The organism is Streptomyces chiangmaiensis, assembly GCF_036281785.1.
Lineage (GTDB): Bacteria > Actinomycetota > Actinomycetes > Streptomycetales > Streptomycetaceae > Streptomyces > Streptomyces chiangmaiensis.
In genome coordinates this window covers 57,672-107,815 of sequence record NZ_JAYWVC010000007.1, presented here as the reverse complement: position 1 = coordinate 107,815, position 50,144 = coordinate 57,672, and the positions used below count along the sequence as shown (strand labels likewise).

39 protein-coding genes, 1 tRNA gene and 1 riboswitch (1 of these 41 only partly in view) are annotated in these 50,144 nt (G+C 70.3%); of the genes, 25 read left to right on the top strand and 15 right to left on the bottom strand.

Annotated features, from left to right (window positions below; all coding sequences use genetic code 11):
* Positions 1-238 precede the first annotated feature (238 nt).
* From VXC91_RS04410 to VXC91_RS04385, 6 genes are all read right to left on the bottom strand, one after another.
* Entirely contained in the window at positions 239-727 is a 489-nt protein-coding gene (locus VXC91_RS04410) for a hypothetical protein (RefSeq protein ID WP_329505228.1), read from the bottom strand.
* A 127-nt stretch (positions 728-854) separates the two neighbouring features.
* Positions 855-1,457 (bottom strand): aminoacyl-tRNA hydrolase, encoded by a 603-nt coding sequence (gene pth / locus VXC91_RS04405; protein ID WP_329505227.1) that lies wholly within the window; start codon positions 1,455-1,457, stop codon positions 855-857.
* Positions 1,458-1,526: 69 nt separating this feature from the next.
* Positions 1,527-2,126 (bottom strand): 50S ribosomal protein L25/general stress protein Ctc, encoded by a 600-nt coding sequence (locus VXC91_RS04400; protein WP_329505225.1) that lies wholly within the window; start codon positions 2,124-2,126, stop codon positions 1,527-1,529.
* Positions 2,127-2,316: 190 nt separating this feature from the next.
* Complete coding sequence (locus tag VXC91_RS04395) at positions 2,317-3,288, bottom strand: ribose-phosphate diphosphokinase (protein ID WP_329505224.1); 972 nt, start codon at positions 3,286-3,288, stop codon at positions 2,317-2,319.
* 136 nt (positions 3,289-3,424) lie between these two features.
* Positions 3,425-4,873, bottom strand: coding sequence for a bifunctional UDP-N-acetylglucosamine diphosphorylase/glucosamine-1-phosphate N-acetyltransferase GlmU (gene glmU, locus VXC91_RS04390; RefSeq protein WP_329505235.1), 1,449 nt, complete (start codon positions 4,871-4,873; stop codon positions 3,425-3,427).
* A 213-nt stretch (positions 4,874-5,086) separates the two neighbouring features.
* Positions 5,087-5,944: a hypothetical protein gene (locus tag VXC91_RS04385; RefSeq protein ID WP_329505223.1), complete on the bottom strand. Its 858-nt coding sequence runs from the start codon at positions 5,942-5,944 to the stop codon at positions 5,087-5,089.
* A gap of 167 nt (positions 5,945-6,111) precedes the next feature.
* Between VXC91_RS04385 and VXC91_RS04380 the strand changes: the two genes are divergently transcribed.
* Positions 6,112-7,431, top strand: coding sequence for a sensor histidine kinase (locus tag VXC91_RS04380; protein WP_329505221.1), 1,320 nt, complete (start codon positions 6,112-6,114; stop codon positions 7,429-7,431).
* A 60-nt stretch (positions 7,432-7,491) separates the two neighbouring features.
* On the opposite strand, the gene VXC91_RS04375 is transcribed toward VXC91_RS04380, so the two are convergent.
* Positions 7,492-7,983, bottom strand: coding sequence for an SUKH-3 domain-containing protein (locus VXC91_RS04375; RefSeq protein ID WP_329505219.1), 492 nt, complete (start codon positions 7,981-7,983; stop codon positions 7,492-7,494).
* Positions 7,984-8,059: 76 nt separating this feature from the next.
* Complete coding sequence (locus tag VXC91_RS04370; protein WP_329505218.1) at positions 8,060-8,554, bottom strand: YwqJ-related putative deaminase; 495 nt, start codon at positions 8,552-8,554, stop codon at positions 8,060-8,062.
* A 265-nt stretch (positions 8,555-8,819) separates the two neighbouring features.
* On the opposite strand from VXC91_RS04370, the gene VXC91_RS04365 reads away from it, so the two are divergent.
* The 3 genes from VXC91_RS04365 (at position 8,820) to VXC91_RS04355 (ending at position 13,589) form a co-directional block, all read left to right on the top strand.
* The gene (locus VXC91_RS04365) at positions 8,820-9,830 is read left to right on the top strand and encodes an SMI1/KNR4 family protein (protein WP_329505216.1); all 1,011 of its coding nucleotides are present in this window, start codon (positions 8,820-8,822) and stop codon (positions 9,828-9,830) included.
* Positions 9,831-9,839: 9 nt separating this feature from the next.
* On the top strand, positions 9,840-12,515 hold the full coding sequence (locus tag VXC91_RS04360) for an SUKH-4 family immunity protein (RefSeq protein WP_329505215.1): 2,676 nt from the start codon (positions 9,840-9,842) through the stop codon (positions 12,513-12,515).
* A 189-nt stretch (positions 12,516-12,704) separates the two neighbouring features.
* On the top strand, positions 12,705-13,589 hold the full coding sequence (locus VXC91_RS04355) for a coiled-coil domain-containing protein (protein WP_329505214.1): 885 nt from the start codon (positions 12,705-12,707) through the stop codon (positions 13,587-13,589).
* A gap of 23 nt (positions 13,590-13,612) precedes the next feature.
* Here VXC91_RS04355 and VXC91_RS04350 read toward each other — a convergent pair whose 3' ends face one another.
* The 3 genes from VXC91_RS04350 to VXC91_RS04340 form a co-directional block, all read right to left on the bottom strand.
* Positions 13,613-15,250 carry a sodium/solute symporter gene (locus VXC91_RS04350; RefSeq protein WP_329505213.1) on the bottom strand — a complete coding sequence of 546 codons (1,638 nt, stop codon included), beginning with the start codon at positions 15,248-15,250 and terminating at the stop codon, positions 13,613-13,615.
* Positions 15,247-15,690 (bottom strand): DUF485 domain-containing protein, encoded by a 444-nt coding sequence (locus tag VXC91_RS04345; RefSeq protein ID WP_329505211.1) that lies wholly within the window; start codon positions 15,688-15,690, stop codon positions 15,247-15,249. Before VXC91_RS04345 ends, VXC91_RS04350 begins: the two co-directional genes overlap by 4 nt.
* Positions 15,691-15,954: 264 nt before the next feature.
* Positions 15,955-17,448 (bottom strand): MFS transporter, encoded by a 1,494-nt coding sequence (locus VXC91_RS04340; protein ID WP_329505209.1) that lies wholly within the window; start codon positions 17,446-17,448, stop codon positions 15,955-15,957.
* A 499-nt stretch (positions 17,449-17,947) separates the two neighbouring features.
* Between VXC91_RS04340 and VXC91_RS04335 the strand changes: the two genes are divergently transcribed.
* From VXC91_RS04335 to VXC91_RS04320, 4 genes are all read left to right on the top strand, one after another.
* The gene (locus tag VXC91_RS04335; protein ID WP_329505208.1) at positions 17,948-18,736 is read left to right on the top strand and encodes an ABC transporter ATP-binding protein; all 789 of its coding nucleotides are present in this window, start codon (positions 17,948-17,950) and stop codon (positions 18,734-18,736) included.
* Complete coding sequence (locus tag VXC91_RS04330; RefSeq protein ID WP_329505207.1) at positions 18,733-21,312, top strand: ABC transporter permease; 2,580 nt, start codon at positions 18,733-18,735, stop codon at positions 21,310-21,312. Before VXC91_RS04335 ends, VXC91_RS04330 begins: the two co-directional genes overlap by 4 nt.
* A 254-nt stretch (positions 21,313-21,566) precedes the next feature.
* Positions 21,567-25,106 carry a transcription-repair coupling factor gene (gene mfd / locus VXC91_RS04325; RefSeq protein WP_329505206.1) on the top strand — a complete coding sequence of 1,180 codons (3,540 nt, stop codon included), beginning with the start codon at positions 21,567-21,569 and terminating at the stop codon, positions 25,104-25,106.
* A gap of 384 nt (positions 25,107-25,490) precedes the next feature.
* Entirely contained in the window at positions 25,491-26,288 is a 798-nt protein-coding gene (locus VXC91_RS04320) for an HNH endonuclease family protein (protein ID WP_329505204.1), read from the top strand.
* A 195-nt stretch (positions 26,289-26,483) separates the two neighbouring features.
* On the opposite strand, the gene VXC91_RS04315 is transcribed toward VXC91_RS04320, so the two are convergent.
* Together VXC91_RS04315 and VXC91_RS04310 are read right to left on the bottom strand one after the other, a co-directional pair.
* Entirely contained in the window at positions 26,484-27,233 is a 750-nt protein-coding gene (locus VXC91_RS04315) for a hypothetical protein (protein WP_329505203.1), read from the bottom strand.
* 97 nt (positions 27,234-27,330) lie between these two features.
* Positions 27,331-27,651, bottom strand: coding sequence for a hypothetical protein (locus tag VXC91_RS04310; protein WP_329505201.1), 321 nt, complete (start codon positions 27,649-27,651; stop codon positions 27,331-27,333).
* Positions 27,652-27,905: 254 nt separating this feature from the next.
* Between VXC91_RS04310 and VXC91_RS04305 the strand changes: the two genes are divergently transcribed.
* From VXC91_RS04305 to VXC91_RS04235, 15 genes are all read left to right on the top strand, one after another.
* Positions 27,906-29,930, top strand: a complete 2,025-nt coding sequence (locus tag VXC91_RS04305; protein ID WP_329505199.1) for an N-6 DNA methylase — start codon at positions 27,906-27,908, stop codon at positions 29,928-29,930.
* A 150-nt stretch (positions 29,931-30,080) separates the two neighbouring features.
* Positions 30,081-30,638, top strand: coding sequence for a hypothetical protein (locus VXC91_RS04300; RefSeq protein ID WP_329505198.1), 558 nt, complete (start codon positions 30,081-30,083; stop codon positions 30,636-30,638).
* Between the two features lie 38 nt (positions 30,639-30,676).
* Positions 30,677-32,158: a serine/threonine-protein kinase gene (locus VXC91_RS04295; RefSeq protein WP_329505234.1), complete on the top strand. Its 1,482-nt coding sequence runs from the start codon at positions 30,677-30,679 to the stop codon at positions 32,156-32,158.
* Between the two features lie 144 nt (positions 32,159-32,302).
* Complete coding sequence (locus VXC91_RS04290) at positions 32,303-33,130, top strand: glycoside hydrolase domain-containing protein (protein WP_329505197.1); 828 nt, start codon at positions 32,303-32,305, stop codon at positions 33,128-33,130.
* A gap of 138 nt (positions 33,131-33,268) precedes the next feature.
* Positions 33,269-33,919 (top strand): SurA N-terminal domain-containing protein, encoded by a 651-nt coding sequence (locus tag VXC91_RS04285; protein WP_329505196.1) that lies wholly within the window; start codon positions 33,269-33,271, stop codon positions 33,917-33,919.
* A gap of 76 nt (positions 33,920-33,995) precedes the next feature.
* Positions 33,996-35,003 (top strand): nucleoside triphosphate pyrophosphohydrolase, encoded by a 1,008-nt coding sequence (locus VXC91_RS04280; protein WP_329505195.1) that lies wholly within the window; start codon positions 33,996-33,998, stop codon positions 35,001-35,003.
* Between the two features lie 38 nt (positions 35,004-35,041).
* Positions 35,042-36,379: a cytochrome P450 family protein gene (locus tag VXC91_RS04275; protein WP_329505194.1), complete on the top strand. Its 1,338-nt coding sequence runs from the start codon at positions 35,042-35,044 to the stop codon at positions 36,377-36,379.
* 144 nt (positions 36,380-36,523) lie between these two features.
* The gene (locus VXC91_RS04270) at positions 36,524-37,480 is read left to right on the top strand and encodes a LysM peptidoglycan-binding domain-containing protein (protein WP_329505193.1); all 957 of its coding nucleotides are present in this window, start codon (positions 36,524-36,526) and stop codon (positions 37,478-37,480) included.
* Between the two features lie 197 nt (positions 37,481-37,677).
* Positions 37,678-37,843, top strand: a riboswitch (cyclic di-AMP (ydaO/yuaA leader).
* A gap of 4 nt (positions 37,844-37,847) precedes the next feature.
* Positions 37,848-38,525 carry a transglycosylase family protein gene (locus VXC91_RS04265; protein WP_329505191.1) on the top strand — a complete coding sequence of 226 codons (678 nt, stop codon included), beginning with the start codon at positions 37,848-37,850 and terminating at the stop codon, positions 38,523-38,525.
* Positions 38,526-38,837: 312 nt separating this feature from the next.
* Positions 38,838-40,124, top strand: coding sequence for a phosphopyruvate hydratase (eno, locus tag VXC91_RS04260; RefSeq protein ID WP_329505233.1), 1,287 nt, complete (start codon positions 38,838-38,840; stop codon positions 40,122-40,124).
* A gap of 99 nt (positions 40,125-40,223) precedes the next feature.
* Positions 40,224-40,700, top strand: a complete 477-nt coding sequence (locus tag VXC91_RS04255; RefSeq protein WP_329505189.1) for an FtsB family cell division protein — start codon at positions 40,224-40,226, stop codon at positions 40,698-40,700.
* 146 nt (positions 40,701-40,846) lie between these two features.
* Positions 40,847-41,509, top strand: coding sequence for a DUF501 domain-containing protein (locus VXC91_RS04250; RefSeq protein ID WP_408057329.1), 663 nt, complete (start codon positions 40,847-40,849; stop codon positions 41,507-41,509).
* Positions 41,506-42,447, top strand: a complete 942-nt coding sequence (locus tag VXC91_RS04245; protein ID WP_329505188.1) for a Ppx/GppA phosphatase family protein — start codon at positions 41,506-41,508, stop codon at positions 42,445-42,447. Before VXC91_RS04250 ends, VXC91_RS04245 begins: the two co-directional genes overlap by 4 nt.
* A gap of 488 nt (positions 42,448-42,935) precedes the next feature.
* Positions 42,936-44,321, top strand: a complete 1,386-nt coding sequence (locus tag VXC91_RS04240; RefSeq protein ID WP_329505187.1) for an NAD(P)/FAD-dependent oxidoreductase — start codon at positions 42,936-42,938, stop codon at positions 44,319-44,321.
* A 222-nt stretch (positions 44,322-44,543) separates the two neighbouring features.
* Entirely contained in the window at positions 44,544-45,839 is a 1,296-nt protein-coding gene (locus tag VXC91_RS04235) for a cyclopropane-fatty-acyl-phospholipid synthase family protein (protein WP_329505186.1), read from the top strand.
* A 64-nt stretch (positions 45,840-45,903) separates the two neighbouring features.
* Here the strand turns inward: VXC91_RS04235 and VXC91_RS04230 are convergent, their stop codons facing one another.
* Both VXC91_RS04230 and VXC91_RS04225 read right to left on the bottom strand, forming a co-directional pair.
* The gene (locus VXC91_RS04230) at positions 45,904-48,432 is read right to left on the bottom strand and encodes an ABC transporter permease (RefSeq protein ID WP_329505185.1); all 2,529 of its coding nucleotides are present in this window, start codon (positions 48,430-48,432) and stop codon (positions 45,904-45,906) included.
* 91 nt (positions 48,433-48,523) lie between these two features.
* Positions 48,524-49,294, bottom strand: coding sequence for an ABC transporter ATP-binding protein (locus VXC91_RS04225; protein WP_329505184.1), 771 nt, complete (start codon positions 49,292-49,294; stop codon positions 48,524-48,526).
* 422 nt (positions 49,295-49,716) lie between these two features.
* Between VXC91_RS04225 and VXC91_RS04220 the strand changes: the two genes are divergently transcribed.
* Together VXC91_RS04220 and VXC91_RS04215 are read left to right on the top strand one after the other, a co-directional pair.
* A tRNA-Leu gene (locus VXC91_RS04220) sits at positions 49,717-49,802 on the top strand.
* Between the two features lie 100 nt (positions 49,803-49,902).
* Positions 49,903-50,144 carry the 5' portion of a hypothetical protein gene (locus tag VXC91_RS04215; RefSeq protein WP_329505183.1) on the top strand. The gene runs 118 nt beyond the window's last position, so 242 of the gene's 360 nt are visible here — the first part of the coding sequence; it begins with the start codon at positions 49,903-49,905; its stop codon lies off the right edge, out of view.

Genomic DNA, 50,144 nt, shown 5'->3' with positions numbered 1-50,144 from the left:
TGTCCCGTTGTCACCGGGAGCGGTGGCGTGCGCGGCCGGCGCGAGCAACAGGGCGGCCGAAACGCCGGCGGTCAGCGCGCCGGCGCGGATGAGGGTACGCATGGGGTAGGTCCATCTTCGAGATACCGACGGGAAGATGTGGAGGGGGCGGCTCAGCATGCGGCCCACCCCGGCGAAAGGTCAATCACGAACGCACAACGAAGGGCCCGCAACAGACAGGGAGGCGGGCCGGACACCCTCAGAGCATCACAAAAGCAGCGGTCAGCAGAGCAATCCCCGCCCCCGCCAGCACCCAGGACACACGCGCCAGCCGCAGCCCGCCCGCCACCACGACCGAGGCCAGCAACAGCGCCCCACCCAGCGGAACCCAGGCATACAGGACCCCGGCCGGACCCGAGCGGACGACGTCGTCCGAGTCCGACTTCACGACCACCGTGTACGTCTGCCCCCGCTTCACCGCGACCGTCTTGTCGATCACGACGCTCGCGCGCGCCCTCGCCCCGGCCGACAACGGCGTGAACGGACCACTGCACGTGTCCGCACCGCACCGCGTCACCTCGATCGTGCCGCGCTCACGGCCCTTGGTCAGCATCACGTACTGCGCGGTGTCCCAGGAACCCCAGACGCCGGCGATCACGATCAGTACGGCGACCGTACCCATGGCCGCGAGCCGCCCGAACCGCAGCATGGCGACCGCACCCTGAGAGGAGGAGACGGCAGAAGGCATGGCCGCGATCCTTGGCCATGGCCTTGAGCCCGGTCAACTCCTGCCGGGTCACCGGGGCGACAAGTCCCGAGTTGTGCCCACGAATCGACGCCACGCACCCGGCGCAGCAGCCACCCCCGGCGCGCCCTCAGGAGTTGTACGTGCTCTGCGCCCGCTCCAGCCCCTCGATCACCAGACACTCCACCGCGTCCGCCGCGCGGTCCACGAAGTAGTCCAGCTCCTTGCGCTCCGCCGACGAGAAGTCCTTCAACACAAAGTCCGCGACCTGCATCCGCCCCGGAGGACGCCCGATCCCGAACCGCACCCGGTGATAGTCCGCACCCATCGCCTTCGTGAGCGACTTCAGCCCGTTGTGACCGTTGTCCCCGCCACCCAGCTTCAGCCGCAGGGTGCCGTAGTCGATGTCCAGCTCGTCGTGCACGGCCACGATGTTCGCCACCGGCACCTGGTAGAAATCCCGCAGAGCGTTCACCGGTCCGCCCGACAGGTTCATGTACGACATGGGCTTCGCAAGGATCACCCGACGGTTCGCGGGACCCGGCGGACCGATCCGCCCCTCCACGACCTGCGCCTGAGTCTTGCCCGCCCGCTTGAACTTCCCGCCGATCCGCCCGGCCAGCAGATCGGCCACCATGAACCCCACGTTGTGCCGGTTCATGGCGTACTCGGAACCGGGATTGCCGAGGCCCACGACGAGCCAGGGGGCGTTTGCCGGGGTGGTCACGTCCATGTCTCCTTGATACGCGCCAGCCGCTGCCCCTCACGGGAACAGCGGCTGACAAAACGACGACGGTGCGGATCAGGCCTCGGCGGAAGCCTCTTCGCCCTCGGTCTCCGCGCCCTCCCGGGCCTCCTCCGCCTGCGCGGCCAGGACCTGCAGCACCACAGCGTCCTCGTCGACCGCCAGGGTCACACCCGACGGCAGAACGATGTCCTTGGCGTGGATCGACGTGCCGGCCTCCAGACCCTCGACCGAAACGGTCACCGCCTCGGGGATGTGGGTGGCCTCGGCCTCCACCGGCAGCGCGGCCAGCACGTGCTCCAGCAGGTTGCCACCCGGGGCCAGCTCACCCTCGGCGTGGACCGGAACCTCGACCGTGACCTTCTCGCCACGCTTGACCAGCAGCAGGTCCACGTGCTCGAGGAAGCCCTTCAGCGGGTCACGCTGCACGGCCTTCGGAATCGCCAGCTCGTTGGTCTTGCCGTCGATGTCCAGGGAGATCAGAACGTTCGGCGTACGCAGCGCCAGCAGCAGGTCGTGGCCCGGGAGGGTCAGGTGCAGCGGATCCGAACCGTGCCCGTACAGAACACCCGGAACCTTGCTGTCACGACGGATACGACGCGCGGCACCCTTGCCGAACTCGGTGCGCGTCTCGGCGGCGATCTTCACCTCGGACATGATCACTCCTCGTAGGAAGCAGAAACGGACGGGTCACCCGGCCACGAACGGCCTGCTACGAAGAGCGCGTCGATAACGGACCGCCGTACCTCATGAGTACGGCCTCCCTCGCCGAGCAACTGCAGCAGTCTACTCGGGGCGGGAGGCCACACCCAAAACGATCTCTACCGGCCCGGCCGGAACACCGTCACTACTCGTCGAACAGGCTCGTCACCGAACCGTCCTCGAACACCTCACGCACCGCACTCGCGATCGTCGGCGCGATCGACAACACCGTGATCTTGTCCAGATCCAGTTCACCCGGCGTCGGCAGCGTGTCCGTGAACACGAACTCACTCACCTTCGAGTTCTTCAGCCGGTCGGCCGCCGGACCCGACAGCACACCATGCGTCGCCGTCACGATGACGTCCTCCGCACCGTGCGCGAACAGCGCGTCCGCAGCCCCACAGATCGTGCCACCCGTGTCGATCATGTCGTCGACCAGGACGCACACCCGGCCCTTCACCTCACCCACGACCTCGTGCACGGTGACCTGGTTCGCGACGTCCTTGTCACGGCGCTTGTGCACGATCGCCAGCGGCGCACCCAGACGGTCGCACCAACGGTCCGCCACCCGCACACGACCCGCGTCCGGGGACACCACCGTCAGCTTGTCACGGTCCACCTTCGCGCCCACGTAGTCCGCCAGCAGCGGCAGCGCGAACAGATGGTCCACCGGACCGTCGAAGAAGCCCTGGATCTGGTCCGTGTGCAGGTCCACCGTCAGGATGCGGTCCGCGCCCGCCGTCTTCATCAGGTCCGCGATCAGACGCGCCGAAATCGGTTCACGTCCACGGTGCTTCTTGTCCTGCCGCGCGTAACCATAGAAGGGCACGATCACTGTGATGGAACGCGCCGACGCCCGCTTCAGGGCGTCGATCATGATCAGCTGCTCCATGATCCACTTGTTGATCGGAGCCGTGTGGCTCTGGATCAGGAAGCAGTCGGCACCACGCGCCGACTCCTCGTAGCGGACGTAGATCTCGCCGTTGGCGAAGTCGAAGGCCTTCGTCGGTACGACCCCGACTTCCAGCTGGCGGGCGACCTCCTCGGCAAGCTCGGGGTGGGCGCGGCCGGAGAAGAACATCAACTTCTTCTGGCCGGTCGTCTTGATCCCGGTCACAGCACTGTCTCCTCAGAGGTGTTCCCAGCTCGGTACCGACAGACCGCCGCGGCAGCAAGCGACGGCCGTCTCAGCTGGTGGGGTGCGGGTGTGTGCACCTATCACGGTACGCCGTGTCAGACGCACCTGTTTCCGGTCAGCCTTCGCCTTCCGTCTCCCGGGCAGCCGCCTCGGCCGCCTTCGCAGCCGCGCTCCCCGGACGCTTACGAGCCACCCAGCCCTCGATATTCCGCTGCTGACCACGGGCCACGGCCAGCGAACCGGGCGGCACATCCTTCGTGATCACAGAGCCCGCGGCGGTGTAAGCACCGTCCCCGACCGTGACAGGAGCCACAAACATGTTGTCCGAACCAGTACGGCAGTGCGACCCCACCGTCGTGTGGTGCTTGTCCTGCCCGTCGTAGTTCACGAAGACGCTCGCCGCGCCGATGTTCGTGTACTCGCCGATCGTCGCGTCACCCACGTACGACAGATGCGGCACCTTCGTACCCTCACCGATGGAGGCGTTCTTCGTCTCCACATACGTGCCGACCTTCGACTTCAGACCGAGCCGCGTGCCCGGACGGAGATAGGCGTACGGGCCGACGGAGGCCTGCGGCCCCACGACCGCCCCGTCGGACACGGTGTTGTCCACCCGTGCCCCCGAACCCACCGAGGTGTCCTTGAGCCGCGAATTGGGGCCGACCTCGGCACCCTGCCCGACATGCGTCGAGCCGAGCAACTGCGTCCCCGGCTGCACGACCGCGTCCTGCTCGAACGTCACCGTCACATCGATCCAGGTCGTCGCCGGATCCACGATCGTCACCCCGGCCAGCATCGCGTCGGTCAGCAACCGGTCGTTCAGGACGTGGCGGGCCTCCGCCAGCTGCACCCGGTTGTTGATGCCCGCGATCTCACGGTGATCGCCGGCCACGGAGGCCCCCACGCGATGCCCGGCCTCACGCAGGATCCCGAGGACATCGGTGAGGTACTCCTCACCCTGGCTGTTGTCCGTCCGGACCTTCCCGAGCGCGTCGGCGAGCAGCTGCCCGTCGAAGGCGAACACGCCGGAGTTGATCTCCTTGACCGCCCGCTCGGCCTCGCTCGCGTCCTTGTGCTCCACGATCGCGGTGACGGCACCGGTGCCGTTGTCGCGGACGATACGGCCGTAGCCGGTGGCGTCGGGCACCTCGGCGGTCAGCACGGTGACGGCGTTGCCGTCCTGCTGATGCGTGCCGGCGAGCCGCTGGAGCGTTTCGCCCGTCAGCAGCGGAGTGTCGCCGCACACCACGACGACGGTCCCGTCGACGGACCCGCCCAGCTCCTCCAGAGCCATCCGGACGGCGTGCCCCGTCCCGTTCTGCTCGGCCTGGACCGCGGTCCTCACGTCCGGGTCGATCCCGGTGAGATGCGCGGTGACCTGCTCACGGGCGTGGCCCACGACGACGACGAGGTTCTCGGGCTTCAACTCGCGCGCGGCGGCGAGTACATGCCCGACGAGGGAGCGACCACAGATCTCGTGCAGAACCTTGGGTGTGGCCGACTTCATACGGGTGCCCTCACCCGCTGCGAGAACAACGACGGCGGCCGGGCGGTTGGCGCTCACGGAGATGCCCTTCGGCTTCATGGGTGTGGTGGACAACCGCAGGATACCGGGGTGTTTTCGGTGCGACATGAGAGCGGGCCCTGACGGTGCTGTCAGGGCCCGGGTGCGAGCAGCTCCCCCATCAGGATTCGAACCTGAACTTAAGGGACCAAAACCCTCAGTGCTGCCTGATTACACCATGGGGGATGAAACTCGACTGAACCGGACATTCGGTTAGATCGCCGAGTTGGCACCCAACACTATGCCGTACCAAGACCCCTCGATGCGACGGTACAAGTCGGCTCCCTTGAGGACTTTGATCACCAGGCACCCTCGGTAGGACTCGCCGACGTTCTTGCGAACCGTCTTGGGGTTGTGCTTCTTGAGGATGGTCTTGTTGAACGCGGACCTGTTCGCGCCTACGAGGTCGGCCCAGTACCGCTCGGCGCCTGGTACGTCGGCGTACTCGTGGATCATCACGGTGTACCGCAGTCGCTCGCGCTCGACTCCGATGAGGTCCAGCCAGGCGAGAAAAACTTCGATCATGCCAGGGTCGCTGTTGACGAATGTGACGTTCTCGCGCCGGTCGTAGGGCTTGTCCTTGCCGCCCTCGGCCCAGTAGAGGCTCACGCCCACCAGAAAGAGCTCGCGGGCCGAGAGGCCGCCGACCGCCTGCTTGGCCGCTTCCTTCGCCCTTTGTCGTTCCTCGTCGCGGATACGGAGCCGCTCCTCCCAGCCCCGACTGGCGATTGCCGCGGCTTCCTCCCGGCTGCGTTTGCGCTCCGGTTTCGGAAGATCCCGCACCCACAGCGAAACCGAGCTCCTCGAGCACCCCAGCTCCACCTCGATCTGGTCGTACGTCCAGCCCTGGAGCCGCAGCTGCCGTGCCCTCTCCTTCAGGTCGTCCTTCGCTCGTGGGCGCTTCGTCCACTCCGGGGGCGGCTCTCCCTTCACCAGTTGGTTGAGGATGTCGTTGTTGAACACCTTCAACTCGTCCCGGATCTGTCGAAGGCTGAGGCCCGAGCGTCGCAAAGCCACTGCCCGCTCCCTCAGCCCCTCGAAGTCCGCGTATTTGCCGTGTGCGTGTGCCATGGGCATACCGTCCGGGCGGAATGTGGGCGTCCGGGGTCGAACACTGTGTGATTCAGCAGTTCGAGGGATTCTGGTGGGTTTCGCTTCTGTTCGATTACGGAGGGTGGTGTGACGTAGCCATGGAAACTCGCCGGAAAACCCCCGCCCCGCGCCCGTAGGCTGGAGGCATGACCACGACGGGGGAAGTCCACGAGGGGGCCGCGACAGGGCCCTGGTGGTGGGCGCGGTGGCGTAGTGCGGTGCTCGACATCTCTCTCGCGGCGGTGTCCGCGGTGGAGTGTGCGCTGGAGGGCATCCAGTTCTCGAGGGATGCCGGGCTGCCCGTTCCGGTCGGGACGGCATTCGGGCTGTTCGCCGGGGTCACGTTGCTGTTGCGACGGAAGTGGCCCCTGGCCGTGGTGCTCGTGTCGATCGCGATCACGCCGGCTCAGATGGGGTTCCTGCTGGGCCTTGTCGGGCTGTACACGCTGGCCGCGTCGGAGTTGCCGCGGCGGATCATCGGCGCGCTCGCGGGGATGTCGTTCGTCGGGATGTTCATCGTCACGTATGTGCGGGCGCATCAGGGGATGGTTCGGGGGGATCTGTCGATCGCGGGCGGGTTCATTCCGTTCCTGTCGGTCACGACCGCGCTGGGGATGACGGCTCCTCCCGTGCTGCTCGGGATGTATGTCGGTGCCCGGCGGCGCCTGATGGAGAGCCTGCGGGAGCGGGCGGACTCGTTGGAGCGGGAGTTGATGCTGCTCGCGGAGCGGGCGGAGGAGCGGGCCGAGTGGGCGCGGAACGAGGAGCGGACGCGGATCGCTCGGGAGATGCATGACGTCGTCGCGCATCGGGTGAGTCTGATGGTCGTGCATGCGGCGGCGTTGCAGGCGGTCGCGCGGAAGGATCCGGAGAAGGCCGTCAGGAATGCCGCTCTGGTCGGGGACATGGGGCGGCAGGCGCTGACGGAGTTGCGCGAGATGCTCGGTGTGCTGCGGACGGGGGAGGGGCTTGCGGGGCGGTCGGCTCAGGGTGATGTGCCGCTTGCCGCTGTCGGGGCGGCGGCGGCCGCGGCGGCGTCCCGGGCGGTCGGTGATTTTTCCGAGGGTCCGTGTCTGGCGGAGCTGGAGGAGTTGATCGGGCAGTCGGCGGCGGCCGGGATGGTTGTGCATCTGTCGGTGGAGGGCGAGGTGCGTATGTATGCGCGCGAGGTCGAGCAGACCGCGTATCGCGTGGTGCAGGAGGCGCTGACCAACGTGCACAAGCACGCGGCGGGGGCGAAGACGCATGTGCGGCTGGCGCACCGCTCGGCGGAGATCGCGATGCAGGTGGAGAACGAGCCGCCGTCGGAGCCGGGTTCGGCCGAATCGGCCCGTCTGCCGAGTGGGGGCAATGGCCTGATCGGGATGAAGGAGCGGGTCAGCGCGTTGGGTGGGGTTTTTGTGTCGGGGCCGACGGATGCCGGTGGGTTCCGGGTGTCGGCGGTCATTCCGGCACAGGTGGCATGAGGGGGCCTCGGGTGCCGTCGGTCTTCGTCGTGCCGTGGCCTGCCTCGGTGTCCCTGGCTGTCAGCCGGGGGTGAGGTGTACGGGTGCGATTCCGGCGAGCAGGGTCGTGAGGCCGTGGTCGATGTCGGGGCCGAGGTACCAGTCGCCCGTGTGGTCGAGGGCGTAGATGCGGCCTTCGGTGTCGATGGCGAGGATGGCGCGGCTGTCGGTCTCCTCGCCGAGGGGGCAGACCTCGGTGTCGAGGGCCCGGCCGAGGTCGCCGAGGGTGCGGGCCATGTGCAGGCCGTGCAGGGGGTCGAGGTGGATGGCGGCGGGGGCGAGTTGGCGGCCTGGTCCTTGTGCGCTGATGTGCAGGCCGCCGAACTCCGCCCATGCTTCGACGGCCGCGGGGAAGACCGCGTGCCGGTGGCCTGCGGGGGAGGCGTGGCTGCGGAGGGTGTCCGCCCAGACTTCCGCATGCTTTATGTCCCAGCGGCCGGGTTGCCAGCCCGCGGCGCGCAGTGCGGCGTCCACGGGTACGGAGAAGCGGGTGGTGGAGCGGTCGGTGTGCATCTGCCCTTCGTTCGTCGAGTTCCAAGGTGCGGCGCGGGCGCCGTCGTGCGGTGGGGGGTGGTCCTGCGCCCTGGGGTCACTCCTGCGTCGTGGGGTCGACGATGCGTACGCCGAGATGGTCGCTGAGTGCGGTGCAGGCGCGGCAGGGTGCGGCGAAGCTCCCGTGCAGGGGGTCGCCGTCCTCGCGGATGCGGCGGGCGGTGAGTTTGGCCTGTTTGAGGGCCTTGCGGGCTTCGCCGTTGGTCATGGGTTTGCGTGCGGCGCGTTTGCTGCGTGCGGCGTCGACGGTGGCGATGTGCCGGGAGATGAGGATCGTTTCGGCGCATCGTCCGGTGTAGCGGTCGCGCTGGCCGCTGGTGAGGGTGTCGAGGAAGTCCTGGACGAGTGGGTGCAGGGCGGGCGGCTGGTCGCCGCGGGCGGCGGTGCCGGTGAGGGTGGCGCCGCGGACGGAGAGGGCGGCGGCGACGGTGGGGAGTATGCCGTCGCGGCGGTGGTGGAGGGTGGGGGCGGCCTCGCTGGTGCTCCAGTCGACGCGTGGGTCTCCCGACGTGCCCGTTTGTGTTGCGTTCATGATCGTCTTCCCCTCCAAGTGCATCCCCCCTGGGAGGAAACAGACTGCCAAATGCCCTGGCCGGTGCGGAAGCTGGGGCGCTGCGACACGCCAGGGCTTCGGCATACGGTCACGGCGGGATGACGGCCGGTCACGGTGGCGGTGTTCCGGGCACGGTGTGTGAGCGGTGGCCCGGTGACCGGTGGCGTCGTACCGCATAGGCTGTTGACATCCGCGATCCACACTGCCGTAGAGGCCAGACAGAACGCCGCAGGGGGCAAACGTCATGACGACAGGTCGGCTCGGGCAGGGGGTACCCCAGCCTGGGGGACAAGCCGCGCCGCCGAACGCGGCTTATGCCGGACAGGTCGTGCACTTTCCGGACCCGGTGAGGGCGGCTCGTCATCCGAGAGGGGTGCGGGTCGACGAGTTCGGGTATCCCGACTTCTCGCTCTATGCCCGAGCGGCCGCGGAGATCGCGGAGCCGCCCGAGGGTTTCGGTGTGGACGAGTTGCGGCTGACGGACTATGTGTCGGCGAACGCGGCGTCGGCGGCGTCGGGTCACGCATTGTGGGACACGATCCCGGCGGTGGCGACGCCACACGGGTGGACGTGGCACCACGTTCGCGGGACGCGGCGCCTGGAGTTGATCCCGGTCGAGGTGAAGGCGCTGTTGCGGCATCACGGCGGGGTTGCGACGGCGAACGTCGATCAGAACAAGCGAGGGACGCGTCCGTTGCAGGAGACGCGGCCCGCGCATTTCGGGCTGCCGAAGTCGTCGGTGGCGGTGACGGAGCAGCAGGTGCTGGGCGTCGAGGAGGACCTCGGGTACCGGCTTCCGGGCGCGTACCGGTCGTTTCTGAAGGCGGCGGGTGGTTCGGCGCCGGTGGGGGTGGCGCTCGACGCGGAGTTGGGGCTGCTGATGGATCAGCCGTTCTTCACCGTGCGCGATGAGGCGGCTGTCAACGACCTTGTGTATGTGAACAAGTGTCTGCGCGATCATCTGACGAAGGACTACCTGGGTGTCGGGTTCGTGCAGGGTGGTCTGCTGGCCGTGAAGGTGAGGGGTGACCGGGTCGGTTCGGTCTGGTTCTGCGCCTATGACGACGCTCGTGACGTGGATGCGTCGTGGCCGCCGGCCCAACGTGTGCAGCGGTTGCTGCTGCCGTGCGGTGACGACTTCGACGGGTTCCTGTCGCGGCTCGCGGGCAGTCCCCCGGAGTTGGAGACGGTGGCGAACCTGATGGTGGACGGTGGGTTCGCGCGCGCCGTGCCTGTGTCGTCGGTGGGGGAGTGAGTCGAAGCGATGGTGACGTTCGCTCAGGCGCAGGAGCGCGCGGAGGAGTGGATCAACGGCGATGTGCCGTCGTACCAGCATCGTGAGGTGCGGGTGCGGGAGTTCGAGCTCGGGTTTGTGGTGTGGGCGGAGGACCGGGCCGAGGGGCCGCGGTCGGACGGTGGCTCGCAGCGGCTCGTGATCGCCCGTGACAGCGGTGAGGCGACGCTGTGGCCGGCGATCGCCGTGGGTGAGGTGATCCGCCGGTACGAGGAGGAGTACGGGGCGGTGGACGCGGCGGCGCAGCAGGCGCCGGCACCGGCGGCCCGGGTGGATCTGAATCAGACGTCGTTCCTGTTGAGCCCGCCCGAGTGGCTCCAGGAGGCGGCGGACAGGATGGGTATCCCGGACCGCCGCCGCGGTGGCGGTTCGTCGTCCCGGGTGTCGGACGGCGCGGGTTCGCGTCCGGTCGCGGCCGCCGGTGCCCAGGGCGATGCGGCTGCTGCGGCCCCCTCGGGCACGCCGTGGCCCGTCGCCGGAAGCGGGGACGAGGAGCCGCAGGACGCGAAGCCGGGTGCGCCGGCGGGGGCGACGCCGTGGGCGGGTACGGACACCAACGCCGAGGCGGGCGAGGATCGTTCGGTTCCGCTGCCGGCGACGGTGTTCGCGCCGCCGTTGGGGGACGCCGACGACGGCGGTACGCCGCCGCCCGCGTCCGTCGCGGATGCGCAGACCACGCTGATGGCGGGCGGCAGCCAGCTGCCGCGCACGGCGGTGTCTCCGGCGGTGGAGGAGCCGGGGGCGGGCGCCGCGTCTGCGGGCGCTCCCTCGTACGCCTATCCGCAGGGTCCGGGCGGTGCGCAGGGTCCGGGTGGTCCCGGTGCGCCGGCGTACGGCTATCCGCAGGGTCCCGGTGGTGCGCCGGGTGTGCCTGTGCCGGGTGTGCCGCAGGCGCCCGGGGTGCCCAATCCGCCTCGAGCTCCCGCGGGTTCGGCGGTGCCGGGCCGGCGGCTCGCACCGAACGCCGAGGACATCGCCGACGCCGCGACCAGCAAAGCGGCGCCACCGCGGGCGGCGCGAGCCGGGGGTGCGCCCCCTCCGCCGGGTGAGCCCGGCATTCCGGGGGCGCGGCCGGGCGCCACGCCGCCGCCTCCGCCGCCGGGTCCCGCGGCGGGCGGCTATGTGCCCACCCAGCTGGGGTCGCAGCTCGGCCCGGACGGGCCGCGGGACGCCGCGGGCATCGGTGCGCCTCCACCGGGTGCGTCGCAGCCGCCGGGTGCGCCGGGTGCGCGGCCGGGCGCTCCGGGCGCCCCTACCCCTCTGGGTGCCCCCATCCCTCCGGGAACTGCGCAGGCTCCGGCTGCGCCGAACACGCCGGGCGGTACGCCTCCGGGCGGTGTGCACCACGAGGCGACGATGCTCGCCGGTCCGGCCACGACCGGCCCGGGTGCGTCGCAGCCACCGGGTGCCCCTGGCGCTCCGGGGATGCCTCCGGGTGCCCCTGCCGCTCCCGGTGCGCCTGGTGCCGTGCACCATGCCGAGACCGTGCTGTCCGGGCCGCCGGCCGGTGGTCCGGGTGCGCCTCCCCCGCCGCCCGCGGTTGGCCCGGGAGCGCCTCCTCCGCCGCCGGTTGGTCCCGGTGCGCCTCCGCCGCCGCCCCCGGGTGCTCCGGGGATGCCGCCGGGGGTTCCGCAACCGCTGCCAGGACAGCAGCCGGCGTACGGGTATCCGCCCTCCGGACTGCCGACGGTGGGTCCCGGCTATCAGGCCGTGCTGCGCTATCGCGCACAGGACGGCTCCGAGCAGCAGCTGATCCGGCGTTCGGCGCCGGGCACCCCGCACCCGGAATGGCAGATCTTCCACGAGCTGCGGGCGATGAACGTCCCGCCGGACCAGGTGCTGGAGCTGCACACGGAGCTGGAGTCGTGTGAGCTGCCGGGCGCCTACTGTGCCCGGATGATCCGGGAGAACTGGCCGCAGGCGCGGATCACCAGCATCGCCCCGTACGGCACGGACCATGCCTCGCGTCAGCAGGGCATGCAGCAACTGCTCGCGCACCAGGGTGAGTTGCATCAGGTGGCGGACGGTCCTGCGCGTCCGGGTCCGGTGCGTGCGCCGCTGCCGCCGGTGCAGCCCGCGCCGCCGATCCCGCCGGAGGGCATTGCGCAGGAGCTGGCGGGCGCCTTCGGGCCCGGGATCTTCCGGTTCGACCACGCCGCGGTCTCCCGGCAGGGCGTGCCTCCGATCGTGTCGCACACGCTGGTGGTGGCCGGACTGCCGCTCGACATGGGCCCGTTCTTCTGGGCGCAGGCCCAGCCGGGCCGTCCGGTGCCGACGCTGGCCGAACTGGCGCAGGAGCGCGGGGTGCAGCCTGCCCCGGACGCGAGCTCGTACCTGGTCATGGGCAGCGACTTCGGCAAGGCGATCTGTGTGCAGTACGGCACGGCGAACATCGTCGCGGTGCCGGTGGAGGGGGGTGCCCCCGTTCCGCCGCAGTTCGTGAACACGGGCCTGCCGGAGTTCGTGCGCTGCCTTGCGCTGCTCGGCCGGATGTGGCGCCTGAGGTTCGGGCTGAACCAGGAGCAGGCGGGCCGCTGGACCGTCGACTTCCAGGCCCAACTCGCCTCCCTGGACGCGGCGGCGCTCGGTTCGCCGGAGAGCTGGTGGTCGGTGCTGCTGGAACAGATGTGGGACGGGCTGCTGTGATCTGCGTCTGACATCAAGTCAAGGGCTGGGCCCGGTCGTACATACGACCGGGCCCAGCCCCTTTTTCAGGTGATCTTCAACGCTGTCCGTTGCTTACATGTGGAGTGTCGCGTTATGAACACTTCTGTCTGATCCATCAAGATGTGCGCAAAATCATCGGCTCCTGTGGGTCAGGCGGAGAGGGGTTCCATGAGCAGCGCAGCGGGGTCGCCGCACGGCTTCGTGTCCGTGCGGCGGGGTTACCGTCCCGATCAGGTCGACGCGTACACCGCGGCCCTCTCGCAGGACCGGGACGCGGCCTGGGAGCGGGCCGCCCGGCTCACCGTGCTGGCCAGGGAGATGGAGGTGGACCTGGTGCGGCTGCGTGAGACGGTGGCGCAGCTGGACCCGCAGACGTACGAGGCCCTCGGTGACCGGGCCCGGCGGCTGTTCGACATGGCGCAGGAGGAGGCCGTCGCCCTGCGGGAGGACGCGCTGCGGGAGGCGCGGGACATGGCCGCCGAGGCGGAGGAGGCCGCCGCGCAGCTGCGGGAGGCCGCGAAGGCCGACGCCGACGAGGTGCGCGCCGAGGCCGAGGAGCGGGTCCGCACCCGGCTGCTGGCGGCCCGGGCCGAGGCCGACGACGTGCGGATCCTGGCGCGACGCGAGGTCAAGGAGGGGCGCGGGGAGGCGTTGGCCGCACTGCGTGAGGTGCGGCAGCGCACCGAGACGCTGCTCGCCGAGCAGGAGCGGGAGCACGCCGAGCGATGGGAGGGCGAGGAGCGCGCGGCGGCCGCGCGGGCCGCCGCGCTGGACGCGGCGGAGGCGGAACGGGTGGCGCGCGTGGAGGCCGCTCTGTCGCAGGCGAAGCAGGCGTTCGCCGAGGCCGAGGAGTCGGCGCGGCGGATCCAGCGGGACGCCAAGGCGCGCGCCGCCGAGGTGATCGCCGATGCGCGTCTGCGGGAGGAGCGCATCGCCCGGGAGACGGAACGGGTGCTGCGCGAGCACGGCGAGCAATGGGACTGCGTTCAGGCCCAGATGGACCATGTGCGCAACAGCCTCGCCATGCTGACGGGCCGGGCCGCCGCGGAGTAGGCCCGGTCCCGGGCGCCTTGTCCTCAGCCGCTCCTTCGCACCACCCCCGCCAGGATCCACCCCTCCACGGCCTCGTACTGCCGGCGCTGCTCCGCGGCCTGGCGGCGACCGGAGGCGATCGTGCCCAGCCAGCCGCAGGCGAAGCCCAGCGGGATGGAGACCACACCGGTGGTGGTGAACGGGAACCAGTTGAAGTCGGCATCCGGGAAGGCGGCGGCGGGCGAGCCCGAGACCAGGTTGGTGCCGGTCATCAGGACCACCACGGTCACGGTGCCGCCGATCAGCGTCCACAGCAGGCCGGTTCGGGTGTAACGGCGCCAGAAGAGGGTGTACACGAGTGCCGGTGCGATCGCGGACGCACCGATGCAGAACGAGAGCGTCACCAGCGGCTGAAGGCTGAGATGCTGGACGAGGGTGGCCAGCAGGATCGCCACGGCGCCCACCGCCAGCGCCGACAGGCGTGCCACGGTCATCTCACGACGCGGCGTCAGATCCCGTACATGGGAGGCGAACACGTCGTGGGCGAGGGAGTTGGCGCAGGCGAGGATCATTCCGGCCACGGACGCCAGCAGGGTGAGGAAGATCGCCGTGGTCACGGCGGTGAACAGCAGTGTCGCCGAGGTCGACAGCTCCGGCCCGAACGCCGCCCGGGAGCCCAGCAGATAGGCCGTGCGGCCCTGCGGATCGGCGGCCGCGATGGTGTCGCGCCCGATCAGGGCCGTCGCGCCGAAACCGACGACGGTGATGACGGGAACGAACAGGGTGACCGACGGCACCGCCCAGGACAGCGAGCGGCGCACCTGCCGGGCGCTGTTGGCCGTGTACATCCGCATGGTGATGTGCGGGAGGCAGGCGCCGCCGAGCACCACCGTCAGCTCGGAGCTGATCATGTCCAGATGGGGGGCCGGGCCGCCCGCGAACTGCAGGCCCGAGTGCAGGAAGGCGGGACCGACCCCGCTGTTCTGCGCGGCCGCTGTGAACAACGCGCCGGGGTCCCAGTCGAAGCGGTGCAGGATCAGCGCGGCGACGATCGCGCCGGAGCCGAGCAGCATCACGATCTTCAGGATCTGGATGAGGGCGGTGCCCTTCATGCCGCCGATCGCCGCGTAGCTGATCATCAGGGTGCCGAGGCCGATGATGCAGCCCGTCTTCACCGAGTTGTCGGAGAAGCCGAGGATGAAGGCCAGCAGGTCGCCGGCCCCGGCGAGTTGGACGAGCATCATCGGCAGCAGCGCGGCGAGGGTCACGATGCACGCGGTCATGCGGACCGCCCGCCCGGGCATGCGCCGTGCCAGGGCGTCGCCCATGGTGAAACGGCCGGCGTTGCGCAGGGGTTCGGCCAGCAGGAACATCAGCAACATCAGCGACAGGACCGTGCTCAGCGCGAGGACGACACCGTCGTACCCGGTGAGCGCGATGATCCCGCTGGTGCTGAGCACGGTGGCGGCGGAGATGTAGTCCCCGGCGATGGCGAGGCCGTTGCTCATCGGGGACAGGGAGCTGTAGCCGGTGTAGAACTCGTCGAGGTCGTCCCGGTCGGGCCCGGTCATCACACACAGCAGGAGCGTGATGGTGGCGACGGTGGTGAACGCCACGAGCGACATGGTCTGCGCCGAACTGCTGAATCCGGTGAGCCCGTCGACTGCGCCGGCCGCGGTCATCGCGTGGCCTCCCGCCTGGCGTCCAGCGCGGCCTGTCTGCGGATGCGGTCGGCGATCGGGTCGACGGTGTGGCGGGCTGTGTACTCGTACAGCGCGATCGCCAGGCAGGTGACCGGGACCTGGAGCAGGCCCAGCAGCAGGCCCATGGTGAGCCCGCCGGAGACCTGGCTCGTCATGAAGGACGGCGCGAACGCCGACAGGACCAGGAAGAGCGTGAAGTAGCCCAGCGCCGTGAGGGTGGCCACACGCCGCTGCCAGCGGTAGGCGGTGCGCAGGACGCGCAGGTCGCTGTGGCGGCCGAGCGGCCGGTGACGTGGCAGCCGCCTTCGAGCCGGTCCGGCGGGCGGCGGTTGCCAGGGGTAGGTGGCGTGTGACGGGGACGAGTGGTGCGGCGGTGTGTACTCGGCGGACGAGTGCGGCGACAGAAAGGCGTCGGACATCCCGTTTCTCCTTGCCGGCTCGGGTCCGTGGCGGCGGACCGCAGGGAGCGGGGGGCGGCGACGCATGTTACTCGCGCGTACGGGGCAGTGGGGGTTTTTCGCCAAACTGAGCGGTCGGTATGCGCTTACTTCATCGACCTGTGTTGTTACCCGCGTTTACTTCAATCCTGAACGTCCCTCGGGCCGGTGGCGGCCGGTTCCCGTGCGGCGGCGCAGCACCGGGCCCGGGACAGGCCGTGGGCGGACAGGCGACGCCACGCCGGGTCAGTCATCGAGCACCGGGAAGCGGCGCGGTGCCAGCAGGAGCAGGACCACGAAGGCGAGCGCCGCGGCGCAGGACGCGCCCAGGTAGACCGCGTGGACAGCGGACGCGATCGCCCGGCGGGTCGCCTCGGGCACGGAGCCCTCGTCCAGGGCCCGCGTCACCACGTCCAGGTCGCCCGCGCCGCCCAGCCGGGAGGCCAGGACGCCGTTGGCGATCGCGCCGAACACCGACGCCCCCAGGGTCTGGCCCGTCTGACGGCAGAACAGGACCGACGCTGTCGTCGTACCGCGCTCCGACCAGCCGACCGTCGACTGCACGCCCACGATCAGCGGGAGCTGGAACAGGCCCAGCGCACCGCCCAGCAGCAGCATCAGCAGGGTGGGCTGCCAGGGGGAGCCGGGGTACGGCAGGAAGGGGAAGGCCAGCAGGATCAGGGCCGCGAGCCCGATGCCCAGCAGCGCCGTGTCCCGGAAGCCGATGCGCCGGTACACATGCTGGCTGAGCGCCGCCGACACCGGCCAGCTGAGCGTCCATACGGACAGGACGAAACCGGCCGCGGCCGGGGCGAGGCCGAGAACCGCCTGGGCGTACGTCGGCAGGAAGACCGACGGGGCCACCATCAGCAGCCCCAGGGCGCCGAGCGCCAGGTTGACCGCGGCGATCGTACGGCGCCGCCACACCCAGCCGGGGATGATCGGCTCCGCCGCCCGGCGTTCCACCGCCACCACGACCGCGAGCAGCGCGAGTCCGGTGCCGAACAACGCCAGCGACGGTGCCGACAGCCAGGGCCAGGCCACCCCGCCCTGCACCAGCGCCGTCAGCAGGACGCCCCCGCAGGCGAACACCGCGAGCGCCCCGGCCCAGTCGATACGGGGACGCGGGCCCGGCTCCCGGTGCGGCTCGTGCAGATGGCGGACGATCAGCCACAGCGCGACCGCCCCGATCGGCAGATTGATGAGGAAGATCCACCGCCAGTCGGCGTACGCGGCGAACACTCCGCCGAGCGCCGGGCCCGCGACCGCGGACACCGCCCACACGGTGGACAGCTTGGACTGGATCTTCGGGCGCTCCCTGAGCGGGTACAGATCGGCGGCGAGCGTCTGCACCGTGCCCTGGAGCGCGCCGCCGCCCAGACCCTGCACGATGCGGAACGCGATCAGCGCACCCATGTTCCAGGCGACCGCGCACAGCAGCGAGCCCAGCAGGAAGACGACCGCGCCCGCGACCAGCACCGGCTTGCGGCCCACGGTGTCCGAGAGCTTGCCGTAGACGGGCAGCGTCACCGTCACGGCCAGCAGATAGCCCGAGAACAGCCACGAAAAGACGGAGAAGCCGCCGAGGTCGCCGACGATCTGCGGCACGGCGGTCGACACGATCGTCGAGTCGAGCGCGGCCAGGGCCATCGCGAGCATCAGAGCGGCGACGACGGCGCCGCGCCGCGCGGATCCGGTGTGCTGTGCGGCTTCGCGGGTCGTAGGTCTCGTACCGCCCACCGGATGTCCTCCGCTTCACTTGTCCGCCGCACGCAAGTTTCTCACCGACCCGGACCCGGCGGTAAGGCCGACTCCGACGGGGTGCGAAGGGTGACCCTCACGCCCCCGGAGGCCCGGATTCTTGACCCTCACGCGACGGGAGGGTGGAGCCTGATGCCGCCGACGGGTGGAGTCCACCCTGAGAAGGACTCCACCCTCCGGTGGACTGCCCCTAGGGGTTGCTCGGTACCAGGGCTCGGGGAGGGTTCGTCCCGACGGAGGACGAGCCGGGCCCCGTCCGTCCTTAACCTGGTTTTACGCCGCTGGGGAGCGGCCGGGGCGCACGGGGGACGTGCCGGCCGCACCGGAGGGGGTGGGGTTTTCCCCAGCGGAAGACGGGGCCGGGCACCAGCGCGCCGGATGCCTTCCCGGAACCAGACTGTTCTAGCGCGGCAGGGCACCGCTCGCCGCGACGCGGGACCACACGTCCCGTCCACCTACCGTAAGAGGAGACTTTGCCATGACTTCGGCCGTGACCATTCCCAGGCACGGGGGTACTGGAGGGCGTACGGCCGTAGCCGCGCGGGCGCGGCAGGTCGTCAAAGCGTACGGCGCCGGGGAGACCCGGGTCGTCGCCCTCGACCACGTCGACGTGGACATCGCCCGTGGCCAGTTCACCGCCATCATGGGCCCCTCGGGCTCGGGCAAGTCCACCCTGATGCACTGCCTCGCCGGGCTCGACACCGTGACGAGCGGTCAGATCTTCGTCGACGAGACCGAGATCACGCGTCTGAAGGACAAGAAGCTCACACAGCTGCGCCGGGACCGTATCGGATTCATCTTCCAGGCGTACAACCTGCTTCCGACGCTGAACGCGATCGAGAACATCACGCTGCCCATGGACATCGCGGGCCGCAAGCCGGACCGCGCGTGGCTGGACCGTGTCGTGCAGACCGTCGGCCTGGCCGACCGGCTCAAGCACCGGCCCACCCAGCTCTCCGGCGGCCAGCAGCAGCGCGTCGCCGTGGCCCGCGCCCTGGCGGCCCGCCCCGAGATCATCTTCGGTGACGAGCCGACCGGAAACCTCGACTCGCGGGCCGGCGCCGAGGTACTGGGCTTCCTGCGCCGCTCGGTCGACGACCTCGGCCAGACCATCGTGATCGTCACGCACGACCCGGTCGCCGCGTCGTACGCCGACCGCGTGCTCTACCTGGCCGACGGCCGGATCGTGGACGAGATGCTCAAGCCGACCGCGGACGCCGTCCTCGACCGCATGAAGGACTTCGACGCCCGGGGGCGCACGTCATGACCGTCCTGAAGACCTCGATGCGCAACTTCTTCGCGCACAAGGGACGCATGGCCCTGTCGGCCGTCGCCGTCCTGCTGTCGGTGGCGTTCGTGTGCGGCACGCTCGTCTTCACCGACACGATGAACACGACGTTCGACAAGCTCTTCGCGGCCACCTCCTCGGATGTGACGGTCAGCGCGAAGGGTGCCTCGGACACTGGTGAGACGACGTCCGGCAACGGAAGGCCGCCCGTCATGCCCGCCTCAGTACTCGGTGAGGTGCGCAAGGCGCAGGGGGTGAAGTCCGCCGAGGGCACGGTCTTCTCCACCTCGGTGACCGTCGTCGACTCCGACAAGAACAACCTGTCGCCCAACAGCGGCGCTCCCACCATCGTCGGCAGCTGGAACGGCAACGACGCCCGCACCATGAAGATCACCTCCGGTGCGGCGCCCGAGGGCTCCGGCCAGGTCATGGTGGACGCCGACACCGCCGACAAGCACCACCTGAAGCTCGGGGACGAGATCGGTGTGATCAGCGCCGTCGGCACGCACTCCGCGAAGGTCTCCGGGATCGCCACCTTCACCGTCACCAACCCCGGTGCCGCGATCTTCTACCTGGACACCAAGACCGCCCAGGAGACGCTCGTCGGGAAGACCGGCGTCTACACGAACGTCAACGTCACCGCGGGCAACGGCGTCAGCGACGAGCAGTTGAAGAAGAACGTGGCGGCCGAGATCGGCGGCGCCTACAAGGTGCAGACCGCCAAGGAGACCGCCGACGCCAACCAGAAGGACGTCGAGGGCTTCCTGAGCGTGATGAAGTACGCGATGCTCGGCTTCGCCGGGATCGCCTTCCTGGTCGGCATCTTCCTGATCATCAACACCTTCTCCATGCTGGTCGCCCAGCGCACCCGGGAGATCGGCCTGATGCGGGCGATCGGTTCCTCCCGCCGCCAGGTCAACCGTTCGGTGCTCACCGAGGCCCTGCTGCTCGGTGTGACGGGGTCCGTGCTCGGTGTCGGTGCGGGAGTCGGCATCGCGGTCGGCCTGATGAAGCTCATGGGCTCGATGGGCATGCACCTGTCCACCAGTGACCTGACGGTCGCCTGGACGACCCCGGTGGCCGGGGTCGCGCTCGGCGTGATCGTCACGATCCTGTCCGCCTACCTGCCCGCCCGGCGCGCCGGCAAGATCTCCCCGATGGCCGCGCTCCGCGACGCGGGTGCCCCGGCCGACGCGAAGGCGGGCCGGATCCGGGCCCTGGTCGGCCTGGTCCTCACCGGTGCCGGCGGCTACTGCCTGTACCTGGCGGCCGCGGCCGACAAGGCCACGGACGGCTCGCTCTGGCTCGGCCTCGGCGTGGTCCTGTCCCTGATCGGCTTCGTCGCCGTCGGACCGCTGCTCGCGGGGGCCGTGGTCCGGGCGCTCGGAGCGGTCGTCCTGCGGATCTTCGGCCCGGTCGGGCGGATGGCCGAACGCAACGCCCTGCGCAACCCGCGCCGCACCGGCGCGACGGGCGCCGCCCTGATGATCGGCCTGGCCCTGGTGGCATGCCTCTCGGTGGTCGGCTCCTCCATGGTGGCCTCCGCGACCGACCAGCTCGACAAGAGCGTCGGCACGGACTTCATCGTGCAGAACGACGGCGGGCAGCTGATCACTCCGCAGGCGGTCAAGGCCGTGAAGTCCACCGCGGGTCTCGAGCGGGTCACCGAGTACAAGCTGCTCGACGCCACGCTGACCACGCCCGACGGACGCACGTCCAAGAACGAGACGATCAACGCCGCCGACCCGACCTACGCGCAGGACCTGCGCACCGAGACGGTGGCGGGCGACGTGGCGGACGCCTACCGCCCGGACTCGATGTCCGTCTTCGAGGGGTTCGCCAAGAAGCACGACATCACGATCGGATCCACCGTGAAGGTCGACTTCAAGGACGGCAGCACGGCGGACCTGACGGTCCGCGCGATCACCAGTGACGACGTCGTCATCGACAAGGGCGCCATGTACGCCTCGATCGCGACGGCCGCCAAGTACGTGCCGGCCGACAGCATGCCGCTGGACGTCCTGGTGTTCGCCACGGCCAAGGACGGCCAGGAGAAGGCCGCCTACAAGTCGCTGAAGTCGGCACTGCACAACTATCCGCAGTACACGGTCCGGGACCAGACCGACTACAAGCAGGCGCTGAAGGACCAGATCGGCCAGCTGCTCAACATGATCTACGGCCTGCTGGCACTGGCGATCATCGTCGCGGTCCTGGGGGTCGTGAACACCCTCGCCCTGTCCGTGGTGGAGCGCACACGGGAGATCGGCCTGATGCGGGCGATCGGGCTCTCGCGCCGCCAGCTGCGCAGGATGATCCGTCTGGAGTCGGTCGTGATCGCCCTCTTCGGTGCCCTGCTGGGCCTCGGCCTGGGCATGGGCTGGGGCGCGACGGCCCAGAAGCTGCTGGCCCTGGAGGGCCTGCAGGTCCTGGAGATCCCGTGGGGGACGATCATCGCGGTCTTCATCGGCTCGGCGTTCGTGGGCCTGCTCGCGGCCCTGATCCCGGCGTTCCGGGCGGGCCGGATGAACGTGCTGAACGCGATCGCCACCGAGTAGTCACCGGGCGGGGAGATACGGGGGCACGGGGGAAGCCCGGTGCCGGAGAGCGGCCGCTCTCCGGCACCGGGCTTCGTGCATCGAGCGGCCCGAGCCCCGACCCGCGCCGGGCGGACCCGCGGGGACGCCTCACGCCAGAGCGTTGTCCACAGGCCCGGCGTACGCCCGCGCAGCGTCGTACGCTGGACAACCCCGGCCCCCGAAACCTCGCGGCCGGGTGTTCGTGTTGCCCACCCGGGACGGGATGCCCCTTCATGAGCCTGCACGGTCTGCTCGACGCCGTCGTCAAGGACACCGCCCTCGCCGAAGCGATCAAGGCGGCCGCAGACGGCAATCGCATGCACGTCGAACTCGTCGGCCCGCCGGCGGCCCGCCCCCTCGCGATCGCCACCCTGGCCCGTGAGGCCGGCCGGCCCGTGCTGGCGGTGACCGCGACCGGCCGGGAGGCGGAGGACCTGACGGCGGCACTGCGTTCCCTGCTGCCGCCCGACGCCGTCGTGGAGTACCCGTCGTGGGAGACCCTCCCGCACGAGCGGCTCAGCCCCCGCAGCGACACCGTCGGCCGCCGTCTCGCCGTCCTCAGACGACTCGCCCACCCGAGCCTGGACGACCCCGAGACCGGCCCGGTCTCCGTCGTCGTCGCCCCCGTGCGCTCCGTGCTCCAGCCCCAGGTCAAGGGCCTGGGCGACCTGGAACCGGTCGCCCTGCGCACCGGGCAGCGGGCCGACCTGGAGGAGGTCGTGGACGCCCTGGCCGCGGCCGCGTACTCCCGGGTCGAGCTGGTGGAGAAGCGCGGCGAGTTCGCCGTGCGCGGCGGCATCCTGGACGTCTTCCCGCCCACCGAGGAACACCCCCTGCGCATCGAGTTCTGGGGTGACGACGTCGAGGAGATCCGGTACTTCAAGGTCGCCGACCAGCGCTCCCTGGAGGTCGCCGAGCACGGCCTGTGGGCGCCTCCGTGCCGTGAGCTGTTGCTCACCGACGACGTACGCCGCCGGGCCGCCGCACTCGCCGAGGAGCACCCCGAGCTGGGCGAGCTGCTCGGCAAGATCGCCGAGGGCATCGCGGTCGAGGGCATGGAGTCGCTCGCACCCGTACTCGTCGACGACATGGAACTGCTTCTCGACGTTCTGCCGGAAGGCGCCATGACCGTCGTTTGCGACCCCGAGCGCGTGCGGACGCGGGCCGCGGACCTGGTGGCGACCAGCCAGGAGTTCCTGCAGGCGTCCTGGGCGGCCACCGCGGGGGGCGGCGACGCGCCGATCGACGTCGGCGCGGCCTCCCTGTGGTCGATCGCGGACGTCCGGGAGCGGGCCCGCGCGCTGGGCATGCTGTGGTGGTCGGTGTCGCCCTTCGCGGCGGACGACGAACTGAGCACCCTGGACGGGGACACCCTCAAGCTCGGCATGCACGCACCGGAGACCTACCGCGGCGACACCGCGAAGGCGCTTGCCGACACCAAGGGCTGGCTCGCCGACGGCTGGCGTGCCGTGTTCGTCACGGAGGGCCACGGCCCGGCGTCCCGCACCGTCGAGGTGCTGGGCAACGAGGGCATCGCGGCCCGCCTGGACGCCGACCTCGGGCAGCTGTCCCCCTCGGTCGTGCACGTGGCGTGCGGCTCGATCGACTACGGCTTCGTGGACCCCGCCCTCAAGCTCGCCGTGCTCACCGAGACCGACCTCTCCGGGCAGAAGGCGGCCGGGCGCGACGGCACCCGCATGCCGGCCCGGCGCCGCAAGACGATCGACCCGCTGACCCTGGAGGCGGGCGACTACATCGTCCACGAACAGCACGGCGTGGGCCGCTACATCGAGATGGTGCAGCGCACCGTGCAGGGCGCCACTCGCGAGTACCTGGTGGTGGAGTACGCGCCTGCCAAGCGCGGCCAGCCCGGCGACCGGCTCTACATCCCGACCGACCAGCTGGAGCAGATCACCAAGTACGTCGGCGGCGAGGCCCCGACGCTGCACCGCCTGGGCGGCGCCGACTGGACCAAGACGAAGGCGCGCGCGAAGAAGGCGGTCAAGGAGATCGCCGCGGACCTGATCAAGCTGTACAGCGCGCGGATGGCAGCGCCCGGCCATGCCTTCGGCGGGGACACGCCCTGGCAGCGGGAGCTGGAGGACGCGTTCCCGTACGTGGAGACCCCGGACCAGCTGACCACGATCGCCGAGGTCAAGGACGACATGGAGAAGTCGGTCCCGATGGACCGCCTGATCTGCGGCGACGTGGGCTACGGCAAGACGGAGATCGCGGTCAGGGCAGCCTTCAAGGCGGTGCAGGACGGCAAGCAGGTCGCCGTCCTCGTCCCCACGACCCTGCTGGTCCAGCAGCACTTCGGCACGTTCGGCGACCGCTACTCGCAGTTCCCGGTGAGCGTGAAGGCGCTGTCCCGCTTCCAGACGGACACCGAGGCGAAGGCGGTCCTGGAGGGTCTCAGGGACGGCTCGGTGGACGTGGTCATCGGCACACACCGGTTGTTCTCCTCGGAGACCAAGTTCAAGGACCTGGGCCTGGTCATCGTCGACGAGGAGCAGCGCTTCGGCGTCGAGCACAAGGAGCAGCTGAAGAAGCTGCGCGCGAACGTCGACGTGCTCACCATGTCGGCGACCCCGATCCCGCGCACGCTGGAGATGGCGGTGACGGGCATCCGGGAGATGTCCACCATCACGACCCCGCCCGAGGAGCGGCACCCGGTGCTGACCTTCGTGGGCCCCTACGAGGAGAAGCAGATCGGCGCCGCGATCCGCCGCGAACTGCTGCGCGAGGGCCAGGTCTTCTACATCCACAACCGGGTGGAGTCGATCGACCGTGCCGCGGCGCGCCTGCGCGAGATCGTGCCCGAGGCGCGCATCGCCACGGCTCACGGCCAGATGTCGGAACAGACGCTGGAGCAGGTGGTCGTCGACTTCTGGGAGAAGAAGTACGACGTCCTGGTCTCCACGACGATCGTGGAGTCGGGCATCGACATCTCGAACGCGAACACGCTGATCGTGGAGCGCGGCGACAACTTCGGCCTGTCCCAACTGCACCAGCTCCGCGGCCGCGTGGGCCGGAGCCGCGAGCGCGGCTACGCCTACTTCCTCTACCCGCCGGAGAAGCCGCTCACGGAGACGGCCCACGAACGCCTCGCGACGATCGCCCAGCACACGGAGATGGGCGCGGGCATGTACGTCGCGATGAAGGACCTGGAGATCCGCGGCGCGGGCAACCTCCTCGGCGGGGAGCAGTCGGGCCACATCGCGGGCGTCGGCTTCGACCTGTACGTACGAATGGTCGGCGAAGCCGTCGCGGACTACCGGGCATCGCTGGACGGCGGGGTGGAGGAGGAGCCGCCGCTCGAGGTCAAGATCGAACTCCCGGTCGACGCACACGTCCCGCACGACTACGCCCCCGGCGAGCGGCTGCGCCTGCAGGCCTACCGCGCGATCGCCTCCGTGAACACGGAGGAGGACATCAAGTCCGTCCGGGAGGAACTCGTCGACCGCTACGGCAAGCTTCCCGAGCCGGTCGAGAACCTCCTCCTGGTGGCGGGCCTGCGCATGCTCGCCCGTGCGTGCGGCGTCGGCGAGGTCGTGCTGCAGGGCAACAACATCCGCTTCGCCCCCGTGGAGTTGAGGGAGTCCCAGGAACTGCGGGTCAAGCGGCTCTATGCGGGCACCGTCATCAAGCCGGCGGTCCACCAGGTCCTGGTGCCGCGCCCCAAGACCGCGAAGGTGGGCGGAAAGCCGCTGGTCGGCCGGGAGTTGCTGGGCTGGGTCGGGGAGTTCCTGACGTCGATCCTGGGGTCGTAGGGCCCCGGTGGGATCGGGCCGCAGGGCCGGGCGGCCGCCCCTGGGCCTGCCCGGTGTGCTGTGCCCGGCTCAGCTGGAGCTGGATGCTGTACGGCTCAGCCGGAGCCGAAGAGCATCCCGGCCGGCGTGTGGAAGACCTCCGCGGGGTCCCGGTCGCCGATCGGGGCGATTTGCGTCCCGGCCGAGGCATGTGTCCGAACGGGCGGGGCCTGCCACCGTACCGAGCGCACCGTGGGCTGCCGCCGCACGCGCCCGGCGTGCATCCGTCCGCTGTCAAGCGGTGGTAGGGGCATGACTCCCCGGCCGCTACCGTGAGATCAGGGAAACCGCGCCCACCGGGGGCGGTTCGGACGAGCGGTACGGGCAAGGGGAGGGCGGGGCGCCATGCGTTCCGAGAGGCGTGTGAGGCACATCGGCGGACCCCGGCGCATCCTCGGGGCGTCTGCGGCTCTGCTCGGCACCGGGCTGCTGCTCACCGGCTGCGACAGCGCCGACTTCCCCATCGACGGCTCTCCTTCGGGCTCCGGCGTCCCGACGGAGAGCGGTCGCGCGGTGAACCCGTTGGACAACCCCGACGGCACGAAACCGGGGCTGGCGGCCATCACCTCGGCAGCGGACAGGGCGAAGGCGCGCACACTGATCGAGAAGGTGGCCACAAAGGGACGTGGCCCCAAGACCGGCTATGAACGGGACAAGTTCGGCTATGCCTGGATGGACTCGGCCCCCGGTGGCATTCCCTACGCTCACAACGGCTGCGATTCGAGAAACGACCTCTTGAGGCGAGACGGGGAGCAGGTCCGTTTCCGGGCGGGCTCGGACTGCGTCGTCATCTCGATGACGCTGCACGACCCGTACACCGCGAAGACGATCGAATGGACCAAGTCCCGTGCCACCACGGTCCAGATCGACCACGTCATGCCGCTGTCGTACGACTGGCAGATGGGCGCCTCGCACTGGACGAAGGGCAAGCGCGAGGACATCGCCAACGACCCGCTCAACCTGATTCCGGTGGACGGCCCCACCAACGGCGCCAAGAGCGACTCCGGCCCGGCCGCATGGCTGCCCCCGAACAAGAGCATCCGCTGCTCCTATGCGGTGCGCTTCGCCCAGGTGTCGCTGAAGTACGACCTTCCCGTCACGTCCGCCGACAAGGCGATGATGCTGAAGCTGTGCGGCGGCTGAGATTTCCCACCCGCCCCGGCCCGCGCGGTGGGCGCCGCATCCGTACCACTCGGCCGCCTGATCCTGGTGGTCCACCCTGCCGAACGGCGCGCCCTCGCCCAGGCCCGACGCACGGGTGTGGCTGCGGGGCGCGGTGGGTCGGTGCGGTCGGGGCCGCCCCCTCCGTTCGGCCCCGACCGCACCGCCCGGCTCATGTCAGCCGCCCAGCTTGTCCAGGTCGAGGACGTCGCCCTTGGGCGCGGCGGCCGGGACCGGCTTGTCGTAGTCGGTGAAGGCGACCGTGCCCGGGTCCTTCTTGGAGGTGCTGGTGACCTTCAGCAGGTACGGCTTGCCCTCCGTGGCGACGTACAGCGTGTAGCGGTCCTTGCCTTCCTTCTCCTGCAGGACGATCGCCGAAGTGCCGTTGACCGTGGTCGTCCGGTCGCGGGTCGCGTCCGAGTTCACGTTCCGGACGTCGGCCAGCACCGTGTCCAGGTCGCAGAAGCCCGCGATGTCCTTGGCGTCCTTGCCCTTCGCCGACATCTTGGTCCACTTGCCGGCCAGCATGGTCACCACCGCGTCGGTGTCGGCCTTGGGATCGTCCTTGCCCTGGGCGCGCAGGAACGCCTCGTCGTACTTCATGTAGACGGTGTCGCCGCTCTTGATCAGGTCGGCCTTGCCCTGCCCGGCCATGCTCAGCGTGCCGGCGCACTCGCCCTTCTTGTTCAGGGCCATGTCGATCCGGATCGTGCCGTCGCTCTCGTCGTCGGGGACGTCCCCCTGCATGCGCAACGATGTCGCGTCGGTGGTGGCCTTCATGGCGCGGTCGGCGATCTCGCCTCCGGTCAGCCCGGCGAACGGGCCCTTCGGCTTGTCGTCCGCCATGTTCTGGCCGGGCAGGCAGCCGGTGAGTCCCGCGGTGGCCGCGGCGGCGAGGCAGAGAGCGGCAAGAGCGGTGCGACGCATGGGAGTTCCTCGAGGTGAGACGGCGTGAAGTGAAGTGGGGTCGAGCCAGAGGGGCGGGGCGGCGTGACAACGCGCCCGCCCGAGTGGGAACGGCGGGTCAGGACGACGTCGTGCGGTCCCGGCGTTCCGTGGTCTTGAAGCAGGCGTCGTGTGCGCCGACCGTGACGGCGGCGGTTCCGGTGACGTTGTCGTTCGCCTTGATGGATCCGGGGGAGTGCGGGGCGGTCTTGGAGCGCTGCCGGAAGCACCGGCCGGAGGACCGTGGCATCCGATCGGGCGTGGGCCCGGAGCGCTGTCCCGCGGACGTGGAAGGTCCCTTGCCGCCCTTGGCCGCTTCGTGGTCCGCGTTCGCCGACACCGTGCCGGTGACGACGGCGCGGGCCACGGCTCCCCGCTCGATCCTGTCCTCTGTGCCCACGGCAGTTCCCTCCCCCGTGTCGACGCGACCGCCGATTTGCGCGGGCGGTCGTTCGTGCGATGGGTCAATAAGAGCAGAGGCTGTGAACCGAGTCAACGTGGTTCACATGTTGAGTTGTGTACACGTGCGTGAAAGGGTGGATCTTGCGCACATCGGTATGCTCGACGTCACGTGGCGGGGTGCGCCGCGCGCGAAGACCACCGCGGGCGCCGCACGGGCAGAGGGGCCGCACAAGGCAGAGGGGAGCCGGGCGGGTGCAGGGCAACGGGACAGAGGTGACCGCCGCCGGGATCGCCCGGCTGGCAGGAGTCGGCCGCGCCGCCGTCAGCAACTGGCGCCGCCGCCACGCGGACTTCCCCCAACCGGTCGGCGGCAGCGAGACCAGCCCCTCCTTCGCGCTCGCGGACATCGAGGAGTGGCTGCGCCGCCAGGGCAAGCTGGCCGAGGTGCCCCTGCGGGAGCGCGTGTGGCAGCAGATCGCCGGCCACCCGGAGGGGCCTGTCACAGCCCTTGTGCACGCGGGCTGTGCCCTGGTGCTCGTCCACGACCGGCCGACGATCTGGAAGGAGGCGAGTGCCGGTTCCGACGCCCGCCTGGCAGAGCTGCTGCCCACCGCTCTGGAACAGGTGCTCACGCCCCGCTCGGGGGCGCTCCGCACGTCCGTCGTGCCGATCCCCGCAGCCGCCGAATTCCTGCCCTTTGCCCCGCTCCTGCGCGGCGCCGCCCAACTCGCCGCGGAAATGGGGGCCCCACAGGCGTACGACTTCCTGCTCGGCCGGCACCTCGACGCCAACCCGCGCCAGTACACGCTCACCCCGCGCGACCTCGCCGCCCTGATGGCAGACCTCGCCGGCCCCGCGCGGACGGTCCTCGATCCCGCCTGCGGCACGGGTGCCCTGCTGCACGCCGTGGCCCCCGCACCCGCCCAGGAACTCCACGGCCAGGACAGCGACCCGCATCTCGCCGCGGTCACCGCGCTGCGTCTCGCTCTGCACACGAAGGCGGTTGTGCGCGCCGCCGCCGGCGACAGCCTCAGGTCCGACGCCTTCGGCACCGTACGGGCCGACGCGGTGCTGTGCCACCCGCCGTTCAACGAACGCAACTGGGGCCACGACGAACTCGCCTACGACCCCCGCTGGGAGTACGGCTTCCCGGCCCGTACGGAATCCGAACTCGCCTGGGTGCAGCACGCGTTGGCCCGCCTGAAGGACGGCGGCACCGCGGTCCTGCTGATGCCGCCGGCCGCCGCCTCGCGCCGCTCGGGCCGCCGTATCCGCGCCGACCTGCTGCGCCGCGGTGCTCTGCGCGCCGTGATCGCCCTGCCGGCCGGGGCGGCGCCCCCGCACAACATTCCGTTGCACCTGTGGGTGCTGCGTCGTCCCGCATCGGCCACTGCACAGCCCGAGTTGCTGCTCGCGGACACCGGGGCGCTCACCCTCGAGGGACGGGGCGGGCCGGACTGGCAGGCAGTGCGCTCGACGGTGCTCGACGCCTGGCGCGCCTTCGCCCGCAGCGGCAGCGCACCTCTGGTGCCGGGCGTGAGCCGCTCCGTGCCCGTCATCGAACTCCTCGACGACGACGTCGACCTGGCCCCCGCCCGACACCTCCCGCCCCCTGTGGCGGCCGGCGGTGCCCAGGAGCTCAGTGCCCTGCGCGCACGCCTCGACCAAACCCTCCGCCTCACCGCCGACCTCGCCCCGTCCGCCGCCGACACCGCCGACCGGGGCCGCTGGCCGCTCACCACAGTCGGCGAACTCGCCCGCGCGGGCGCGCTGGTGATGCGCACCGGCGGCAACGGCCCCCATGCGCGGGTGCTCACCGATCACGACGTCATCGTCGGCACCGCGCCCTCCGGCACACTGCCCGAGGCCGGTGAGGAACCGGTCCTCGTCGAGGAGGGCGACGTCGTCGTCCCGGTGCTGGGCGGCGGCGCCGTTGCGCGGGTGATCGACCGGGCGACCGCCGGGGCTGCCCTCGGGCGCAACCTCACGCTCCTGCGCCCCGATCCGGCCGCGCTCGATCCCTGGTTCCTCGCCGGTTTCCTGCGCGGCACCGCCAACAACCGTCAGGCCAGCAGTTACGCGTCCACCGCGACCCGGCTCGACGTGCGCCGCCTCCAGTTGCCCCGGCTCCCGCTCGACCGGCAACGCCGCTACGGCGCGCGCTTCATGGCGCTCGCCTCGTTCGAGGACACCCTGCGGCTCGCGGGCCGCCTCGGTGACCAACTCGTGCGCGGCCTGTACGACGGCCTGACCGACGGCACGGTCGCCCCGGACTGATCCGTCCGATCGCACTGATTTATCGGACCACAGGGAGAGGTGACCAGCGAGACAACGGTTTCGGCAGACCCTGGACGGGTTGCCGGTGTCCGCCTATACGCTCGGACCGACACTCGCACATCCGTCTTCACCAGGCACCCAGGAGCAGCCATGCACGGCCACGGCCACCCGCCGCCGCCACCGCGGCGCCCCCCGACCGCGGTTCTGGTCGTACTGCGCGTGTTCTTCGTGGCGGTGGCCCTGCTGAGCATCGGCTTTCTGGCGTGGGTCGCGCCGCTGCGGGCCGCCCTGGTGACGCACAAGAGGCGCGACTGGTGGGTCTTCGTCGGGACGCTCGCAGCGATGGGCGTCAGCTTCTCCTTCCTCAGCACTGACCACACGGACGACTTCAGCAGCCCGAACGGCAACGCGGGCATGATCATCCTGCTGCTGAACGCCTGTGCCTGCGTCGGCTACTACCTGTACGCGGACATCCGCCACTTCCAGCAGCCGCGGTACGCGGGCTACATACCGCCCCAGCACCCGGCAGGCGCTCACGGTTACCCGCAGCCCACCGCGTACGCCGCCCCCCACATGCCGCAGCCCCGGACCCCCGTACCGCCGCCGCAGCCCCAGCCGCAGCGTCCCGCGCCCGCGCGCATCGACCAGGTCCGCGCCGAACTCGACGAACTCAGCGACTATCTGCGCAAGCACGAGGGCGGCAGGTGAGCGTGGCCCCCGGACGCATCGTCGCCGGCCGTTACGAACTGTCGACGCTCATCGGCCAGGGAGGCATGGGCCAGGTCTGGACGGCGTACGACCAGCGGCTGGACCGCCGGGTGGCCGTCAAGCTGCTGCGTCCCGACAAGGTGGCCGGCCAGGAGGCGGACGAACTGCGCAGGCGTTTCGCACGGGAGTGCCGTGTGACCGCGCAGGTCGACCACCCGGGGCTGGTCACCGTGCACGACGCCGGCAGCGAGGGGGAAGAGCTGTACCTCGTCATGCAGTACGTCGACGGGGCCGACCTCGCGGACCACCTCGCGGAGCACGATCCCTACCCCTGGCAATGGGTGGTGGCGGTCGCCGCGCAGCTGTGCGCCGTGCTGTCCGCCGTGCACGCCGTGCCGATCATCCACCGGGACCTCAAGCCGCGGAACGTGATGGTCAAGCAGGACGGCACGGTCACCGTCCTCGACCTCGGCGTGGCCTCGGTGATGGACAGCGACACGACCCGCCTCACCCACACCGGCTCCCCCATCGGCTCGCCTGCCTACATGGCGCCCGAGCAGGCGATGGGCGGCGCGGTCGGCCCGTACACCGACCTCTACGCGCTCGGCGTGCTCATGCACGAACTCCTGAGCGGGAACGTGCCGTTCACCGGCGCCACCGCCCTCGGGGTACTGCACCGCCATCTCTACGAGCCCCCGGTCCCGGTGCGCAGGCTGCGCCCGGAGGTGCCGGAGCCGCTCGAATCGCTCGTCCTGCGCCTGCTCGCCAAGGATCCGCAGCACCGCCCCGCCTCGGCTCAGGAGACGTACGAGCACCTGCTTCCGCTGCTCCCGGCACAGGGCATGCCCACAGGCGCCCCCCTCGACCCCACGCGTCCCTTCCTGCGCCCGTACGCCCCGTGGCCGGACCGGGCACGCACCCCGGCGCCCCAGCCGCAGCCGACGCCGGCGGTCGAGAAACCCGATGTCGCGGGCGCCGTCGACGAGGTCAAGCGGTTGCTCGGGGAAGGCCGCATCACCCAGGCCGTCGACATCCTCGGCGCGATCCTCCCGGCGGCCGCCGCCCAGCACGGCGAGCACTCACCGGTCGTCCGCACCCTGCGCAAGCAGTACGCGGCCACCCTCATGGACGACGGCCAGTACCGGCGTGCGCTGCCCGAACTGCGCCGCCTCGCGGACGAACGCGCCGCCGAGGCAGGCCAGGCGGACCCCCAGTCGCTTCGCTTCCGCTACGACATCGCGCAGTGCCTCGAGCAGCTGGGCGAGCCGGCGGCGGCGCTCGCCGAGTACCGCGCGCTGCTGCCGTACTACGAGAACCAGTATGTGGCGGGGGACCCGGAACTCGCCCATGACGTCCGCCGCCGCATCGGTCATCTGCTGCTCGCCCTCGGCGACCGCGCAGCCGCCCACGACACGCTGGTACGGCTCCTGCACGACGTCGAACGCATGCGCGGCCCCGGTCATCCGCTGGCCGTGGACGTCCGCCGGACGCTGCAGTGGCTGGGACAGGTGCGCGGCTGAGGTACGCCCGAGGCCCTGGTTTTTGCTGCGCCTTGGGGAAATCTTGTGTGGTCGGGGGAATTGCGTTTTCCGATCGTGGAAGCGCCGTCCGCTAGCTTGCCTCCGTTTGTGTCATACACGATCGATCATCGGGGTGGGGCCTTCATGTCGAGTCACCGGCTGTCCAAGAAGCGCAGATACATCGCCTGGGGGGTGACGGGTGCCGCCGTGGTCGCGGGGGCCGGGATCGACGCGCAGACCTCGATGGCGGCCACCACCTGGCCCGCCCAGAAGACGTACACGGGCCGCGCGTTCGACACCTGTACCGCGCCGTCGCTCGCCGCGATGAAGGCTTGGAAGGGCGGCCTCTACGGAGCGGCCGCCGTGTACGTCGGCGGCACGAACCGCGGCTGCGGCCAGCCCAACCTCACCGCTTCCTGGGTGAAGTCGGTCAGCTCGGTCGGCTGGAAGCTCATCCCGATCTACGTCGGCGCCCAGCCGCCCTGCCAGACCAGCTCCAACCCCGAGAAGCTGACCGCCGCCACCGCCGCCTCGCTCGGCGCGAAGGACGCCGCGGACGCGGTGTCCAAGGCCTCGGCTCTCGGGATGAAGGCCGGCAGCGCGATCTACCTCGACATGGAGCCGTACGACATCACCGACAAGTCGTGCAACGACGCGGTGCTCACCTACGTCCGCTCCTTCACCAAGACGCTGCGCGCCAAGACGTACCGCGCCGGCTTCTACGGCTTCACCAGTTCCAGCGCGAAGGCCATCGCCACCGCGACGAACAAGACCGACCTGCCGGGCAACCTCTGGTACGCCCTGTGGGACAAGCAGAACACCACCACCACGGACTGGCCGTGGAGCACGTCCCAGTACACCGGCCACAGCCGCGCCCACCAGTACATGGTCAACAGCAAGGAGACGCGGAACGGTTACACGCTCACCGTGGACCGCGACGCGTGGGACGCGCCGGTCGCCATCACCGGCTGATCCCGAGGGCGGGTGCGGCGGTGCCCGAAGTCCCGGCGAATCGTTGGTTCGAATGGGTTGGCCAGAGCCTGGCCACTGCCTACCATCGATCACCGCAAGACCTTGTGCATCGCCGCACAATCTCCTCGGGAGGCCACCTTGCACCGCCGTCGCACCGCGCTCGCCCTCAGCGCCGCCCTGGCCGCGGCTCCGCTCCTCACCGCATGTGGCGGATCCGCCCATGCGGGTGCCGCAGCCGTCGTCGGAGGGCAGCGGATCTCGGTCGCACAGCTGGAGAGCCGGGTGAACGAGGTGCGCGCGGCCCAGCGTGCCGCCGCCACGGACGACGCCCAGTACCGGCAGACGGTCGCCCAGACCAGCAGCCTCACCCGCGACACGCTCCACACCATGGTTCTCGACCGGGTCCTGAACCGCGCCGCCAAGGAGGTGGGCGTGAGCGTCGACCGCAGCGACGTCGAGCAGATGCGGGCGAGCCTGGAGCGGCAGGCGGGCGGCAGCAAGGCGCTGCAGTCGGCGTGGCTGCAGCAGTACGGGGTCGCTCCCCGGCGCCTTGACGACAGCCTTCGCACGGAGGTCCGGGCCCAGAAGCTGGCCTCGGCGCTCGGCGTCGACATGAACACGACCGACGGCAAGGCCGCCTTCTGGACGGCCATGGCGGAGGCGTCCAAGGAACTCGACATCAAACTCAATCCGCGCTACGGCACCTGGGACGTGCAGAAGAGCAGCCGTGTGGACGCCAGGACGCCCTGGGTCAAGGAGGTCACGGCGGCGGCCGGGCAGCCGGCGTAGCGCGGGTGGGGCCGGGCCGGTCCACCGCCTGTGGACGACGTACGGGGGCGTCGGTGGCGTGCGTTACGTTCGAAGGGTGAACGCAACCAGCTCCCGCGCCCACGGTCCGCACGGGACCGACGCCTCCGAGGCGGCCGCCGGCCGTATCGTCCTGCTCACCACCAGCCACCGGGTTGCGCCGGGTCTGCTCTCGTGGCCCGCCTGGCAGGCGCTGCGCGACGCCGACCGGGTCCTGTGCGCGGACGGCGCGCATCCTCAGCTGCCCTATCTGCGTGAGGCGGGCATAGCGGTCGACGAGGCCGCCCCGACCGCGCAGGAGCTGGTGGACGCCTGCGCCGGCGGCCGCAGGGTGGTCGTCGTCGCGACCGGCGAGGGAGAACCGCACCTCACCGACGGCCTGGCCCGGCTGGCCGGCTCCGGGCGGGTGCGGATGCCGGAGCTGGAGCTGCTCCCCGCGTCGTACGACCTGCCGGGCGCCCGGCTGCTCGACCTCGTCCAGGTCATGGACCGCATCCGCGCCGAGTGCCCCTGGTCCTCCCGTCAGACCCACCAGGGTCTGGCCAAGTACGGCATCGAGGAGGCGTACGAACTGGTCGAGGCGATCGAAGCGGGCGACCGCGACGAACTGCGCGAGGAACTGGGCGACGTCCTGCTCCAGGTCGTCTTCCACTCCCGCATCGCGGAGGAGGACGCGGACGCCCCCTTCTCCATCGACGACGTGGCGGGCGGCATCGTCGCCAAGCTGATCCACCGCCACCCCCACGTCTTCGGCGACGAGACCGCCACGACACCGGAAGAAGTCAAGGAGCACTGGCTGCGGACAAAGGCGGTGGAGAAGCGGCGCACCTCGGTGACGGAGGGCGTCCCCCTCGGCCAGCCGGGCCTGGCCCTCGCGGCCAAGCTCTCGTCCCGTGCCCACACGGCCGGTCTCGACGTTCCGCTGCCTCAAGGGAAGGGCGTCGGCTACGAACTGCTGGCGATGGCCGCGCGAGCCGAGGCGGAGGGCGTGGACCCGGAGGCGGCACTGCGGGCGGCGGCGCGGGCGTACCGGGACGCGATTCGGGAGGCGGAGAGCGGCGGCTGAGGTACGGCCCGGACCTGGCCGCCGGATACCGTCAAGGAGTGACCAACCAGCCCCACCCCGAGCCCACGAACTCCACCCCCGAGCTCTTCACCCGGGAGTTCGCCGCCGACCCCTACCCCGCCTACGCCTGGCTCCGTGACCACGCCCCCGTGCACCGGACCGAACTGCCGAGCGGTGTCGAGGCCTGGCTGGTCACCCGTTACGCCGACGCCAAGCAGGCCCTCGCCGATCAGCGGCTCAGCAAGAACCCGGCGCATCACGACGAACCCGCGCACGCCAAGGGCAAGACCGGCATCCCCGGCGAGCGCAAGGCGGAGCTGATGACGCATCTGCTCAACATCGACCCGCCGGACCACACGCGGCTGCGCCGGCTTGTCTCCAAGGCCTTCACACCCCGGCGCGTCGCGGAGTTCGCGCCGCGGGTGCAGGAGCTGACCGACCGGCTCATCGACGGGTTCGCGGGCCGCGGCTCCGCCGACCTCATCCACGAGTTCGCCTTCCCGCTGCCCATCTACGCCATCTGCGACATGCTCGGCGTACCCCGCGAGGACCAGGACGACTTCCGGGACTGGGCGGGGATGATGATCCGGCACGGCGGGGGGCCGAGGGGCGGAGTCGCCCGTTCCGTCAAGAAGATGCGCGGCTACCTCGCCGACCTCATCCACCGCAAGCGCGAGGCCCTGCCCGAGGCGCCCGGGCCCGGCGAGGACCTCATCTCCGGGCTCATCCGCGCCTCCGACCACGGTGAGCACCTCACCGAGAACGAGGCCGCCGCCATGGCCTTCATCCTGCTGTTCGCCGGGTTCGAGACCACGGTCAACCTCATCGGCAACGGCACCTATGCCCTCCTCGGCCGCCCCGGGCAGCGCGCCCGGCTTCAGGCTTCCCTCGCCCGCGGCGAACGGGGCCTGCTCGAGACCGGTGTCGAGGAACTCCTCCGCTACGACGGCCCGGTGGAACTGGCCACCTGGCGCTTCGCCACACAGCCGCTCACCATCGGCGGGCAGGACATCGCCCCCGGGGATCCGGTGCTGGTCGTGCTCGCGGCCGCCGACCGGGATCCCGAGCGGTTCGCCGACCCCGACAGGCTCGACCTCGCCCGTCGCGACAACCAGCACCTGGGGTACGGACACGGCATCCACTACTGCCTCGGCGCCCCGCTGGCCCGCCTGGAGGGACAGACCGCACTCGCCACCCTCCTCACCCGTCTCCCGGACCTGCAACTCGCGGTGGATTCAACCGATCTGCGCTGGCGGGGAGGGCTCATCATGCGTGGATTGCGCACACTTCCTGTGGAATTCACCCCGATTCCCAAAAAGATCACCTCCGTCCCGCCGGATGACGCGGCGAACGCACCGCCGGTCGCAGGGGGGTGACAGCTCTTCACCTCTGTGATCTTCACGTGATCTGCGCTGCATTAACTTGTGACAGGCGACCGACTGCCGATACGTTCACGCAGCAACGGGGCGGTACGCCACAGCCGCCCCTGCGTTCACTGCTGTCGTGTGAAAGGCAATCGCATGCTCTCCGGGAACGGTCGTCACCGTCGCCCCCGCCAGGCTCCGGCTCTCCTCGTCGCGGCAGGGGTGACCGGCTCAGCGATCGCGATTCCGCTGCTCGGGGCCACCGGCGCCAGTGCGTCCGACGCCACCACCTGGGACCAGGTCGCGCAATGCGAGAGCGACGGTTCCTGGAGCGCCGACACCGGGAACGGCCACTACGGCGGGCTCCAGTTGACGCAGCGGGACTGGGAGAAGTACGGCGGCCTCGACTACGCCCCGAGCGCCGACCAGGCGAGCCGTTCGCAGCAGATAGCCGTCGCCGAGAGGATCCTCGACGACCGCGGTGTCTCCGTCTGGTCCGCCTGCGGGCTCGTCGCCGGCCTGAACGAGGACTCCGGCTCCGCGGACGTCGACACGGGCGTCGCGGGCGAATCGTCCGGCCGGGGCTCCTCGTCCGGCTTCGGGCTCGACTCCGGCCTGTCCGACTCATCCGGAACATCCGCTTCCGCAAAGCCGTCCCTTTCCTTCGGCGCGTCCCACGACTCCGCCGACCACGGTGCGGGTGCGAAGCATTCCCAGAGCGCCGGCGGTCCGTCCGCTGCCGCGATGAAGGGTGACGAGTCGGACAAGTCCGGTCAGAGCGATGCCTCTTCGGGCGGCGGTGCGGATGAGACCTCCGGCTTCGGCCGCCATCGCGGCGGCAGCGCCGGCGAGGGCGACGCCGACGGCCGCACGGGCGACTCGATCGGCCGGCACGCCTCGCGCGACTCCCGAGCCGCGCGGGACGCCGCCGACGGCTCGTACACCGTCCGCCCCGGTGACAATCTGTCGGGCATCGCCGACTCCCTTGACCTCACGGGTGGATGGCGGGCGCTGTACGACGTGAACAAGCGGACGGTCGGCGCCGATCCGGACCACATCCTCCCCGGCCAGAGCCTTGCGCTCGACGCGGACCCGCACGCCGGGAAGCGCTGAACTGCACGTCGGCCTACGGTACTTCACATCCCGCTTCGGGCTTAATGTCCGGTTTGGCGATGGTGAGAGATGGGTCTCATCGGCCCTGATCGTCTTTGGAATTCGGCGGATCGGCTGCTTACGGTCATGACCGCTCGCCACAGCGGGCCCCCACGGTCGCAACGCCGAATCCTGCCAGTGGCCGTGCGGAACAGTCGTCGCGTCAAGCGCCGTAGGCAGGAGCGGGGGACCCAAGGTAAGCGCCGCGCCCGGACATGGACCGGGGCGGCTTGGGGTGAAGCCGTGCGCCCAGTGGCGCGCGGCCGGGCAACTCAACCGGCCCGAACCCGACAGCTCACCTCGCAGGCGTCGGTGAGGGGAACGAACCATGCTGTGTTCCGGCAAGGGCAAGCACCGCCGCCCGTCCAAGGCCGTCCGTGTCATCTCGCTCGCCGGTGTCACCGGTGCCGCCGTCGCCGCCCCGCTGCTCGCGGCCGGCAACGCCTCCGCGGCCACCGCCGCCGAATGGGACTCCGTCGCCCAGTGCGAGTCCGGTGGCAACTGGTCCATCAGCACCGGCAACGGGTTCTACGGCGGTCTGCAGTTCACGAACTCCACATGGGCCGCCTACGGTGGCACCGCCTACGCCTCGCGGGCGGACCTGGCCACCAAGGCGCAGCAGATCGCCATAGCCGAGAAGGTCCTCGCGGGTCAGGGCAAGGGCGCCTGGCCGGTCTGCGGCAAGGGCCTGTCCAGCACCCCGTACAACGGCGCGGCCGCCGGCGCCTCCTCCGGCGCCACGAAGAGCGGCGCCGCCCACACGACCTCGCAGCAGGCCTCCCGTTCGGCCGAGCGTCCGGCCGCGCAGAAGACCGGCACCACTTCGGCCGGCAAGAAGGTCGAGAAGGGTGACGGCGAATACAAGGTGATCAAGGGCGACACCCTCAGCTCGATCGCCGCGAAGCACCACGTCCAGGGCGGCTGGGAGAAGCTCTTCCAGCTGAACAAGGACATCGTCGAGGACGCCGACCTCATCTACCCGGGCCAGCAGCTGCACCTGAAGTGACAGCGGTCCGGTAGCCGGTCCACAGCGTCCTGATGTACGTGACCTCCGGCGTGACGGTCGCGTGAAGGCAGCCCCCGTCCCCACGGGCTCCCCGCTCCGGTGCGTGTTCCCCCGTACGCACCGGAGCGGGGCTTTTTTGCTTACGCGCCCCGCGCTCTTCACCGCGACTTTCCCTCCGCCTTTGTTCCGCACAGGAACAATGTGGACCCTCACTCTGTCCACGGGACGGTCGGTCGGCTGGCCGATGACCCGGGACGGTTAGGCTCTAGTCGCAAGGTGCCCCGCACTCTCAGCGTCACATCCAAGAAGGAGATGCTCGTGCCGTCCATCGACGTCGTCGTAGCCCGGGAAATCCTGGACTCCCGAGGCAACCCCACGGTCGAGGTCGAGGTCGGCCTCGACGACGGCAGCACGGGTCGTGCCGCCGTTCCGTCCGGCGCCTCCACCGGCGCCTTCGAGGCCATCGAGCTCCGCGACGGTGACCCCAACCGTTACCAGGGCAAGGGCGTCGAGAAGGCCGTCCTCGCCGTCATCGAGCAGATCGGCCCGGAGCTCGTCGGCTATGACGCCACCGAGCAGCGGCTGATCGACCAGGCGATGTTCGACCTGGACGCCACCGACAACAAGGGCTCGCTCGGCGCCAACGCCATCCTCGGCGTCTCCCTCGCCGTCGCCCACGCCGCCTCCGAGGCGAGCGACCTCCCGCTCTTCCGCTACCTGGGCGGCCCGAACGCGCACCTGCTGCCGGTGCCGATGATGAACATCCTGAACGGCGGCTCGCACGCCGACTCCAATGTGGACATCCAGGAGTTCATGATCGCCCCGATCGGTGCGGAGTCCTTCTCCGAGGCCCTGCGCTGGGGCACCGAGGTCTACCACACCCTCAAGAAGGTGCTGAAGACCAAGGGCCTGTCCACCGGCCTCGGCGACGAGGGCGGCTTCGCCCCGAACCTCGGCTCCAACCGCGAGGCCCTGGACCTCATCCTCGAGGCCGTCAAGCAGGCCGGGTACGTCCCCGGCGAGCAGATCGCCCTCGCCCTGGACGTCGCCGCCTCCGAGTTCTACAAGGACGGCAAGTACCTCTTCGAGGGCAAGGAGCGCTCCGCCGCCGAGATGACGGAGTACTACGAGGAGCTCGTCGCGGCCTACCCGCTCGTCTCCATCGAGGACCCGCTGTTCGAGGACGACTGGGCCGGCTGGAAGGTCATCACCGACCGGCTCGGCGACAAGGTCCAGCTGGTGGGCGACGACCTGTTCGTCACCAACCCCGAGCGCCTGGCCCGCGGCATCGAGGAGGGCACCGCCAACGCCCTGCTGGTCAAGGTCAACCAGATCGGTTCGCTGACCGAGACCCTGGACGCCGTCGAGCTGGCCCAGCGCAACGGCTTCAAGTGCATGATGTCCCACCGCTCCGGCGAGACCGAGGACGTCACCATCGCCGACCTGGCCGTCGCCACCAACTGCGGCCAGATCAAGACCGGCGCCCCGGCCCGCTCCGAGCGCGTCGCCAAGTACAACCAGCTGCTGCGCATCGAGGAGATCCTCGACGACGCCGCGGTGTACGCCGGCCGCAGCGCGTTCCCGCGCTTCAAGGGCTGAGCGGGCAGGGCCACGCCTTAGCCCGTCGTCCGTACGTCCCCGTACCCGGTCCCGTACCGTGTGCGGGGACGTACGCACGTGTGAAGGGGAGGCGGGGACATGGCCGTGAAGGACCGTGACCGGTTCTCCACCGCGACCAGGCTGCGGCTGCTCGGGGAGCAGACGGCGGCCCGGGTCTATCGCTCCCAGACCAGACGGCAGGCCCGCCGTTCCCGGCTGACCGGCCGGGCCGCGCTGCTCGCGCTCGTCCTGTGCTCGCTGGTCGTGGCGCTCGCGTATCCGATAAGGCAGTACGTCTCCCAGCGGGCCGAGATCGCCGACCTGGAGCGGCAGCAGGCACAGGCCCGCGAGCGGGTCGAGCAGCTGCGTGACCTCAAGGCGCGCTGGCATGACGACGCGTACGCGGAGCAGCAGATCCGGCTGCGGCTGCACTACGTGATGCCGGGGGAGACCGGTTACATCGTGATCGACCCGGACGCGGCCAAACAGTCGCGTGCAAACCGTACGACGGCCGCGCGCCCCTGGTACGACAACATCTGGGACGGGGTCGACAGGTCCGACAAGTCCAGCCGGTGAGCCGGCCCGCCGCCCGGTCGAGGCGGCCGTGCACGGCGTTCCCGCCGTGAACCGAAGAGGCGCTGTGAACCGATGACCCCGCGACCGGCGCATCACCGACCGGACGGATCAGCGCACCGATGAGAAAGACAGCCTGAAAGACAGCCATGGAAACTCCTGCCCGCCGCCCCTCCGCAGCCCCGCAAGGGGAGCGCTGCGCGCTGACGCTGTTCGATCTGCCGCCCACCCCGCGCACCGAGCCCACGGACGCGGACGTCGAGGCCATCGAGCAGCAGCTCGGGCGTCCCCCTCGCGGGCTGCGCGCGATCGCGCACCGGTGCCCGTGCGGGCAGCCGGACGTCGTGGAGACGGCGCCGCGGCTCCCCGACGGCACACCGTTCCCGACGACGTACTACCTGACGTGCCCGCGTGCCGCCTCGGCGATCGGCACGCTGGAGGCGAACGGCGTCATGAAGGAGATGACGGAGCGCCTGGCGACCGACCCCGAACTGGCCGCCGCCTACCGCGCGGCGCACGAGGACTACATCGCCCGCCGCGACGCCATCGAGGTCCTGGAGGGCTTCCCGAGCGCGGGCGGCATGCCGGACCGGGTGAAGTGCCTGCACGTGCTCGTCGCGCACTCCCTGGTCGCCGGCCCCGGGGTCAACCCGCTGGGCGACGAGGCGATCGGGATGCTGCCTCAGTGGTGGCGCAAGGGGTCGTGCGTGACGCCCGCGGGCCCGCCGTCCGGTGACGAGTCGCAGGCGGACACGTCCGGCCCCGACCGGACCGCCGTCGAGCCCGACGATTCCGAGGAGGAAGACAAATGACGCGCGTCGCCGCCGTCGACTGCGGTACGAACTCCATCCGGCTCCTGGTTGCGGACGCCACCCCGGCCACCGGTGAACTCGTCGAACTGGACCGGCGGATGACCATCGTCCGGCTCGGCCAGGGCGTGGACCGGACCGGGCGGCTCGCCCCCGAGGCCCTGGAGCGCACGTTCGCCGCTTGCCGGGAGTACGCCGAGATCATCAAGGAGCATGGCGCCGAGCGGATCCGTTTCGTCGCCACGTCCGCCTCCCGGGACGCCGAGAACCGGGACGTGTTCGTCCGTGGGGTGCTGGAGATCCTCGGCGTTGAGCCCGAGGTCATCTCCGGCGAGCAGGAGGCGGAGTTCTCCTTCACGGGCGCGACCAAGGAGCTGGCGGGCCGCGAGGACCTGGACAAGCCCTTCCTGGTCGTGGACATCGGCGGTGGTTCCACGGAGTTCGTCGTCGGCGAGGAGCATGTGCGGGCGGCGCGCTCCGTCGACATCGGCTGCGTCCGTATGACCGAACGTCATCTCGTGCACGAGGGAGTTGTCTCCGATCCGCCGACCCCGGAGCGGATCGCGGCCATACGGTCCGACATCGAGGCCGCACTGGACCTGGTGGAGAAGACCGTTCCGCTGCACGAGGCGCGCACGCTCGTGGGGCTCGCCGGCTCGGTCACCACGCTGTCGGCGATCGATCAGGAACTCCCGGAGTACGACTCCGAGAGGATCCACCACTCCCGGATCTCCCAGGACCGCGTCCGTGAGATCACCGAGCGGCTGCTGAGGTCCACGCACGCCGAGCGCGCGGCGATCCCCTCCATGCACCCGGGCCGCGTCGATGTGATCGGCGCGGGCGCCCTCGTCCTGCTCGCGATCATGGAGCGGATCGAGGCCGCCGAGGTCGTGGTCAGCGAGCACGACATCCTCGACGGCATCGCCTGGTCCATCGCGTAGCGGACACCCATCGCCCGGGCCGTGAACGGGATCTGACGGGCGATCAGGGAGCTCCGGGCGGGGATTTCCTACCCGTCGGCAGCCTCTCTTGAGCGGGTCGGATAACGTATGAGCGCATCCGAAGGGGTCTTGCGCACCTTCGGATGCGGGCCGGCGGAAAACTTCGTGAAGTTCTTCACAAGGAAATCGCACCTGCTGGGCGATGATGGGGGTCCACTCGGCCATCCGTAGGGCTCAAGGCATCCTCGGGGGTGCTCACGCGAGCGTTCTCGGGGGAGTCGCCGACGGGGGCGCGGAGCCCGCGGCCGGTGCCCCGAACGCCTTGAGGAGCAGCTCACGCGGCCTTGGCCGCCATCCGCTGTACAGGGTGCTGCCTCCGCGGCGCCATGACCTCCGTCATGCGAGTGGCGCAGTGTAGCAGATACCACGACCAAGCTTGTGAAGGGGCGCACGAGCGACCCCCCAGGGGCGGGTGGATACTCGATGCCATGAGCACCACGGAGCGTCCCAGGATCCTCGTAGTAGGCGGTGGGTACGTAGGCCTGTACGCAGCTCGTCGCATTCTGAAGAAGATGCGCTACGGCGAGGCGACCGTCACGGTCGTCGACCCGCGCTCGTACATGACCTACCAGCCCTTCCTTCCCGAAGCCGCCGCCGGCAGCATCTCCCCCCGGCACGTCGTCGTCCCGCTGCGACGCGTGCTGCCGAAGGCGGAGGTCCTCACCGGCCGGGTCACCACCATCGACCAGGACCGCAAGGTCGCCACGATCGCCCCGCTGGTCGGCGAGGCGTACGAGCTGCCTTTCGACTATCTCGTCGTCGCGCTCGGCGCGGTCTCCCGCACCTTCCCGATCCCCGGCCTCGCCGAGCAGGGCATCGGCATGAAGGGCATCGAGGAGTCCATCGGCCTGCGCAACCACGTCCTCGAGCAGCTCGACAAGGCCGACTCCACGACCGACGAGGAGATCCGCCGCAAGGCGCTCACCTTCGTCTTCATCGGCGGTGGTTTCGCCGGTGCGGAGACCATCGGTGAGGTCGAGGACATGGCCCGGGACGCGGCCAAGTACTACAGGAGCGTGTCCCGTGAGGACATGCGCTTCATCCTTGTCGACGCCGCAGACAAGATCCTTCCCGAGGTCGGCCCCAAGCTCGGCCAGTACGGCAAGGAGCACCTCGAGGGCCGGGGCGTCGAGATCTACCTCTCCACCTCCATGGAGTCCTGCGTCGACGGCCATGTGGTGCTGAAGAACGGTCTCGAGGTCGACTCCAACACGATCGTGTGGACGGCCGGCGTCAAGCCGAACCCGGCGCTCGCCCGCTTCGGGCTGCCGCTCGGTCCGCGCGGCCACGTCGACACCGCGCCCACGCTCCAGGTGCAGGGCACGGACTACATCTGGGCCGCGGGCGACAACGCCCAGGTCCCGGACCTCGCCAGCCGCAAGGCAGGCAACGAGAACGCCTGGACCCCGCCGAATGCCCAGCACGCCCTCCGCCAGGCCAAGGTCCTCGGCGACAACGTGATCTCCGGCATGCGGGGCTTCCCGCAGAAGGAGTACTCGCACGCCAACAAGGGCGCGGTGGCCGGGCTCGGTCTCCACAAGGGCGTCGCGATGATCGTCATGGGCAAGATGAAGATCAAGGTCAAGGGCCGTCTCGCCTGGTACATGCACCGCGGCTACCACGGTCTGGCGATGCCGACGTGGAACCGGAAGATCCGGATCTTCGCCGACTGGACGCTGAGCATGTTCCTCAAGCGCGAGGTCGTCTCGCTCGGCGCGATCGAGTCGCCGCGCGAGGAGTTCTACGAGGCTGCCAAGCCGGCGCCCGTGGCCGTCGCCGCGGTCAAGACCGAGGAGAAGGCCAAGGCCTCCTGACCTGCGTTTCCCCCGGCAACACCCGAAAGGGGCCGCCCGCCATCCGTGGTGCGGGCGGCCCCTTTCGGCGTGCGCGCAGGCTTTTTGCCCAGCTGTAACGCCAACGGGGGACTGCGGCGCGGCCCCGTAGGTGTTTACGTGGTGTCGAGCATTCCGGGATCGTCTTCCCCAAGCTCGCGACTGTGTTCGAGCAAGGGGACGCCCCAATGGGAGGTGTGCACCATGGCCGACGCCGCGCCGCGGCTGAAGAGCCTCGTCGAACAACTGCTGGGAGCCCCGCTCCCGGTGCGCATCCGCGCCTGGGACGGTTCGGAGTCCGGACCGCCCGGCGCTCCCGCCCTCGTCGTGCGCAATCGCCGCGCCCTGCGCCGTCTGCTGTGGAAACCGGGCGAGTTGGGCCTCGCCCGCGGCTGGGTCGCCGGGGACCTGGGGATCGACGGTGACCTGTACACCGCCCTCGATCTCCTCGCCGGCCTCATCTGGGAGCGCGGCGACGACGCCCGTTCCCTCGGCCAGGCCGTCCGCGACCCGAAGGTCCGCGCCGCCGTCCGGGGCCTCGCCAAGATGGCCGGGCCCTTCCCGCCGCCCCCGCCGCCCCGTGAGGAGGTCCGCAGGGTCCGCGGCCACCTTCACACCCGGCGCAGCGACCGGCGTGCCATCAGTCACCACTACGACGTCGGCAACGACTTCTACGAGATCGTCCTGGGCCCGTCGATGGTGTACTCCTGCGCCTACTGGGCCGGCGCCGGGTCCACCCTCGAGGACGCCCAGCGCGACAAGCTGGAACTGGTCTGCCGCAAGCTGAGTCTGAAGCCCGGTCAGCGGCTTCTCGACGTCGGTTGCGGCTGGGGCTCCATGGCCGTGCACGCCGCCCGCGAGCACGGCGTGAGCGTCGTCGGCATCACCCTCTCCCAGGAGCAGGCCGCGTACGCCCGCAAGCGGGTCGCCGACGAGGGCCTGACCGATCGCGTGGAGATCCGAGTGCAGGACTACCGCGACGTCACCGACGGCCCGTACGACGCCATCTCCTCCATCGGCATGGCCGAGCACGTCGGCGCGGAGCGCTATCTGGACTACGCCCGCGATCTGTACGCCCTGCTGAAGCCGGGCGGGCGGCTGCTCAACCACCAGATCGCGCGGCGGCCCCAGAAGGACGAGTCCGCCTATTCCGTCGACGCGTTCATCGACGCCTACGTCTTCCCGGACGGTGAACTCGCACCCATCGGCACCACGGTGACACAGCTGGAGCGCGCCGGGTTCGAGGTCCGCGACGTCGAGGGTCTGCGCGAGCACTATGCCCTCACCCTGCGCCGCTGGGTCGCCAACCTGGAGGCCGAGTGGGTACGGGCGCAGCGCCTCACCCGCCCCGGGCGGGCCCGTGTCTGGCGCCTCTACATGGCCGCCTCCGCACTGTCCTTCGAACGTAACCGCATCGGCGTCAACCAGGTGCTGGCAGTGCGGACGCCGCAGTCGGGTGCGTCCGGAATGCCCCTGCGCTCCCGTGCCTGGGGCGAGTGACGTCCGCACGCACACCGAAAGGGCCCCGTTCCCTCAGCGGAACGGGGCCCTCTCGGCGTCTTCGCTACTCCGACTTGATCGCCGTCAGCATGTTCAGGCGCGCCGCACGGCGGGCCGGCCACAGGGCGGCCAGCACACCCACCGTCGCCGCCAGGAGGAGGAAGATGGCCATGCGGCCCCACGGCAGGATCAGCTCGTAGGTCGCCAGCCTCGTGCCGAGCAGTTCACCGGCGGCCCAGCCGAAGAACACCCCCAGGCCGATGCCGAGCACGCCGCCGAAGAGCGAGATCACCAAGGACTCCAGACGGACCATCCGCTTGATGCCCCTGCGGTCCAGTCCGATCGCGCGGAGCATGCCGATCTCCTGCGCGCGCTCGAAGACCGACATGGCCAGGGTGTTGATGACGCCGAGCACGGCGACGATCACGGCCATGGCCAGCAGGCCGTAGAGCATGTTCAGCATCAGCGTGAACATCTGCCCGATCCTGTGGGAGATGTCCTTCTTGTCCATGATTCTGATGGCCGGGTTGTCGCCGAGCGCCTTCACCAGCGTGTCCTTGGCCGAGACGGTGGCGCCGCCGGACGTTTTGACCAGGACCTGCATGTCGGACGGCTCGCTCTGGTGCGGCGCGAGCGTCGCGGTGTCCAGCATGATGCCGCGCATCATCTCGGTGCTCTGGTAGATGCCGGCGACCGTCAGCTGCTGTTTCCTGCCGTCCTCGTACGACACCGTGAACCGGGAACCGGCCGTCCAGTGGTGGGCCGTGGCGGTGTCGTGGTCGGCGACGACCCGGGTGCCGCCGACCTGGAAGGTGCCGTCGTCGACCGTCAGGGCGGTCAACTTGCCGATGGTGGCGCCGTCGACGCCGGTCAGGAACTCGGTCTGGCCGTCGATGCGCGAGGGTGCGTTGCGCAGGGGGCTGGTCGCGATGACGCCGTCGGTCGACTTCAGCGTGTTCTCCACGTCGGGCGAGAGGTCGTTGCCGTTCGCCATCGTCACCGCGTAGTCCGCCTTGAGAGCGGAGGACGCCATCTTGTCGATCGCGGTCTGCAGACTTCCCGCCATCACGGTCAGCGCGGTGATCAGGGTCAGGCCGATCATCAGGGCCGAGGCGGTGGCGGCGGTGCGCCGCGGGTTGCGCACCGAGTTCTGCCGGGCCAGCTTCCCGGCGACCCCGAAGACACGCAGCAGGGGCGCCGCGGCCGCGATCAGCGGGCGGGACAGCAGCGGGGTGAGGACGAAGACGCCGATGACGAGGATCGCCGCGCCGAGGCCCATCGGGCCCTGGGCGTCCGAGGCGTTCAACGTGGTGCTGTACAGGATGACGGCGGTGCCGGCCGAGGCCAGCAGGGCGCCGATCGTGTTCCGCAGGACCAGGGACCTGGTGGTGGCCTTCGCGTGCACGCTGCCCATGGCGGCGACCGGCGGGATCTTCGCGGCGCGCCGGCCCGGCAGCCAGGCGGCGAGCATCGTGATCAGGATGCCCACGGCGAGGGCCGTGGCGACGGTGCCCGGGCTGACGACGAGCGGGCCGTCCGGAATCGTGCCACCGAGCCGGCCCACCAGCGTGCGCAGTCCGGCGCCGATGCCGATGCCGGCCAGCAGACCGGTGACGGCCGCGACCGCGCCGACCACGAACGCCTCGATGAGCACGGACCGGGTGACCTGGCGGCGGGACGCGCCCACCGCGCGCAGCAGTGCCAGTTCCTTGCTGCGCTGTGCGACCAGCATCGTGAAGGTGTTGGCGATGATGAAGGTGCCGACGAACAGCGCGATGCCCGCGAAGACCAGCAGGCCCGTGCGCATGTCGCTTGTCGCTGCGGCGATCTGCCGCGCCTGGTCGTCGGCGAGCTGCTTGCCGGTGGTGGTGGAGGCGACACCTTTCGGCAGGATCTCGTCGAGAGCGTTGCGCAGCGCGATCTGGCCCGTCCCGGAGGCGGCCTTCACATCGATCTCGTCGTACGAGCCGTCCTTGTGGAACAGGCGCTGGGCGGTGGCCGTGTCGAAGAGGGCGAGGCTGCCGCCGGCGGCGACGTTGCCGTCGTCGGTGGTGAAGACGCCGGCGATCCTCGGCGTCAGCACGGGGCCGTCGATCGAGAGCCGCACCGTGTCGCCGACCTTGTACGCGGCGCGCCTCGCGGTCTCGGAGTCGATGAGGACCTCGTTCTGCCCCCGCGGTGCATGTCCGTCGACGATCGGATACCGGGGGTCCTTGGTCCCCCAGTAGTTCCCGCCCTGGGACTGGAAGTCGCCGCCGATGAGCTTGCCGTCCTTGTCGGCGATGGCGGTGAAGCCGCTGACGACACCGATGGTCGTGCCGGCGCCCTGCGCCTTGGCGGCCTTGTCCAGGAGCGCCGGTGTCAGCTTGGGCTCCTTTCCGATCGTGTCGCCGTGCGACACGCGGCCCTCCGGCCGGAGGGCCACGTCGACCTGGTCGAAGCCCTTGGCGGAACTCTTCTGGTAGGCCTCCGAGATGGTGTTGGTGAACACCAGGGTGCCCGATACGAACGCCACGCCGAGCATCACGGCGAGCACGGTCATGAGCAGCCTGGCCTTGTGCGCGAGCACGTTGCGCAGGGCGGTACGGAACATTTCTCTTTGTCCAGGGCTGGGTGTGCGGTGGATGGGTGGCCCCGAGGGGGCGGGTGGGGGGCGAGCCCCGGCGGGAGGCGCGCGCCCGACGTCAGCTCGTGCGGCCCTTGGCGTCGAACCGCTTCATCCGGTCCAGCACCGCCTCCGCGCTCGGCTCGTACAGTTCGTCCACGATCCGGCCGTCCGCCAGGAAGATGACCCGGTCCGCGTACGCCGCCGCCACCGGGTCGTGGGTGACCATCACCACTGTCTGCCCCAACTCCCGTACCGAGTTGCGCAGGAAGCCCAGCACCTCCGCGCCGGACCGCGAGTCCAGGTTTCCGGTGGGCTCGTCGCCGAAGATGATCTCCGGCTTGGACGCCAGCGCACGCGCCACCGCGACACGCTGCTGCTGACCGCCCGACAGCTGCGAGGGCCGGTGGCTCAGCCGTCCCGACAGGCCGACCATCTGGATCACGGTGTCCAGCCAGGCCTTGTCCGGCTTGCGGCCGGCGATGTCCATAGGAAGCGTGATGTTCTCCAGCGCGGTCAGCGTAGGCAGCAGGTTGAACGCCTGGAAGATGAAGCCGATCCGGTCCCGGCGCAACTTGGTGAGCTGCTTGTCCTTCAGAGCGCCGAGTTCGACGTCACCGATGCGGACGGAGCCGGAGGAGAAGGAGTCCAGCCCGGCGACGCAGTGCATCAGTGTCGACTTGCCCGAGCCCGAGGGACCCATGATCGCCGTGAACCGTGCCTGCTCGAAGTCGACGGTGACCCCGTCGAGGGCGACCACCTGGGTCTCGCCCTGTCCGTAGACCTTTGACAGATCCGTGGCGCGGGCGGCCACGGCGGTGGTCCGGTCGGCGAGGGGAGTGCTGGTCACGGGAGGGTGCTCCTGTCGGGACGACGACGGTGATGAGGACGTGTTCCATCGTCGCGGCCGATCGGCGGCGTGTAGTCAGCCGCTGTTCCGGTTCCTGGGGCAGTCTCGAGTCGGACCGGCCCGTGCTCCGTCATACCTGGGGATGACGGGCTCCCCTGAGAGGGCGCCTGGTGGAAGGAAAGCGATTGCTCAGGTCATGCGGAATCCATTCCACGGCCTTCCTTCGGGACGGTGAAATTCCGTCATTCCGCATGCGCGGGCCGTGGTGGCCCGAGAGGCTACTGGCAAGTGCGGATGGCCCGTACCGAGTGCTGATGCACCCTCAGACATCAATAAAATAAGACAACATCGCGTCGCCCGCCCACTGTTGGGGGGATGCGCCCCCGATAGGCTCGGAACGCTCGATGCGGCGCTCATGGCCTGCCCGGATGGTGGAATGCAGACACGGCGAGCTTAAACCTCGCTGCCCCTCGCGGGCGTACCGGTTCAAGTCCGGTTCCGGGCACCACCCGTTGATGGTCGCTGACCTGCGAGAGTGGCCAGAAACGCGCGTGATCCTTTAGCCGTGCGGCCTCACCGTGGCCACACCAGGTGCTTATACCCGTTTCATGGCTACCGTGCAGGCGCAGAAGAACCGCGCGGGAGAGATCACCAGCGACCGCGTGAAGTGGCGTGAGGGCGGCCGAAGAGACGGCGAGTGGCAGTCGGAGACCTTCGACGACGACACGGCCGCGGGCGTCTTCTGCGACGCCGTCAACGAGGCCGGGCAGCACTGGCCGCCCGGCTGGGTGCAAGGGCGCGGCTACGTTGCCGACCAGGTCGCCGACGAAGACCGATACCGCTTCCGGAA

Bases quoted from the DNA above. Each gene is read 5' to 3' on its own strand.
- mfd (WP_329505206.1), top strand. From the start codon at position 21,567: ATGAGCCTGCACGGTCTGCTCGACGCCGTCGTCAAGGACACCGCCCTC.
- VXC91_RS04315 (WP_329505203.1), bottom strand. From the start codon at position 27,233: ATGCGTCGCACCGCTCTTGCCGCTCTCTGCCTCGCCGCCGCGGCCACC.
- VXC91_RS04230 (WP_329505185.1), bottom strand. From the start codon at position 48,432: ATGTTCCGTACCGCCCTGCGCAACGTGCTCGCGCACAAGGCCAGGCTG.
- VXC91_RS04235 (WP_329505186.1), top strand. From the start codon at position 44,544: ATGGCCGACGCCGCGCCGCGGCTGAAGAGCCTCGTCGAACAACTGCTG.
- VXC91_RS04355 (WP_329505214.1), top strand. From the start codon at position 12,705: ATGAGCAGCGCAGCGGGGTCGCCGCACGGCTTCGTGTCCGTGCGGCGG.
- VXC91_RS04400 (WP_329505225.1), bottom strand. From the start codon at position 2,126: ATGTCCGAGGTGAAGATCGCCGCCGAGACGCGCACCGAGTTCGGCAAG.
- VXC91_RS04385 (WP_329505223.1), bottom strand. From the start codon at position 5,944: ATGGCACACGCACACGGCAAATACGCGGACTTCGAGGGGCTGAGGGAG.
- VXC91_RS04255 (WP_329505189.1), top strand. From the start codon at position 40,224: ATGGCCGTGAAGGACCGTGACCGGTTCTCCACCGCGACCAGGCTGCGG.
- VXC91_RS04290 (WP_329505197.1), top strand. From the start codon at position 32,303: ATGTCGAGTCACCGGCTGTCCAAGAAGCGCAGATACATCGCCTGGGGG.
- VXC91_RS04350 (WP_329505213.1), bottom strand. From the start codon at position 15,250: ATGACCGCGGCCGGCGCAGTCGACGGGCTCACCGGATTCAGCAGTTCG.
- VXC91_RS04370 (WP_329505218.1), bottom strand. From the start codon at position 8,554: ATGAACGCAACACAAACGGGCACGTCGGGAGACCCACGCGTCGACTGG.
- VXC91_RS04380 (WP_329505221.1), top strand. From the start codon at position 6,112: ATGACCACGACGGGGGAAGTCCACGAGGGGGCCGCGACAGGGCCCTGG.
- VXC91_RS04410 (WP_329505228.1), bottom strand. From the start codon at position 727: ATGCCTTCTGCCGTCTCCTCCTCTCAGGGTGCGGTCGCCATGCTGCGG.
- VXC91_RS04360 (WP_329505215.1), top strand. From the start codon at position 9,840: ATGGTGACGTTCGCTCAGGCGCAGGAGCGCGCGGAGGAGTGGATCAAC.
- pth (WP_329505227.1), bottom strand. From the start codon at position 1,457: ATGGACGTGACCACCCCGGCAAACGCCCCCTGGCTCGTCGTGGGCCTC.
- VXC91_RS04375 (WP_329505219.1), bottom strand. From the start codon at position 7,983: ATGCACACCGACCGCTCCACCACCCGCTTCTCCGTACCCGTGGACGCC.
- VXC91_RS04250 (WP_408057329.1), top strand. From the start codon at position 40,847: ATGGAAACTCCTGCCCGCCGCCCCTCCGCAGCCCCGCAAGGGGAGCGC.
- VXC91_RS04330 (WP_329505207.1), top strand. From the start codon at position 18,733: ATGACCGTCCTGAAGACCTCGATGCGCAACTTCTTCGCGCACAAGGGA.
- VXC91_RS04245 (WP_329505188.1), top strand. From the start codon at position 41,506: ATGACGCGCGTCGCCGCCGTCGACTGCGGTACGAACTCCATCCGGCTC.
- VXC91_RS04240 (WP_329505187.1), top strand. From the start codon at position 42,936: ATGAGCACCACGGAGCGTCCCAGGATCCTCGTAGTAGGCGGTGGGTAC.
- VXC91_RS04335 (WP_329505208.1), top strand. From the start codon at position 17,948: ATGACTTCGGCCGTGACCATTCCCAGGCACGGGGGTACTGGAGGGCGT.
- VXC91_RS04300 (WP_329505198.1), top strand. From the start codon at position 30,081: ATGCACGGCCACGGCCACCCGCCGCCGCCACCGCGGCGCCCCCCGACC.
- eno (WP_329505233.1), top strand. From the start codon at position 38,838: ATGCTCGTGCCGTCCATCGACGTCGTCGTAGCCCGGGAAATCCTGGAC.
- VXC91_RS04365 (WP_329505216.1), top strand. From the start codon at position 8,820: ATGACGACAGGTCGGCTCGGGCAGGGGGTACCCCAGCCTGGGGGACAA.
- VXC91_RS04320 (WP_329505204.1), top strand. From the start codon at position 25,491: ATGCGTTCCGAGAGGCGTGTGAGGCACATCGGCGGACCCCGGCGCATC.
- VXC91_RS04270 (WP_329505193.1), top strand. From the start codon at position 36,524: ATGCTCTCCGGGAACGGTCGTCACCGTCGCCCCCGCCAGGCTCCGGCT.
- VXC91_RS04345 (WP_329505211.1), bottom strand. From the start codon at position 15,690: ATGTCCGACGCCTTTCTGTCGCCGCACTCGTCCGCCGAGTACACACCG.
- VXC91_RS04265 (WP_329505191.1), top strand. From the start codon at position 37,848: ATGCTGTGTTCCGGCAAGGGCAAGCACCGCCGCCCGTCCAAGGCCGTC.